A 56,120-nucleotide genomic window follows, 5' to 3' on the forward strand; every position below is an offset into this window, starting at 1 on the left:
GAAAGTTCAGTGGCAGGTCATTTGACACAGATTCATTGTATCTTCTTTCAAAGTTCCCGCCTAACACGCGCCAGACGGTGGCTACCCGAGACGGAGTGCCGATCCTAGGGACGCTCCCCTTGACTGATAGTCACGGAAACACGATATCACGAAAACACAGATCTCGTGTTTTCGTGAGGATGACATGAAGAACATCACCATATCGGTGACCGAAGGAGACGCTCAGCGTTTCCGTGTCGCCGCCGCAAAGGCGGGACAGAGCGTTTCCCGCTATCTCGCGGAAGCAGGGGCACGGCGGATCGAGGCGGAAGACGCGTCGGCGCGGCGCCATTCGCGTCAGCGCGAGGCCTTGGAACGAATCCTGGCCGGGCCGGAATGGGACGTCACGAGCGACGGACGCATGCCCACGTCCGAAGAGCGAAATGCCCGGAACTAGGGTCTTCGTCGACACCAACATCCTCCTCTACCTGCATGACCGCAGGGAGGCGTCGAAGGGCGCGGTTGTGAGAACCTGGCTTCGACGCCTGGCCGATCTGGACAGCATGCGCCTGAACCTCCAGGTACTGAACGAAGTGACGAACGTGTTGCTTCGCAAGCGCTGGTTCGATACGCCGCTGCAAGTCTATGCCGTCATCGACGAATTGGCGGGCATGGGCTCGGAGCCGATCGGCTGGAAGGATGTCGAAATCGCGCGACTGATCCACGCGGTGCAGCGCTACTCCTGGTGGGATTACCTGCTGCTGGCATCCGCGCTGGAGCTCGGCTGCACGCATTTCCTCTCCGAAGATCTGCAGGACGGCCAGCGGATCGAAGCGGACGACAAAGCCTTGACGATCGTCAGCCCTTTCGCCCATAGCGCTGAGCACATTCAGACTTCACGTTAGGACCATTCCACCATGGGCTTCAAATGCGGCATCGTTGGGCTGCCCAACGTTGGCAAATCGACCTTGTTCAACGCGCTGACCAGGACGGCGGCGGCGCAGGCGGCGAACTATCCGTTCTGCACGATCGAGCCGAACACCGGCGAGGTGGCGGTTCCCGATCCGCGGCTGAAGGCGATCGCGGCGATCGCCAAGTCGAAGGAGATCATCCCGACGCGGATTTCCTTCGTCGACATTGCCGGCCTCGTGCGCGGCGCCTCGAAGGGCGAAGGCCTGGGCAACCAGTTCCTGGCCAACATCCGCGAGGTCGACGCGATCGTGCACGTGCTGCGCTGTTTCGAGGACGACGACATCACCCATGTCGAGGGGCGCATCGACCCCGTCGCCGACGCCGAGACAGTCGAGACGGAGCTGATGCTCTCCGATCTCGACAGCCTGGAGCGTCGTATCGTCCAGTTCCGCAAGCGCGCCAGCGGCAAGGAGAAGGAGGCGCTGACCGTGCTTCCCGTCATGGAGCGCGCGCTCGAGCTGCTGCAGGACGGCAAGCCGGTACGCGTCATGCTGAAGGGCATCGCCGCGGAGGACCTGCGCATCCTGCAGGGGCTCAACCTGTTGACCGCGCATCCGGTGCTCTACGTCTGCAACGTCGCCGAGGGAGACGCCGTTGGGGGCAACGAACACACGCGTGCCGTCGAGAAGATGGCCGAGGCGCAGGCCGCACGCACGGTGGTGATCTCAGCGGCTATCGAGGCGGAGGTCGCGCAGCTGCCCGACGAGGAGGCGCGCGAGTTTCTCGACGCCATGGGACTGGAGGAGCCCGGCCTCGATCGTTTGATCCGCGAGGGCTACGCGCTGCTGGACCTCATCACCTATTTCACCGCCGGGCCGAAGGAGACCCGCGCCTGGACGGTGGAGAAAGGCTCGAAGGCGCCGCAGGCAGCCGGCGTGATCCACACCGACTTCGAACGCGGCTTCATCCGCGCCCAGACCATAGCCTACGACGACTACGTCTCCCTAGGCGGCGAAGTGGCGGCCAAGGAAGCCGGCAAGGCGCGCGACGAGGGCAAGGAATACGTTGTCCAGGACGGCGACGTGATGCTCTTCAAGTTCAACACTTGAGCGTTGCCGCCTCGTTATCGTTCATATGACCCGGCCGTGTGAAGTCGCGCACAGACTCGTGCCGCGGCGGGCGCTATCGCTCGCCAAGGGTCAAGCCCGATCATCGGTACGATAAGACGGACGGTGAAGGGCTGCCTCGACCGGACTTCGCTCATATCACGGCAAGGGGAACAGGCGGGGAGCACTGTGACCGCGAACGGCGCTGCCGGGAAACCGACGACCGCGGCGGCGAACCGCGGAAAAGGGGCTTCACGCATCCGCCGGAACCCGGCGGCAGCAAGGAGATTCTCCGTGCCTCAGACCCTCGAAGACGTCAAGAAAGCCACCGAACCCAAGCATGTTCCCAAGGCGCTTCTGCAGACGCTGACCGCCGCCTCCAATACGGTGAAGGTCAGCCCCGGCCATGGAAAGGCGGGACGCCAGCCGAACCGTCACTTGCTCGACACGCTTTCGGGAAACCGGGACCCCGGCATGTTCGGCAATATGTTCCCGAAGCTCGCGCCGCTCGACGTTCCGGACGCGAAGCTGCAGGCGCTCGCCGATGCGATGATGGAGGCGAGCGGCGGCGATCCATCCGGCGACAATCCCAACATTCCGGCCGGCTTCACCTTCCTTGGCCAGTTCATCGACCACGACATTACGCTCGACCTCACCTCGCTTGCCGAGAAGCAGAAGGACCCGCTCGGCATCGAGAACTTCCGCACGCCGGCGCTCGATCTCGACTGCGTCTATGGGCTTGGCCCGGACGGCAGCCCGCATCTCTATGCGCGCGGATCCTCCTCCGACCGCAAGCACGGCCCGAAACTTCTGATCGGCCGGAACTTCGATTCCGGTGAAGGCGCGTTCCGCAACGACCTGCCGCGCAGCCCGGAAGGATTCGCGCTGATCGGCGACCACCGCAACGACGAGAACCTGCTGGTTGCGCAGACGCACCTGCTCTTCCTGAAGTTCCACAACGCGGTCTGCGACCGGCTCGCCAAATCCACCAATCCGCCGCCGGACGTCTTTTCCGAGGCAAGGCGGCTGACGTCGTGGCACTTCCAATGGATCGTGCTGCACGACTGGGTGGAGCGACTTACCGAGCCGGGCATCGTCGCGAAGATCCTGCATGACGGACGAAAGTTCTATCGCTTCCGCAGGACGCCCTTCATGCCAATCGAGTTTTCCGCCGCCGCCTATCGGCTCGGCCACTCGATGGTGCGACAGTTCTACAACGTCAACCGCGTGGCTGGCCCGACCGACTTCAAGACGCTCTTCGAGTACAGCGGCCTTTCGGGCGGCATCGTGGGCGATCTCGCGCCGACCCCGCCGCTGGACCCGCCGGCGACCGCCTATGCGAGCGTTCCGAGCAAGATGATCCTCGACTGGCGGCGCTTCTACGACCTCGACCTGCCGCCGCAGCCGGGCGTCGCCACGGCCGCGTCGCGCCGGCTCGATCCGTTCCTGGCGAAGGAACTGCACATGCTGCCCGACGGCACGAGCCTGCCCTTCCGGAACATGAAGCGCGGTGTCAATCTGGGCCTCCCCTCCGGCCAGGACGTCGCCGCGGCGATGAAGGTCAAGAACCCGCTGACGCATGACGAGATCGCATCGGGCCCGGACGGAGCCGTGGCGAAGGCGCAGGGCCTGCACAAGGCCACGCCGCTCTGGTACTACATCCTGAAGGAAGCGCATGTCCGACACGCCGGGCTTCGGCTCGGACCGGTCGGCTCGACGATCATCGCGGAGGTGTTCGTCGGGCTCGTGCATGGCGACCAGCAGTCCTACCTCTGGCAGCGCAAGAACTGGAAACCCGAGCTGCCCTCAAAGACGGCGGGCGAATTCACGATGGCCGACATGATCCGCTTCGTCGACGACGTCAACCCGCTTGGCTGATGCCGGGGTCGCCCGCCTGACCAAGGCGGGCGACCTCTTCGGATTTCCTCGTCTTCGGTATGCCCAAGTCGAAACGACGGACTTGCCCCGCGACATGGTGATCAATGACCTCCAAGGTGCTTGCGCCGACCCGTCAAAACGGCCAGAAACCGTTCGACTTTGAACAGGTGCAGGCGATGACGGACAAGAAGTGGGCCTACGAGGATTTCGAGGTCGGGCGCTCGATCGATTTCGGGCCCCGCACCGTGGAAGCCGGGGAGATGATCGAGTTCGCCAGGGAGTTCGATCCGCAGCCGATGCATCTCGACGAGGCGGCTGGGAAAGAGAGCCTGCTCGGCGGGCTCGCAGCGTCGGGCCTCTTCACCACGTCGATCTTCATGAGCATGATGTGCGACGCCTATATTCTCGATTCCACGTCGCAGGGCTCGCCGGGCGTCGACTACGTGAACTTCCGCCGTCCGCTGCTGGCCGGCGATACCGTCCGGGGACGAACGACGGTGCTGTCGAAAAGGGCTTCCGCGTCCAAGCCGGGGCTCGGCTTCATCTCGGTCAAGCACGAACTGTTCAACCAGAACGACGAACTGGTCTGCGACATGGCCAATTCCGGCATGTTCCTGCTGCGCAAACCCGGAGCGGCGGCATGAGCATCGACAGGAGACTCGGCATAGGCGAGACCGTGACGCTCGGCAGCCACACCTTCGGCGCGGAGGAGATCAAGGCTTTCGCGCGCAAATACGATCCCCAGCGCTTCCATATCGACGAGGAGGAAGCCAGGAAAAGCGTCTTCAAGGCGCTCTGCGCCTCAGGATGGCACACGATCTCGATGTGGATGAAGTACAACGCGGCGACCTTTCCGGCTTCCGTGGAGCGCTCGAAGCAGTTCGGCGATCCGGTCGAGTTCGGCCCCGCCGCCGGCCTGCGCGATCTCAAGTGGCTGAAGCCGGTCTATGTCGGCGACACGATCACCTTCACACGGACGCCGCAATCGCACCGGGCGCTTGCCAGCCGCCCGGGCTGGCGCATGCTGACGATCGTCAACGAGGGCATCAACCAGAACGGCGACAAGGTGATGTCGTTCACCAGCATGGTCCTGGTCAAGGCCGCCTGAGGGCGGCCTGCGCCGTTAGGCGGCTGGCGGCGGCGCGCAAAGGTGCCGGCGTCACTGCATGGTGTTTGGCAGCCACATGACGACCCAGGGGAACGCGATGAGCAGCCCCAGGCGGATGATGTCGGTCGCCACGAACGGCAGCACCCCGCGATAGATGGTGGGCAGGCTGACGTCCCTGGCGAGCGTGTTGATGACGAAGACGTTCATGCCGATCGGCGGCGTGATGAGGCCGAGTTCCACGGTCATGACGATGATCACGCCGAACCAGATCGGGTCGAAGCCGAGCGCCAGGACGACGGGAAACAGGATCGGGATCATCAGGATGATCATGGCCATGGCGTCGAGCACGCAGCCGAGGACGAGCATGAAGGCCAGGATGAGCAGCAGCGTCGGATAAGGGCCGAGTTCCATGGCCAGCAGGAAGTTGGTGACCTTCTGCGGCGTCTGGGTGATGGTCAGAAAATAGCCGAACAGGATCGCCCCGATCAGAATCAGGAAGATGCCGGCGGTGACCTGGATGCTTTCGAGCAGGCTCTGGAACAGCCTGCGCCACCCCATCCTGCCGCGCACGACGCTGATGATGATGGCGCCCGCCGCACCCATTCCCGCCGCCTCAGACGGCGTGAACATGCCGCCGTAGATGCCGCCGATCACGAAGACGAACAGAAGCAGGATCGCCCACACTCCCCGCAGGGCGGCGAAGCGTTCGCTCCAGCCGGCCTTCTCGTGCGCCGGAATTCCGCCGCCGGAAAACGCCACGTAGAGGCGGACCGTGGCGAGATACATCAGGAGCGCCAGGATGCCGGGCACCAGTCCGGCGATGAAAAGCCGGCCGATGTCCTGCTCCGTCATGACGCCGTAGATGGCGAGCACGATCGAGGGCGGGATCAGGACGCCTAGCGTGCCCCCGCCGGCGATCGATCCGGTCGCGAGCGTATCCGGATAGCCGTAGCGCTTCATCTCCGGAAGCGCGACCTTCGCCATTGTGGCGGCCGTTGCGACGGAGGATCCGCAGATGGCGGAAAATCCGCCGCAGGCGACGATCGTCGCCATGGCGAGACCGCCGCGACGGTGGCCGAGGAAGGCGTTGGCCGCGCGATAGAGTTCCGCACTCATGCCCGATGCGGAGGCCACCGCGCCCATGAGGATGAACATCGGCACCAGGCCGAGCGAGTAATCGGTGACGGTGCGGATCGGCGACAGCGAGAGCAGATTCAGGGCCGGCGTCCAGGAACTCAGGAGCCCGAAGCCCCCTACCCCGACGATGCCCATCGCGACGCCGATCGGCACGCGCAGAAGGAGCAGCAGGAAGAGAACGACGAAGCCGCCAATCGCGATGACGTCGTTGGTCATCATCGTTCGATACCCGGTGCGGCGTCGCGGAAGGTCGCTATGGCGCGCAGGATCCGGGCGACGAGCACGAGGAAGCAGAACGCGATACCGAGCCACGCCAACGCGTTGAACGGCCAGACCGGGATCGCCATTTCGAAGGTCGTGAGGCCGGAATCCCGCACCTTGTCGACCTGCCGGTACAGCATCCAGGCGAGCGCGCCGACGAAGCCCGCGAAGACAATGTCGGCGAAGATGTCGAGGATCTTCTGGACGGTCCGCGGCATCACCTGCCACAGGAGGTCGACCTGGATGTGCTCGTTGCGCCAGGCCGCGGCCGCGATGCCCCAGAAAATCGCCACGCCGAGCAACAGGCGGCTGACGTCGAACGAACCGGGGAACGGCAGGTTGAAGACATAGCGCAGGAGCACGGCGGTGAAGGTCAGCGCCGTGATGATCGCGAGGAAGATCGCGGCTGCAGCGTCGACGAAGGCCGACACCCTGCTGATGACCCGCTCGAAACCGCCCATTTCCCGATCCGGTCTGGATGTCATGGAAGGAACCTCACCAGCGCGATATGCACGCAAAGGTCCATGAATGGTGACGTGCGCCGGCCCGGCCGGCGCACGTCACGGTTCTCAGTAGGCGGCGCCGCGGCTCTCGAGTTCCGAGGTCAGGCCATCCATGGCGGCCTTGGCATCGACGCCGGCAGCGGTGACTTTCTCGGCCCACTGGTCGCGCAGCGGCTGTGCCGCCTCGCGCCAGGCAGCGACGTCTTCCTCGGAGGGCACGATCATCTCGTGTCCTTCCATTGCGGCGATCTTTTCGCGGCCGCTGTCCTCGTTATCGGCCCACCCGGAGGCGACCCGTTCTGCCCACTCGCTGTTGCAGTGGTCGTCGATCACCTTCTGCTGGCTCTCCGACATCGATGCGAACTTGTCCTTGTTCATCACCCAGGCGAAGGTCGTCGCGTAGAGCGGCATGTCGAGGTGATAGTTCACCGCCTTGTCGATGCCGAAGATGAGGATCGAGTTCCACGGGAAGGTGATGGCGTCCGCCACGCCCCTTTCCAACGCATCCCTTGATTCAGGCGCGGAGACCTGCGCGTTCTGGCCGCCCAGAAGCGTGACGAAACTCGCCATGGTGGCATGCGCCGGCCGCACCTTCATGCCTTCGACGTCGCCCGGCGCCTTGATCGGCTGCTTGGAGTGGAAGGTGCCCGGCGAGTGGAAGTGCACGAGGCACACCTTCACTTCGGCCATTTCCTTCTCGGAATACTGCCGGTACCAAGCGTCCAGGCCCGCGGATCCGCCCTTGGCGTTGCTGATCAGGAACGGCAGTTCGCCCGCGGCGATGACCGGGAATCGGCCGGGCTGGTAGCCGGGATTGATGAAGGCGATGTCGGCGATGCCGTCGCGGGCCATGTCGTAGTGGTCCGCCGCCTGGCCGAGCTGCTGGGCGGGATAGATGGTGACGTTGATCGAGCCGCCCGACGCTTCCTTGACCGATTCAGCCCATTCCGTCATGCCGTGAACCTGCAGCGGATGCTGCGGCGGCACCCAGTGGGCCAGCCGCAGTTCGACCGGAGCGTCCTGAGCCAGTGCTGCCCCCGACAGGAGCGCGAATGCCGCGACCGTCGTGGCGAGAATGCGATTGCGAAACATTTTCTTTCCTCCCTTTCAGATGAACGAACCGCCGCTTGACGCGTCTTGCCAGGCGCCGACCTCCACGCGGGAGCCTATGTCCGCAGGCTGGTCCGCGCAAGATGATAGTTTGGCTCCAAACTGCATATGGCCTATGATCCATCCATGAAGAGCGTCGCCAAACACGGATCGGAAGAGGTGCAATCGGCCGGCGCAGCCTCCCGGGAGGTGCGTCTCGGTAACCTCGAAACTTACATCGGCTACCACCTCCGGCTGGCCCAGAACGCGTCCTTTCGCGCCTTCCAGCGCAAGTCCGGGCGGGCCGACCTGCGCCCCGGCTGGTACGCCGTGCTGAGCCTGATCGGGGACAATCCGGGCATCACGCCCATGGCGTTGAGCCGCGCCGCCGGGCGCGACAAGTCCACGCTGACGCCCGTCCTGCGCGACCTGACCCGGCACGATTACGTCGCCTCGACGCCGCATCCCGGCGACCGCCGCAGCTACGGGCTCAGCCTGACCGAACTCGGACGCCAGCGCCTTGCGGAACTGGCGGACAAGGCGGCCGAGCACGACCGGGTTCTCGACGAGATCGCGGGCGAGGACAAGGAGAAGCTGATCACGCTGTTGCGGCGCATCACCGAGGAACTCGCCTGAGCTTCTCTTGCGTAGTCGGCGAGATGATGTTTGATTCCAAACTAGATCGACGGAAACCGCGCGCCCCTGCGAAAGGACGCGCGGGTGGGAGGAAGAGATGCTCGACAGGTCGGCAGGCATCGACAGCGACAGTGGCGTGGTGACGGCAGGTGCGGCCCTGTTTACACGGCTCAAGGCGCTGGGCGTAGACTACGTCTTCTGCAATTCGGGCACCGACTTCCCGCCCATCATCGAAGGTCTGGCCGAGGCCGCCGCCAAGGACGTCGACCTGCCAGAGGCAATCGTCATCCCGCACGAGCATGCAGCGCTCGGGATGGCGCATGGCTACTACCTGGCCACGGGCGAAGCGCAGGCAGTGATCCTGCACACCAATGTCGGGCTGGCCAACGGCTCCATCGGCGCGATCAACGCCGCGACCGACCAGATACCGATGATCCTGATGTCGGGGCGCACGCCGGTGATGGAAAAGGGCCGGTTCGGCGCACGTACGGTACCGATCGGCTGGGGACAGGAAATGCGTGACCAGACGGCGCTGGTGCGCGAGGCATGCAAGTGGGACTACGAGCTGCGCTTTCCCGAACAGATCGGGCCGCTACTCGACCGAGCCCATGCCATCGCAAATTCCAGCCCTAAGGCGCCGGTGTACCTCAGCCTGCCGCGCGAGGTGTTGTGCGAGACGGTCCCCTCGGACGGGCTGCTGGATGGGCCCTCGATGCGGCCGGTCTCGAGTTCGGCAAGTACGGCGGACATCGAAAGGACCGCCCGCCTGCTTGCCGAGGCGCGCTCGCCGCTGATCATCGCCCAGCGCGGCGCCGGCTCGGAAGCGGGGTTTGCCGCGCTGACCAAGCTCGCCGCGGACTGGTCGATCCCGGTGTGCCAGTGGTGGGCTGTCGCCACAGCGATCGCCACGGATCATCCCTGCTATGTCGGCGCCGATCCGCTCCCATGGATCGGCGAGGCCGACGTCATCCTCGTCATCGACAGCCTCGCGCCCTGGTGGCCCGACATGCATGTGCCGGCCGCCGATGCGAAGGTCGTGCATCTCGGTCCCGACCCGCTTTTTTCGCGCTTTCCGGTGCGTACATTCCGCTCCGACCTGTCGATCGGCTGCGAGACCGGCGAAGGCCTGGTACGGCTGGAGCAGGCCATGCGCGAGCGGCTTTCCCGGCAGGTCGGCGCGCGCATGCGCCGGCGCGAGCTGCTCGAAAAGCGGATCCCTGCCATCCGCGCAAAGACCAAGGACGCGGCGGCGGCCAGCCATCCGATGACCAAGGCCTTCGTGTCAAAATGCCTATCGGACGCGATCGCCGGCATGGACGCGACCGTGCTTTCGGAACTCGGCTGCCCGCTCGATCCGATCGTGCTGAAGCGCCACGGGTCATGGCGCCAGGAGCCGCATTCGGGCGGGCTGGGATGGTCCTTCCCCTGTGCGCTCGGCATGCAGCTTGCCGACCGGGAAAAGCTGATCGTCGCCACAATGGGCGACGGCTCCTACATGTTCGCAAACCCGGTCGCCTGCCACCAGATCGCGGAGGCGCTGGAGCTCCCCTTGCTGATCGTGGTGCTCAACAACACCGAATGGGCGGCGGTGCGGCATTCGGTGGCGGGGCTCTATCCGGACGGCTATGCCGCGCGCGCCAACAGGATGCCGCTGACCTCGCTGCAGCCGAGCCCTGATTTCGTCAAGATCGCCGAGGCGAGCCGGGCCTGGGCCGTGAAGGTCGACACCGCCGACGCGTTGCCGCGGGCGCTGGAGGATGCAATCCGCCACATACAGGAGAAGCGGAGCCTGGCCTTGGTCGAGGTGACGATCGGCTGACTGCCTCAGGCGAGAAAGTCGCGCGACAGGTCTTCGGCGCGGGGGCAGCCGATCAGCGCGAGCGTGTTGTCCATCTCGGCCTGGAAGATCCGGATGACCTCGTCGACGCCGGCCTCCCCGCGCGCGGCGAGGCCATAGAGCGGCGCGCGGCCGAGCAGCACCCCGTTCGCGCCCAGCGCGAGCGCCTTGACCACGTCGGCACCCCGGCGGAAGCCGCCGTCGACCAGCATCATCTTGCCCTCGGGCGCGGTGACGGAGGCGAGGACGTCGATGGGTGCCGGCGTGTCCTCCACCTGCCGTCCGCCATGGTTGGAAATCACCACCCCGTCGGCCCCGCACGCGAAGCAGCGCTCGGCATCCTCGGCACGCATGATGCCCTTGACCAGCAGCCGGTGCGGCCAGCGCGCCCGCAGCGCTTCCAGATCGTCCCACGAGAAGCTCGCGTCCATCTGGCGCAGCATGAGCAGCGCCTGCGAGGAAGCGTCCTTTGCCTGGGCACTAACGAGGTTTCCGAACTGCGGCAGGCCGTGCTTCAGCTGGGAAAGGGACCATGCCGGCCGCACGGCGCAGCCGGCGACGAAGCCGGGAGTCATCCTGAACGGAATGCCGAAGCCGTTGCGGACGTCGCGCTCGCGGCGGCCGCTGACGGCGACGTCGACGGTGAGCACCAGGGTGTGGAAGCCGGCATCAAGCGCGCGTCGGGTCAGGCTGTCCGCGAGGTCGCGGTTCAGCACGTAGAGCTGGAACCACTTCTCCCCGTCCGACGCGCGGGCGACCTCCTCGATGGAACTCGTCGAGGCGGTGGACAGGACGAAGGGCACCCCGGCGCGCGCGGCGGCGCGGGCGAGCATGAGGTCGGCGCCGGGACGCACCGAACCGCTGAGGCCCGTCGGGCCGATGACCAGTGGCAGAGGCAGGCGGCGGTCGAAGAACGGCACGGAGAGATCGCGGCTGCTGACGTCGGCCAGCGCATGCGGCGAGAGCAGGATCCGTTCAAGAGCGGCGCGGTTGCGCGCCACGCCGCGTTCATCGCCGGCCCCGCCTTCGACATAGTCGAACACCGCCCGCGGTAGCCGGCGCGCGGCGATCCGGCGATAGTCCTCGACGCTGACCGGCCTTCCCATGATGCCCCCTCTACGCTTCGGGCCCGAGATGAACAACAGTTGCAGTCGCCGATCAACAGCGCATCTGCCGCTTCCGGTGCAATACGGGCGGGACGGCGCCTACGGCACCACCGAGACGTCGACCGATCCGAGGCCGGAGACGGTAAACCGGTAGGATTGCGGCTCGGTCGGAAACTGCGTCGTGACGAGGCTGCCGGTCATCACCAAGTCGCCCTTCCGCAACCCTTCGCCACGCCGGCACAAATGGTTGGCGAGCCAGGTGAACGGCACCAGCGGTCCGCCGAGTGCGTCGCGCCCGTGGCCGCGATCGATCTCGACACCGCCCGCCGCGATCACCGCCTCGCAGGCCGCGAGGTCCGGGATGGAGGTGACCCGGTCGCCGAGCACGACGCCGGCATTCCACGAATTGTCGGCAACCAGCGAGAGTACGTCGAGCGTGGCGTAGTCGCAGCTCCGGTCGTCGACGATCTCGACGGCCGCCGCCACGGCGCCGATCGCCGCGGCCGCCTCATCCTCCGTATAGTCCCGTCCGATCGGCGGCAGGTCCTTGCCCGCGATGACGCAGATCTCGAATTCCAGGCCTATTCGGCCGAAGAACGAGAGTCGCAGCTCCACGCCCGACCCGTGGACCCGACCGTCGAGGACGACGCCGGCGACCGGCGTGTCGATCCGGCACATCTCCTGCATGCGCTTCGAGGTAAGACCGACCTTGTAGCCGGCGGGCCGCGCGTCAGAGGCCCGTCGCAGCCGCGCGACGTAGGCGTCCTGGACCGCATAGGCCGCATCGAGGTCGGCGATGTCGAAATCGGCGGCGAAGGGCACGAAGCGCCGTCCGCCAGTGTGTTCGGCCACGAGATAGTCGGCCGCCCGATCGTTCCGGTCCATTCGTCCCCTCCCCTGACGGCGCCTCCGCGCCGGTTGTCTCTCCCGACCGAGCCTCAGGCCGCCAGCTGGCGGCCGAGCCCGTCGAGGAACGTCATGCAGTCGGCCAGTTCGCTCTCGGCGATGTATTCGTCGGGCTTGTGGGCCTGGTCGATGTTGCCCGGGCCGCAGATCACGGTCGCCATCCCGACTTCCTGGAAGAAACCCGCCTCCGAACCGTAGGGCACCGTCATGCTGTCCGACTTGCCCGTGAGTTTCTGACCGAGCCGTTCGGCTGCATTGCCTTCCGTGTGCACCAGCGGCGGCACGTCGTAGGCGATCACGGTCTTTACGGCAGCCTCGGGCTGGCGCTTGCGCATTTCCGGCAGCAGCTCCTCCTGGACGAAACGCTCGGCCTCCGCCCAGATCTCTTCCTTGATGCCGGGCCGCGTGGCACGGATGTCCCATTCGAAGCTGCAGGTGCCGGCGACCGTGTTGCGCGACATGCCGCCCCGAATGGTGCCGACGCTGATCGTGGTGTAGGGCGGGTCGAAAGGTGCCGCTTCAGCCGGATCGGCGGCGATGCGGGCCTGCTGCCGGCTGAGCATCTGCATGAACTCCGACGCCGCCAGGATGGCATTGACGCCGAGATGCGGCTGCGCGGAATGGCAGGCGAGGCCGGTGATGTCGGTGCGCAGGCCGCAGCTTCCCTTGTGGCCGTTGACGATCGACATCAGGCTCGGCTCGCCGATGAAGGCCATTTCCGGACGTGGACCCTTCTGCATAATGCGCTCAACGATCGCCGGCACCCCGAGGCAGCCGACCTCCTCGTCGTAGGACAGCGCGAAATGGACCGGCCTCGCGAGGTCGGCGGCCACCAAATCTGGAACGGCGGCGAGCGCGCAGGCGAGATAGCCCTTCATGTCGGTGGTGCCGCGTCCGTAGACCTTTCCGTCCCGGACCGACAGCTTGAAGGGATCCGAACTCCAGTCCTGGCCATCGACCGGCACGACGTCGGTGTGGCCGCTGAGCACGATGCCGGCCCGGTCCACGGGACCGATGGTAGCGAGCAGGTTCGCCTTTGTCCCGGTCTCGTCGTAGAGGACTTCCGCCTCGACCCCCTGCTCGGCGAAATAGGCCTTGACCCAATCGATGAGCTGCAGATTGGAGTTGCGGCTGACGGTGTCGAAGCCGACCAGCCGTTCGAGGATGTCGAGATGGGAATTCGGCATGCGGAGCGTTCTTTCGTCGTTGGTCTCGGTTTCGCGGGCGTGGCCCGGCTTCTACATGCGATAGACAGTCTTGGCGTTGTCGTGGAACAGCTTGCGCTGCTCGTCGGCGCTCATGGACGAGACCGCTTCCTTGAACCGGCTGTAGATCTCGTCGAAATCCATCTGGATCCTCGACACGGGATAGTCGCTGCCGAACATCGCCCGGTCGGCGCCGAAGCAGTCGATGCAGTGCAGAACCACGTGGCGAAAACTCTCGTCGGTAGCCTGCGGATCGTAGGCGCCGAGATTGGAAATCTTGAGCCGGGTGTTGGGCGCGGTGGCGACCTTGCGCAGTCCGTCGCGCCAACGCTGCATGCCTTCCTCGTCCCGGTCGATAGGGCTGCCGCAGTGGTTGATGACGATGGTGAGGTCGGCAAGGCTGCTGGCCAGTTCGACCACGTCGTCGGCCTGGTAGGGATACATCATCAATTCGAGATTGAGCCCGTGTTTGGCCAAGAGCTCGACGTTGCCGCGCCAGATCGGGTCCTTGGCGAGGTGCGGGTTCTCCACGAAGCTCTTGGACGCGTCGGGATGCGAACTGAGGATGCCGCGGATGCCAACCATCCGGTCGAACGCGGCCTGGCGCGCGATGACCTCGGCCGCCTGGTCGGTCTGGAGCGCCGCGCCACCGACATAGCGGATCGCCACGCCCTGATTCTTATCCAGCGTTTCCAGCCATTCCGTCTCGCCGACGGGATCGCCGTCCCATAGCGCCTCGATGTGGACGCTGGCGACGACGTTGTGCTTTGCCGTCGCGCTGACGTAATCCTCCACGACGAAATCATTGGCGATGCTTGCAAGACCCGGGATGGCGCCGGCGATGGGGCCGTTCGGATCGAGCCAGGGGTGCTTGCCCATCGAGATGTCCCAGAGGTGATGGTGCGGGTCGATGATTGGTCCGTCGTACATGGATATCTCCTCGAATGCGCGAATGGGGACGAGCGATGCGACCGCTCAGGTCTCGACCGGTTCGCTGGAAGCCGCTCTCCCGCTTTTGGCCGTTGGCTGGCGGCGCGTCGGCATCGCGGCCCGCAGCAGCCCCATCAGTCCGCCCGGATAAGCGAGCATGACGACGACGATCAGGACGGCGATCAGCATGGGTCGCCAGGGTCCGAGATTGGCAAGCATCTCGGAGGCCACGACCAGCAGCGCTGCCGCCACAACGGAACCGTAGATGGTGCCGATGCCGCCGAGGAGCACGATGCTAAGGATCAGCGTCGTCAGGCTGAGCCCGAAGACGTCCGTCGCGGCTGTGCGCAGATAGGCACCGTAGAAGGCGCCGGCGTAACCGGCGACGAGCGAACTGACGAGAAGGGTCAGCAGACGCTGGCGCGCGAGCGAGATGCCGCGGCTGGTCGCATATTCCTCGTTGTCGCGCAGGGCAACGACGCTGAGCCCCGCCTTCGAGCGCACGAAGACACGCAGCGCGACGAGCCCGAGTACCAAAAGCGTCAGCGCCATGTAGTAGTGCCCGATCTTGCCGTCGCGGATGAGGTTGTGACCGGCGATGGGGAGCGTGGGGATGCGCACGATGCCGAGCGTGCCGCCTGTGATGTCGGACTGGCTGACGATGAGCGTCATCACCAGCTGGCTGAATCCGAAGGTGACGAGCACGATGTAGATGCCCTTCAGCCGAAGGATCGGCAGCGACATCAGGACGGCCGCCAGCCCCGACAGCCCGCCCGCCAGCACGAAGGCGAGCCAGGGATTGAGGTCGAGCTGCTTGGTCAGGATCGCGTAGCCGTAGAGCCCGATGCCGAACAGCGCCATGTGGCCGAAGTTGAAGATGCCCGCATAGCCCAGGCTCACATCCCAGCTCGCCGCGGCGAGCGCGTAGATGAAGATGATGATGAGCATGTGGCGCGTGTAGGTGTCGCCGAAGACGGCCGGCAGCATGGCAAGCACCAGCGTGCCGACGGCAAGCGCCAGCGCCTCGGCACGCCACGACCATTTGTTGCGGTTGTAGGTCATGACAGGCGCCGGGTCGGTGTTGAGAGGAGGCCTTCGGGCCTGATCATCAGGGTGGTGATAAGGACCAGGAACAGGATCGCCGGAGTCCAGTAGAGGCCGAAATAATAGGAACTGGCCGCTTCGATGAAGCCGATGATGAAGGCCGCGAGGATCGGTCCCGAGATGGTCGCGACGCCGCCGAATATGACGACGACCATGGCCTTCAGGAGCGGATCGGAGCCCATGACCGGGGACATGAACTTGAAGCCGCCAAGAAAGATGCCTGCGAGCGCGGCGAGACCGGCCGAGAGCGCGAAGGCGATGCCGTAGAGTGCCTTGAGATTGAGCCCGACGAGTTGGCTCGCCTCCTCGTTCTGCGCCACGGCCCGCAGTTGCAGCCCGAAGCGGGTCTTGTGCAGGAGGTACCAGATGGCGGCCAGGATGAAGGGGGAGATCAGGATGATCGCGAGCTGGTGCGCCGATACGATGAGGCCGGGAAGGTTGACCGTGCCTTCCACCAGCGGCGGCAGCTGCTTGGGCCGCGGCCCCCACAGTTCCAGCGCGCCGTTCTCGAAGAAGGAGGCGGCAGACAGCGTCATGATGACGACCATCAGGACGATGTCGTCACGCCCGATGAAGGGCCGGATCAGCGAGACCTGCAGGCCCCAGCCGATGAGACCCGACGCGGCGACGCCGAGGAACAGCCCGAGCGGCAGGGGAAGCCCGAGATAGTCCACCGCCGACCACGTGGCGTAGGCTCCGATCATCATCAGCGCGCCGTGGGCGAAGTTGAACACGCCGATCGTCGTCCAGATCAGCGCCAGCCCGACCGCCATGATGGCGTAGAGGGAGCCCTGGAACAGGCCGCTGAAGATGATGTCGCCGGTCGCTCCCATCGCCTCAGTGCCCGAAATACATTTGCATGATGTCCTCGTGTCCGAGCGGATGCTCGGAATCGATCGAGCGCTCGACGACGCCATGACTGACGAGGAAGAGCCGGCTGGTCAGATCGAGCAGGAACTCGACGTCCTGCTCCACCACGATGAGCGGCACGCCCTCGGCGGAGATCTTGTGGATGGCGACGGCGAGTTCCTCCTTGATCTTCGGCGCGAGGCCGAGCGTCGGCTCGTCGAGGAGGAGCAGCCGCGGATGGTTCATCATGGCCATGCCGATCGACAGCATCTGGCGCTCGCCGCCGGAAAGGGTCGAGACCCGCTGGCGCCAGCGCTCGCGCAGCTTGGGGAAGATGGCGAGCACCTGTTCCTGGTTCTTCGCCTGCTCCGGCCGCGCCTCCTTGCGCTGCGCGCCAAGGGCCAGCGTCTCGCCGACGGTGAGTTCGGGAAACAGCCGGCTGCCCTGCGGCACGTGGATCAGGCCCATCTCGACGATGCGGCGGGGCGAGAGATTGGCGATCTCCTGGCCGAGGAAACGGATCGAGCCGGACCAGCAGCGCAGCAAACCGGAGACCGCCCGCAGCAGCGTCGTCTTGCCGTGGCCGTTGGGGCCGAACAGTCCGATGTTGGCGCCTTCCTGCAACTCGACGGAAAGGCCGTGCAGCACCTTCACGCGGCCGTAGCCGGTCTCGACGCCTTCGATCTCGATCAGTGCCGTCATGAGTCGTGCCTCCTGGAGCCGAGATAGGCTTCGACCACCCGCGGATCGCGCATCACCTCATCGGGGAGCCCGAGCGTCAGGATCTGTCCCTGGTTCAGCACCAGGAGCCGCTGCGAGAGGCTCATCAGGAAGGTCAGGATGTGCTCCGTCAGGACGATGGTGATGCCGCGCTCGGCGATACGCCGGACGAGAAGGATGAAGGCGTCGACCTCGGGCTTGGTGAGGCCGGCGGCGGGCTCGTCGAGAAGCAGCATGCGCGGCTGCATGGCAAGCGCGGCGGCCAGCATCAGAGCCTTGCGGTCGTAGACGGAAAGTTCGTTGGACGGGCGACCCCAGTGTTCGCGGTCGAGCCCGACGAACGTAAGCGCTTCCGCCACGGTGTCGTCGCCGGAGCCCGAGCCATGGCCATAGGCGGCGCCGAGCACCGCGTTTTCCCACACGCTCAGGCTTTCGAAGCTGGTCTCGCGCTGGAAGGATCGGGCGAGCCCGAGCCTTGCGATGCGGTGGCCCGACATGGCGTGGATTTCGACGCCGTCGAAGGAAATGCGGCCGCGGTCGGGACCGAAGGGGATGCCGGTCAGGATGTTGAACAGCGTGCTCTTGCCGCTGCCGTTGGGGCCGGCGAGGCCGAAGATCTCTCCGGCTTCGACGGTGAACGAAACGTCGTCCACCGCCTTCAGGGCGCCAAAGGATTTGGACACGCCTTCGACTACGAGCAGGGCCAAATTTTCTCTCCAGTCCGGCTGTCGGGCCGCCCCGGCGGGGTGCGCCGGGGCGGATCGACTACTCGTCCATCTTCATGAAGGGCGGCAGCTGGAACTCGCCGGTGGCGTACTGTTCCGGACGGATCAGCACGCGCTCGCCATTCTGGATCTGGTAGAACTGGATCGGGAAGTACTCGTCGCCCTGCTTGGCGAGGTGCGTCTCGGGATCGAATTCGAGGCGACCTTCCGCGACCTGCTTGGAGGTCTCGCCGATCGCCTTGCCGATGGCTTCGTGATCGGTCGGATCGCCGACCTTGTCGACAGCGTCGAAGTAGACGTTGAGCATCTCGTAGATGCCGATGCCGTAGGTGCCGCTCTCGACGCCGTACTTCTCCTTGAACTTGTCGTTCAGTTCCGCCGCCCGCGGGTTCTTCGGCGTGTTGAGCACGCCGCCGAGGAGATCGTAGAGCACGCCGTTCGAGTTCTCGCCGGTCAGTTCGACGAATTCCGGCACGCTCGGCGCGTACTGGAGGAACACGAGGCTGTCGGTCGGGTCTTCCATGAACTGGTTCATGAAGGAAGCCGAGTTGGCCGGCAGGTAGTCGAGGTTGATGACCAGGTCCGGCGGGTCCTGACGGACCTTCGCCAGGATGGTGCGCCAGTCGTTTACCTCGCCGAACGGGACGACCTCGTCGACCGTGATGTCCCAGCCATTGTCGGTGAACTGCTTCACCATGCCGTCGTGGATGGTGTTGGAATAGGCGTTGTCCGACGAGATGAGCGCGACCTTCTTGTTCGGCAGTTCGATCTTGCCTTCCGCGGCCAGGTCTTCGGCGAGCAGGGTCACGTCGGTATTGTAGGCGTCGAAGGAGGGCGTCAGCGACCAGCAGCACCAGTAGGCGTCCGGATCGGGCGAGATGATGCCGGCGGTCTGGCCGGAGGGGCCGGCCAGCATGTAGGGCATGTCGGCCTCGCGCATGTCGTCGATCTCAAAGCCGGTCAGGCTGGCGTAGCCGGCGAGGACGAAATGCACGTCAGAATCGGAAAGCACACGCTCGACGGCGAGAGCGACGTCGCCCGCCGCACCGTCCTTGGTGTCGCCGATGACCAGTTCGAAGGTGTCGCCGTTGACGCCGCCGGCCGCGTTCATGTCCTCGATCGCCATCTCGGCACCGCGGACGATCTCCTGCCCGTCGGCGCTGCTGGCGCCGGTGAGCTGCACCAGAAGGCCGACCTTGACGGTGTCGGCCAAGGAAGGCGTCGCCGCCGCCAGCGAGACGAGCGCCGCCGATGTGAGCAGGGCGCCGCGGAAGGCGCGCGAACCCCTTGCGAAATCTCGGTTCATGTCATTCCCCTTTTGGAGTTGTTGTCGTCGTCGGCTCCAACCGATCACACGTATCGCGACGGATAGTGACGGGCTCGGCGGGCATGGTCTTGCGTCAAACGGACCGCCCTTTTTCAGAAACGACTCGGCGGAGCGATTCGAGGCACCGCCTATTCCGTGGGCACATCGACCCTCCAGCCATACGGGTCGGGCGCCTTGCCGTACTGGAGCGCGGTCACGGCGTCGTAGAGCCGTTGGACCAGCGGACCGGTCCGGCCACCGTTGATGGCGACGCTTTCACCGCGATAGGTGAGTTCGCCGACCGGCGAGACCACCGCCGCCGTGCCGACGCCCCACATCTCCTCCAGCCGCCCGTCGCGACCGGCGGCCATGACCTCCTCGATGTCGATCGGCCGTTCTGACGGCGCCAGCCCCCATTCGCGCATCAGCGTGAGCGCGCTGTCGCGCGTGACACCCGGCAAGATGGAATCGCCGAGCGGTGGGGTCACCACTTCTCCGCCAATCTTGACGAAGATGTTCATGGTGCCGACCTCTTCGAGGTAGCGGCGGTGGATGCTGTCGAGCCACAGCACCTGGCTGAAGCCGCCGGCATGCGCTTCCACCCCTGCCAGCAGGCTCGCGGCGTAGTTGGCGCCGGCCTTGGCAGTTCCGATGCCGCCGTTCGCCGCCGCCCGCACGCGCGCTTCCGTGGCAAGGATGCGCACCGGACCGGCGCCCTGAGCGTAGTAGGAGCCCACCGGGGACAGGAATATCATGAAGGTGTAGGTGTTCGATGGGCGCACGACCATCAGGCCTTCGGTGCCGATCATCGTCTGGCGCACGTAGATGGCCGTGCCGGGCTCGCTCGGGACCCAGCGGCTGTCGATCCGCGTCAGGCGCAGCATGGCGTCGAGCACCAGGTCCGGATCGACCGGAGGCATGCAGAGCCGCGCGGCGGATCGGTTGAGGCGTTCCACATGCACCTGCGGACGGAACAGGTGGATGCCGCCGTCGGCGCGGCGGTAGCCCTTCGACCCGTCGAAGATGGTCTGGGCGTACTGGACCACTGCAGCCGATGGATGCAGGCTGATATTGCGGAAGGGTTCGATGCGGGCGTCGTGCCAGCCGCGCTCCCGGTCATAATCCATCAGGAACATGTGGTCGCCATAGGCGTCGCCGAAGCTCTTCGAGACGTCCTTCGGCAACGGCTTCGGGCTTTCCGTCAGGCGGACGGGGAACGCGTGCATGGTTTTCGCAACTCCGGCGGAGACGGTCGGCAGCGGGGAGTCCCCCGGCCGCGGCGTGCGTCAGACGTCTGACGCGAGGTGACCGAGGCAGTCGCCGGCCTCGACCAGCGAGAAGGTGCGGATGCACACGGCAAAGCCCGCGTGCTTGAAATGCACCGCCACCGGCTCCGCCCAAGGATCGTCGAGATCGTAGATCAGGCCGGCCATGCCGCCTTCGGGAACCTCGTCGCCGAGTTCGAACTTCGGCTCCCAGAAGCCGCGCTTGGGCGAGAAGGCGTAGAGGCCCGGATTGTCCATTACCAGGCGGCGGATCGGTCCTTTCGGCTTCGAGCGCGGCGCCTCGGGCACGACGCCCAAATGCGCGAGCACGGATTTCAGCCCGTCCTCGACCACGGCCAGGCCGGGCACGCTGACGGTCGAACCGCCGCCGAATTCGCCGGTGAAGAAGAAGGCGTCGTTCTGGTAGGCGTAGTTGCCGATCACCCGGTCCTCGCCGCTCAGCGCGCGGATGCTGTCGTAGTAGACGACGTTGGGCGGCGAGAAGGCGTCGATGAGATTTTCGAGCTTCTGCTTGTCGGCCGGATCGTCCCATCGCGGCGCCAGCAGCGTCGGGAGATACTGGAGCGAACTGCCGCCGGCGTGGAAATCGAAGCAGTAGTCGGCACGCGTCAGGAGTTCGGTGGTGACGTAGTGCGCGATCATCTCGGTGATCGTGCCGTTGCGCTTGCCCGGGAAGGTGCGGTTGAGGTTGATCTCGTCGATGGGCGAGGTGCGACGGCCGGCGACGAAGGCCGGATAGTTGACCGCCGGGATGACGATCAAACGGCCGTTCAGCTTCGACATGTCGAGTTCCCGCACGAGGCGGGCGAGCGCGATCGGTCCCTCGTACTCGTCGCCGTGGACGCCGCCGGTGAGAAGAACAGTCGGCCCCTCGCCCCGGTTGGCGACGGCGATCGGGATGCGGATATGGCCGTAGGCGGAGCGATGGACGGAGTGCGGGATCTTGAGCGAACCGAACTGCAGGCCTTCGCGATCGAAATCCACGTCCGTGCCGATCATCGACTTGTCATCGCTCATGATGCTCTTCCCGCTTTGAAAGTGTGGTTTAGCGTCTTTGTTCGGGCCAGTGTCGCAGCAAAGGCTACCCTCTTCTTTACCGATCGGGACTCGGGTTTTGGGAAACGGACGCCTTATGCGGGTACAGAAGAACCCTACGGACCGCAGGCAGCGAGCCGGCAGCAGCGATCATGCCAGTCGGAGTCAGGCGCCGGAAAACCCGCCATTGCGCCACCGCAGCGGCGTGAAGCCGGTGGAGCGCCGGAAGCAGGTGGTGAAGTGGCTCTGATCGGCGAAGCCGCAGGTGAAGGCGATCTCGGCGAGCGACATCTCGCGCTGTGTAAGGAGGTACTTCGCGCGGCTGACGCGCCGGTCCATCACCCAGCGGTGAGGCGTCTGGCCCATCGTCTGCTGGAAGACGCGGGCGAAATGGCGCACGCCCCAGCCCGCGATCTCGGCCAGTTCGGCAAGCCCGATATCCTCGTGCAAATGCGCGTCGACATATTCGATCAGCCGCTTCATGTTGCGCGGCGGCATGGCGCCCGAGCCGGCGGTTTCGGCCGCGCCCTGCGACAGGGACAGGACCTGGCAGACCAGCGTCGTCAGGACGCTCTCGGCCATGATGCGCGACGGCGGCTCCTCGCCGCGGCCCATTTCCCAAAGCTTCAGCATGACCTGCTGCGTCAGCGCGTCGGGACGGGAGGATCCGGAGATGGTCTCGAAGGCGGAGGTGAGATCGGCCGGGCATTCCGGTCCGAGCACCTTGCGCACGATCTCGACGGGGATGGCGAAGACCAGCAGGCGCCGCGCGCCGCTGACGCGCCAGCGGCTCTCGGTGTGCGGGGGGACGACGATCAGGTCGCCGGCCTGCGAACGCACGCTCGACCAGCCGAACCCCATGTCCCATGCATAGGAACACGGGGCGGAGACGACAGGAAAGGACACGATGAGTTCTGAGACGGCGGGATCGCTGAAATCATGGCGTTGCTGGTCCACCATGATCATGTTGAGCAGACTTGCTCCGGCGAGCGAGCGATGCTCCTGCGGGAAGATCCCGTACTGGGATTTCAGATAGAAGTCCGCGTATCCCGGCTGATAGACCAAATTCTCCGTACCCGAAGAGAAACCCATACGCCCTTCTCCATCCTCGCGCTCGCTCCTCCCGAACCTCGGCTTCGTCCAGCCCCACAACCCTATGGGTGGCAGTCCGAAGCGTCAACGCGCTTGATTTTGCTGGGATCACGGCCCCGCAGCGCGTTCATGCCGCCGCGACCCTGGCGGCCGCGAGAGCCAGCCGCCGCGCGCCTTCGCCCAGCCGTTCTGCCGAGTTCAGGGTGAAGTTGATGCGGATGGCGCGGCGGTTGCGCCCCTCCACGTCGAACACGCTGCTCGGCGTCACGCACACGCCCTCGGCGAGCGCCGCCTTCAACAACTTGTCGGTATCGAAGCTGGGATCGCGCGCGACCGCCCATACGAACATGCCGCCGACCGGCTTCTCGAAGTCGAACCAGGGTGCCAGATGCTCGGCGAGCGCCGCGCAGAGCGCGTCGCGGCGGGTTTTATAGAGATCGAGAATGTTCGGCAGGATGCGCTCGGGCAGCCGCGCCGCGAAAGCATCGAGCGCCACGCGCTGGGTCAGGCCGCTGGAGCACATGTCGGAGCCCTGCTTGGCCATGGTGAGCGCGGCAATGAGATCGGGCGCGGCGACGAGCCAGCCGATACGCAAGCCGGGCGCGAGTTCCTTGGACAGCGTGCCCATGTAGACGACGGGGCCGGAATAAGGCGTGTCTCCCGGCCGCATGGCGCCGGACAGAGAGAGCAGCCGCGGCAGCGGATCGCCGTCGTAGTAGAGCGCGCCGTAGGGATCGTCCTCGACCAGCCAGGTGCCGGTCTCGTGTGCGGCTTCCACGAGCGCCTTGCGCCGCTCGAGGTCGATGAGCCGTCCCGTCGGGTTGGAGAAGTTCGGCACCGTGTAGGCAAACTGCGCCCCCTTCAGCGCCGCCACGGCGTCGAAGGCGTTGCTTTCGGGGTTGAAGGGCCGGTAGGCCGGAAGCCGGGCCCGCCAGGCGTCGATGGCTCCGAGATAGGTCGGCGAATGCGCTGCGATGAGGCCGCCCTCGTCGATCAGCACCTTGCCGAGGAGATCGAGCCCCTGGAGACCCGCCGTGGTGATGAGCACGTTGTCGCGCGTCAGCGTCAGGTTCTCGTCGCTGAAGCGGGCCGCAATCGCGTCCCGCAGGGCCGGCAGGCCTTCGATCGGGCTGTAGTTCAGCGCATCGCGCGGATTCTTGGCGACCGCGTCGCGGGCGATGGCCGCAAGTTCCGCTACGGGGTAGACGCTCGGATCGGGCAGGCCGCCGGCCATGTTGATCATGTCGGGACCGTTGCCGGCCGACAGGAACATGTGGGTGACGTCGTTGGTCCCGCCGAGCCAGCGCGCGAAGGCGGGACGTTCGGGCTGCGTAAACTGGTCCATCGGGTGTCCAATCAGATCGATTGAGCGGTTTCGAGGATCATCCGGGCGTCTCTAGACGCGCGGGTCGGGTGCTGCCTGGTCTGGCCGCCCTTCCTGCAGGATCATGCGACCGACGGAGGACGCGCGGCGGAATTTCGAGGCCGACTGGTAGTCGGCGTCGGCATACCAGGCCTCGGCGGCCGCCTTGTCAGGAAACTCCAGGATGACCATGCGATCGGTGAACTCCTCACCCTCGCAGGTCTTTATCGGATCGCCGCGGGTCAGGAATCTGCCACCGTGGCGCGCCAGCGTAGCCGGCGTCAGTGCCGTGTATTTGCGGTAGGTCTCGGGGTCGTGGATATTCATGGTGCAGATCATGTAGGCGGGCATCGCGGCGTTCTCCCACTCGTCTTGCATAGAAGATTAGCGACACCGGTAGAGTGAATCTCGCCAATTCGCACTTACATCGCCGTCCTTTTCGATGGTATCTCGCTACGATCCTCGAAATTCGTAGCGAGATGCGGCCATGGCCAAACTCGATCTCTTCGACCAGCGCATCATCGCCGAACTGCAGCGCGACGGCCGCATGTCGACCGTCGAACTCGCCGAGCGCGTGGGGCTGTCGCCCACCCCGTGCAGCCGCCGTGTGCGTCGTCTGGAGGAAAGCGGGGTGATCCAGGGCTATACGGCGCGCATCAGCCACGCTGCGATGGGGCTCGGCATATGCGTCATGGTTTCCGTGCGGCTCGGCAAACAGGGACCGGAAGGTGCCGGCCAGTTCCTCGAAGAGGTGGCGCGGCGGCCGGAGATCACCGAGTGCCTGCTCGTCACCGGCAATATCGACTACCTGCTGCGGGTGTGGGTGAAGGACATCGAGGCTTTACGCGACTTCATCTCCAACGTGCTGCAATCGATCCCGTCCGTCGCCGAGACGTCGACAATGGTCGTTCTCAACCTGAAGTAGATTTCTCAGCATCCGAATCTTTCGAAAACAACGCCTATCACGCGATCTCACTTCGCCAGGGCGGATTGGCGCCGGCGCGCGAGACGGTGACGGCCGCAGCCGCGTTGGCGAACGAGACCGCGGAGCGAACCTGGGCCTCCGAAAGCTCGGCGAGACGGTCCTGCGCGAGCAGGCCCGCTTCGTGGAGGGCGGCAAGGATGCCGGCGTTGAAGGTGTCGCCGGCGCCGATCGTGTCGACCACGTCGACCTTGCGCGGCGGCACGCGCACATGGCCGCGCTTCGTGTAGGCGACGGCATCGTCGCCGCCGCCCGTGACGAGGACCAGGCTCGGTCCGAGCTCCAGCCAGGAGCGCGCGACCGCGTCGGCATCCGTACCTTCGCCGAACCAGGCGAGGTCCTCGTGCGAGAGCTTGACGATGTCGGCCATGGCGAGCATGCGGCGCATGCGGGCGATATGGGCGGGTTTGTCGGCGATGAAGGCGGCGCGGATGTTGGGATCGAACATCATGACGCGCGCGGCGTGCTCGCGCTGCATCAACGCCTCGTAGGCGCTGCCGCAGGGTTCGGAGACGAGGCTGATGCCGCCGAACAGCATCGCGTCGACGTCTCCACCGATGGTGGGTAGATCATCGGGCGCGATCATCCGGCCGGCGGTGTTTTCGTCGTAGAATGTGTACCGCGCCTGCCCCGCCTCGAGCTCCACGAAGGCGAGCGTCGTCGGGCGCGCGGAGCGCAGGCAGAGCCGCGTGTCGACGTGTGAACTTGCCAGCGCCGCTTCCAACGCGCGGCCGAAGAGGTCCGTCGACAGGCCGGAGAAGAAGCCCGCCGGCGCCCCGAGCCGCCCGAGCGCGATCGCGGTGTTAAAGACGGCTCCGCCCGGCGCGGGCAGGTAGCCCGTGCCTTCCTGCCCGATCGGGCGGGGCAGCATGTCGATCAGCGCCTCGCCGCAGCACAGGATCATGTGTGTCTTTCCTCCCTCCCCGCGCCATTCAGGCGGGAGTATCGCCGCGCAGGTACCGGCCGACGACGGCGGAGACGCCGTCCTGCCAGAGCGCGGCGAGCGCGGCGGCGAAGGGTTTTGCGAAGGGGTCGTAGCCGGCGAGCGGCCCGAACACGCGCGACATGCCGAGCCAGGCGGACGGATCGGTCTTCGCCTCGCGCGCGCGGCGCTTCAGTTCGTCCGCCATGGGATCGTCGATCTCGATCGCCCTGCCCTCCTCGTCGATTGCCGCACAATAGCGGCACCAGAGCGCGACCTCCAGCGCCAGGCCTTCGACGGAACGCCCGTCGCGAAGCCGGTCGGCGATTGTGGGCAGGATGAACTTCGGCTGCCGGTTGGACCCGTCCAGGCAGAGCCGCGCGACCGTATCGCCCACCTCCGGATTGGAGAAGCGCTCGACGATCTTGCGATAGTAGGCTTCGAGGTGCTCGCCCGGCGGCGTGGGAACGGTGGGCATGATCTCCTCACGCTCCAGGCGTTCAAGGAAGCCGGAGACGAGCGGGTGGCGCATGGCATCGTGGACGTAACGGATGCCGAGAAGCCCCGAGATGTAGGCGATGGCCGCGTGGCCGCCGTTGAGGATGCGCAGTTTCATCAGTTCGTAAGGCGCGACGTCGGGGACGAACTGCACGCCGACTTCCTCCAGCGCGGGACGCCCGTGCGGGAAAATATCCTCCAGCACCCACTGCCGGAAGGGCTCGCACACGACTGGCGCGGCGTCATCGATGCCGAAGCGGTCGCGCACGAGAGCGATCTCGCGCGGACCGGTGGCGGGCGTGATGCAATCGACCATTCCGTTTGGAAAGGCGACGTTGCTCGCGATCCAGTCCTCCATGCCCGGGCGCATGCTGCGTGCCAGCCCGATCACCGCCTGTCGGGTAACGTGGCCGTTTTCCGGCAGGTTGTCGCAGGACATCACCGTGAAGGGCGGCAGGTCCGCCTCGCGCCGGCGGGCGAGTGCTGCGATGATGGCGCCGAAAACAGTCTTCGGATTTTCCCGGTCACCGAGGTCGGCGAGGATGTCGGGATGGGAGGCGTCGAAACCGCCGGTCCCGGCATCGATGAAGTAGCCGCCCTCGGTGACCGTGAGCGACACGATGCGGATTTCCGGGCGAGCCATCGCGGCGATGAGCGCCTCCGGCTGTACCGGCACAAAGTCGATCATCGATCCGCAGACGCGGGCCGAGAGACCGGCGGGATCGAGCTCGACGACGGTGGTCAGCCAGTCCTGGGCCGACAGCCTGTCGCGCATGGAGGTATCCGAAGGCCGGACGCCGCCGCCGACGATCGCCCAGTCGCGGTCACGGCCCTTCTCGAACAGCCGATGCATGTACATTGCCTGGTGCGCTCGGTGGAAGTTTCCGACGCCGACATGGAGAATGCCCGGGGACAGGTCCGACCGCCGATAGGTCGGGCGTTCCACGGTGTCCGGAAGATCAGAAAGGGCGGACAGGCCAAGCTTGACGGGGGATGAATTGGCCATCAGTTCATCCAGTTCCCGCCGTCGACATTGTACGTCTGGGCGACGATGTAGTCGGCTTCCGCGCTGGCAAGGAAGATCGCCATGCCGGTCAGGTCCTGGGCCGTCCCCATCCGCCCGTAGGGCACGGCGGCGGCGACCTGCTTCTTCTTTTCGCCCGGTAGCAGGCCTTCGTGGCGGGCAAAGAGCGCATCGACGCCGTCCCAATGCTCGCCCTCGACGACGCCCGGCGCGATGGCGTTGACGTTGATGCCGTGTTTGATGAGGTCGAGGCCGGCCGACTGGGTCAGGTTGATGACGGCTGCCTTGGTGGCGCAGTAGACCGCCACCAGCGCTTCGCCACGCCGTCCCGCCTGGCTCGCCATGTTGATGATCTTGCCTCCCTTGCCACGCGCGATCATGGAGCGGGCGGCGGCCTGGAGGGTGAACAGCGTACCGGCGACGTTGACGGCGAAGAGCCGGTCATAGCTCTCGCGCGTGATTTCCACGATCGGCGCGAGATCGAACAGCGCGGCATTGTTGACCAGGATGTCGATGCCGCCGCGGCGCTCCTCGACGGCACGGACCGCGGCCTCGATCGAAGCCTGGTCGGTCACGTCCAGTCGCACGGCATGGGCCCCCCGCCCGATCGCCGCGGCGGCATCCTCCGCCCCCCGGAGGTTGATGTCGCCGATCGTCACCGCTGCGCCCTCGCGCGCATAGGCTTCGGCGAAGGCCCTGCCGATGCCGCGCGCGGCGCCGGTGATGAGCGCCGACTTTCCTTCCAGTCGTCTCAAAGCGCGAGGCCCTTGTCGTCGAACCGGTGCAGACGGTCCTGCGCCGGCGTGAGGTAGACGGTGTCGCCGTGATGCAGGTCGACCTCCCCGTCGGTCCTGACCGTCACGGTGCCATGGTCGATGCGGACGTGAAGGAAGGTGTCGGAGCCGAGATGCTCGGAGACGCCGACGGTGCCCTTCCACATGCCCTCGGTGCGGGAGATGGTCAGGTGCTCGGGCCGGATGCCGATCGTGTGCGCGCCGTGCTTCTTCGCCTCCGCGCCCTCGATGAAGTTCATCCGCGGCGAGCCGATGAAGCCGGCGACGAAGAGATTGCGCGGGCTGCGGTAGAGGTCCAGGGGCGAGCCGACCTGCTCGATGTATCCGGCGCGCAGCACCACGATCTTGTCGGCCATGGTCATGGCTTCGACCTGGTCGTGGGTGACGTAGATCATCGTCGTCTTCAGCCGCTCGTGCAGTTCGCTGATCTCCAGCCGCATGCCGACGCGCAGGGCGGCGTCGAGGTTGGAGAGCGGCTCGTCGAACAGGAAGGCCTCCGGCTCGCGCACGATGGCGCGGCCGATCGCGACGCGCTGGCGCTGGCCGCCGGAGAGCTGGCCCGGCCGCCGCTCGAGATAGTCGGTGAGGTTCAGGACCTTGGCGGCGGCCTCCACCTTGCGGTCCTGCTCGGCCTTGTCCATGCCGGCCATGCGCAGCGGGAAGGCGATGTTGCGCCGGACCGACATGTGCGGATAGAGCGCGTAGGACTGGAACACCATGGCAAGCCTGCGCTTGGCGGGCGGCGTACTCGTCGCGTCCTGGCCATCGATCTCGATGACGCCGCTGCTGACGTCCTCCAGCCCGGCGATCAAGCGCAGCAAGGTCGATTTCCCACAGCCGGACGGGCCGACGAAGACGACAAACTCGCCGTCGTTGATCTCCAGGTCGAGCGGCGGGATCACCTTGGTGGTCCCAAAACTCTTGGTCACCTGCTTCAGCACGATGCTGCCCATGGTCTCCCCCTATTTCACCGCGCCGAAGGTCAGGCCGCGCACGAGTTGCTTCTGGCTGAACCAGCCGAGGATCAGGATCGGCGCGATCGCCATGGTCGAGGCGGCGGAAAGCTTGGCGTAGAAGAGCCCCTCGGGGCTGGAATAGCTGGCGATGAAGGCCGTCAGTGGCGCGGATTTGGCCGCCGTCAGGTTCAGCGTCCAGAAGGCCTCGTTCCAGGCCAGGATGATGTTCAGGAGGAGCGTCGAGGCGATGCCGGGAATGGCCATCGGCGTCAGCACGTAGAGGATCTCCGACGACAGCGTCGCCCCGTCCATGCGCGCCGCCTCCAGGATCTCGCCGGGGATCTCCTTGAAATAGGTGTAGAGCATCCAGATGATGATCGGCAGGTTGATCAGCATCAGCACCACGACTAGGCCGACACGCGAATCGAGCAGGTTGGTGTCGCGGAAAATGAGGTAAATCGGGATCAGCACGCCGACCGGCGGCAGCATCTTGGTCGAGAGCATCCACATCAGGACGTCCCTCGTCCGCTTGCCCGGCACGAAGGCCATGGCCCAGGCCGCCGGGATCGCGATGATGAGGCCGATGACGGTCGAGCCGACCGACAGGATCACCGAATTCCAGAAGTGGCGGAAGTAGTCCGAGCGCTCTTGCACCGTGGTGTAGTTCTCGAGCGTCCAGTCGAACAGGATGAACGAGGGCGGCGTGGCGACCGCCTCGGCTTCCGTCTTGAAGCTGGTGAGCACCGTCCACAGGATCGGGAAGAAGATGAGGATGCCAATGGTCCAGGCCACCAGGGTCATGGCGGCGGTACGGCGGGTCGAGACAGCGCGGGCCATGGTCAGGCGTCCAGGTTCTTGCCGATCATCCGCATCAGGAAGATCGCGACGATGTTGGCAAGGATCACGGCCACGATGCCGCCGGCCGAGCCGCCGCCGACGTCGAACTGCAGCAGAGACTGCGCATAGACGAGGTAGGTGATGTTGGTCGACGCGTAGCCGGGGCCACCGTTTGTGGTGACCAGGATCTCGGCGAAGACGGACAGGATGAAGATGGTCTGGATCAGGATCACCACGGTGATTGCGCGCGCCAGATGCGGCAGCATGATCCAAACGAAACGGCTGCCGAAGCCGGCGCCATCCATCTCGGCCGCCTCCAGCTGTTCCTGATCGAGCGACTGGAAGGCCGTCAGGAGGATCAGGGTCGCGAAAGGCAGCCACTGCCAGGCGACGATCAGGATGATCGAGAAGAGGGGCGCATGGGCGAGGAAATCGAACGGTTCGAGCCCGACGACCTTCGCCATCCAGGCGAAGAGGCCGTTCACCGGGTTCATGAACATGTTCTTCCAGACCAGCGCCGAGACGGTCGGCATGACGAAGAACGGAGCGATGACGAGGATGCGCACGATGCCCTGCCCCCAGAAGGGCTGATCGAGCAGGAGGGCGAGCGCGACGCCGCCGACCGTGGTGATGAGGAGCACCCCGCCGACCAGAAGCAGCGTGTTGGTGAGCGCCTCGAAGAAGGCCGGATCGGTGAGGAAGAAGCGGTAGTTGAGGAAGCCGATGAATTCCTCGGTTCCCGGCATCAGGAGATTGTAGCGCAGGAACGAGAAGTAGATCGTCATCGACAGCGGCACCACCATCCAGCCGAGCAGCAGGATGACGGCAGGCGCGATCATGAGCCTGGCGGCGGCGCGGGAGTGAGCGGTGGCCATCTGAGCAACCCCGTGGGCGGATGAGATCGGCGGACGGTGGCCGGCCCCGCTGGGAGCCGGCCCCGCCGGGAGGAGCCGCTACTTGGGGTAGCCGGCTTTCTGCATCTCGCGATCGGTGAGCTGCTGGGCACTCTGCAGGGCCTGGTCGGCGCTGACCTGTCCGGCGAGCGCTGCCGAGAACTGCTGTCCTACCGAGGTTCCGATGCCCTGGAACTCAGGGATCGCGACGAACTGTCCGCCGGTGTAGGGGATGTCCTGCACGGAGGACTTCTGCGTATTCGCGGCGTTCATCGAGTTCAGCGTCATCTCGGCGAAGGGCGCGGCCTTCTGGTACTCCGGGTTCTCGTAGAGCGAGGTGCGCGTTCCGGGAGGCGCCGAGCGCCAGCCCTGCTCGGCGGCGACCAACTCGGTGTAGCCCTTGCCCGTCGCCCAGGCGACGAACTTCTTGGCGGCTTCGGCCGAATCGGTGGACGCCGGGACCGCTAGGCTCCAGGCCCACAGCCAGTTGCCGCGATTGTCCATGCCTTCCTTGGCCGGGAACTGGGCGAAGCCGACCTTGTCGGCCACGGTGGAGTCCTTCGGGTCGGTCACGAAGGAGGCTGCGACCGTCGCGTCGATCCACATGCCGCACTTGCCCTGCTGGAACAGCGACAGGTTCTCGTTGAAGCCGTTCGAGGAGGCGCCGGGAGGGCCGTACTCGTTCATCATGGTGAGATAGTCGTCGAGCGCCGACTTCCACTCGGGGCTGTCGAACTGCGGCTTCCAGTCCATGTCGAACCAGCGGGCGCCGTAGCTGTTGGCCATGGCGGTGATGAATGCCATGTTCTCGCCCCAGCCGGGCTTGCCGCGCAGGCAGATGCCGTAGACCTCGTTGTCCTTGTCGGTCATGGCCTTGACCGCCGCCATGATGTCGGACCAGGTCGGCTGGGCAGGGATCGTGACGCCCGCCTTCTCGGCAAGATCGGTGCGGTACATGACCATGGCGGACTCGCCGTAGAACGGCGCGGCATAGAGCGTGCCATCGACCGACAGCGCATCGCGCACCGCCGGCAGGAGATCGTCGATGTCGTAGCCTTCCGGCATGTCGTCCAGCGGCAGGAGCCAGTCCTGGTTCGCCCAAATCGGCACTTCATAGGTGCCGATGGTCATCACGTCGAACTGGCCGCCCTTGGTTGCGATGTCCTGCGTGACCCGCTGGCGCAGCACGTTCTCCTCGAGAGTGACCCACTCGAGTTCGATGCCGGGATTGTTCTTCGTGAAGTCGTCGGTGAGACCCTGCATGCGGATCATGTCGCCGTTGTTGACGGTCGCGATCGTGATGGTCTCGGAAAGGGCGGCGGTCGAAACGAGCGACAGCGCCGACGCGCCCAAAAGGGCGCGGGTGAGATAGTGCATGTTTTCCTCCCAAGGATCGTAAGGCGAGCAATTGCTATGCTTACGGGCAAATATTCACACCCGTACCGCGTCGTGTCAAGCGCCTGATGAGCCCACTAGACCCATATCGCGTAGCAAGACGAAATTATCCCTGTAAAATCAGTACATTATACGTATCGAAATTTTGCCTACGCCTTGAGCAAAAGCTCGGCGGTGTGCTCGTTCGAAATCAGGTGGTTGATCAGGCCACCCTTCATGGCGCCGCGGATGGCGGCCACCTTCTGCTCGCCGGCCGCTATGCCGTAAACAGGGTTGGTCTGGTTGGCGCGCAGCGGGGCGCTGTTGACCTGGTCGTTGACGAGCCCTTCGATTACCCTGCCCTCCGCGTCGTAGACCCAGCTGGTGATCTCGCCGACCGCACCTGCACGGGTGAACGCGCGGATGTCCTCGCGGGTCAGGAAGCCGTCGATCAGGAGCGGCGCGTTCATGTCCATGTTGCCGATGCCGACGAAGGTGACGTCGGCCTGGCGGATGAGTTCCAGGATGTTGTGGACCGGTTCCTGGCTGTGCAGGATGCGCTTTTCCTCCGCCGAGCGGGCATAGACGGGAAGCGGCATGGGATAGTGCCGCGCGTTGACCCTGTCGGCCATGCGGATGACGACGTTGTAGGCGGTCGCCGCCCCGTCCGACATCATGTTGCCGAGCAGCGAGACGATGCGGTGCTGCGGACAGTCCATCGGCGAAAGCTGTTCCACGCAGGCGCGAAGCGCCCTGCCCGTTCCGATCGCGACGATCCTCGGATGCTTCGACTTGAGGTGCCGCTCCATCTCCGCCGCGCCGGCCTGGGCGAGACCGACGATGGAGGACGGCGCGTCGGGATCGCTGGGCACGATCTCGCTGCCCTGAAGGCCGTATTCCTCCCGAAGGTGGTGGCTGAGCTCCATGCAGCGCGCGATCGGATGGTCGAGCCGCACCTTGACCAGCCGCTCGCTGACCGCCAGCGACACCAGGCGCTGGGCCGACTGGCGCGAAACGCCGAGCTTGCGAGCGATCTCGTCCTGGGTGTTGCCCGCGACGTAGTAGAGCCAGCCGGCGCGCGCCGCGTCGTCCAGCCGGTTGCTCTCCGTATCCGCCTTCGCGCTCATGTCCCCGAAGATTCCCGCTCGTCCCGGCCAAGTCCAGGAGCCATCTGGAAGAACTGGTCCCACTTGTCAAAGGCGGGCACGCCGACGAGCTCCGCGTCCACCTTAGAATGCAGCGGCTCGCAGTGACTGCCGCCGGCAAAGCGCCACACCGCCATCCCGGCCGCCTGGGCCGCGGCGATGCCTGCGAGCGAATCCTCGATGACCAGGCATCGCGCCGGAGGGACGCCCATGGCGCGGGCGGCGAACAGGAAGAGATCCGGCGCCGGCTTGCCGTGCTCGACCTGCGAGGCGGTGAAGACGCGATCCCCGAAGAACGGCGCGAGCACCGATATCTCGAGCGAACGCCTGGCCCGCGCCGGACTGCTGCTGGTGGCCGCGCAGAAGGGCACCGCCATGTTCTCCAGCACCCGCTCGACGCCCGGCATGGTCATCAGTTCGGTCTCGAAGGCCTTCAGGAGCTCGGAGCGGTAGTTGCCTTCGAAGTCGGTGGAGAGATCGAGCCCGTGCGTCTGGCGGATTTCGGCCGCGACCTTGGCCCAGGAGCGGCCGAGGAAATGTTTCTGGACGTGCGCGAAGTCGACCTCGACGCCGACGAGGCTCAACTGCCTGATGAGCGTGCGCGCGCTGATCACCTCGCTGTCTATCAGGACGCCGTCGCAATCGAAGATCACGAGATCGCAGCCGGCATCCCTTGCTGGGGAATGGGATCCGATGGCATCGAGCAAGAACAAGCCTCCCCACGCGCGAGCTGTTCCGGCCATCCGCCGGGATCGCGATCGCCGAGTCAACAGCAGATATGTCAGCAGGGAGGAGAAGTCATGGTGCCCAGGGGCGGATCGCAGAAACCACCTAACTCATTGACTTGATAAAGCATTCAATTGGCGCTGGAAATGCTGTTACCCTCAGAGTTACGCGCCACAAAGGCCAAACCGGTGTTTCGGCTTCTTATTCGATGCAGATCAAGGCATCTGGCTCGCCCGTTGCGACACCCGTCCAAGTAGGCAATCCCGTGCATCAGCCCCAAGGGCATAGCGTTGCCAAGACCGTTTAATCTGGTATGGAATGCAGACAATCGTTAAGATGTGAACGGTCTGGCAATTGCCATGCTGGCATTGCGTCGCACCTCGCCGTTCGGCAAGACTATGAAAAAGTTTGTCGAGGAATCTCGCTTCGAGATGCAACCGCAACTAGACGGTCGGCGGCGTATGGAAAAGCGTCGTATGCATAGCCCTCGTCGAAGGATGCAGTCAGATGCCGAGCAATCATGAGCTGATTGCCGCGATCTACGCCGCTACCCTCTCGCCCAACGATTTCGAAGCGACGTTCGACCGGCTGGACGCCCTCATCTTTCCCGATCAGGGCAGCTCCATCGCCGCAGGCGGAGAGGCGGGTGCGGTCGATAGCGTCGCGCTCGCCCATATCGACATCGCCCGCAACATCCAGAGGCGCATCGGCCAGGCGGTGACGCAGGACCAGAAGCTCGGCGCCATTGTCGAGTCAGTATCCAATCCGTCCTGCATCATGACCAGGACCGAGCAGGTCCTCGCGGCAAACCGGATGGCGGTGGCGAGGCACGGCAGAGCGCCCGCCAACCTGGACGATCTCGTGCGCGACGAGACGACGCGCGGCCAGATCAGGAAACATTTGAATAGAAAGGATGCGATCGAACCGCTCACCCTCGCGGGCTTCATCGATGCGTCGCAGGGCGGCCCCGGCCGCATGGTGATCAGCGGCATCGACGCCAGCCTGGTCGACGGAATGCAGGAACTGTTTCTGGTCTCGGTCGTCGATTTCGGTTTCGACGACACGTCGGTGCGCCTGTTTCGCGAGGCCTATGGTCTCTCCGCAGCCGAATCGCAGGTAGCGGTGATGCTGGCCAGCGGATTGCGGCCGGCCGAGATCGCCAAGCGCCGCTCGGCCTCGATGGACACCGTCAGGACGCAGATCAAGTCGATCAAGAGCAAGACCTCGGTGCGCCACCTCCCGGAACTCGTGCGCCTGCTGTGCGGCTTCGCCGCCGGCATCCTCACCGCGGCGCCCACCGGCCGGACCACCGCGACGGTTCGGCTGGAGACCGCGCCGGTCAAGCTCCGGCGCAGGATAGTCCTGCGCGACGGAAGAAGCCTCGACTATCTCGAACAGGGCGCAGCGGACGGCACGCCTGTCATCCTCTTCCACAACGTTCCCTACGGCGTGGAACTGCCCTCGGCTGCCATCGTGCGCGCGCACCAGGAGGGGCTGCGGGTCATCGCCCCCTTCCGCCCGGGCTTCGGCCGGTCCGATCCGCTGACAGGTCTCGGGCAGGACGAACTGATCACCAGGACCGCCGAGGACCTGCGCGAACTCATGCAGCAACTTGGCCTGCGCCGCGCGACGATGGTCAGCCACTCCACCGGAGCACCCTTTGCCCTGCGCTTCGCGCGGCTCTTCCCAGAGGCGGTCTCGCAGCTTATCGGAATCTCCCGTGGTCCGATCTGGCGCGAGGAGTGGATCGGGCAAACCCCGCAGCGGCAGCGCTTCATGCTGCGGCTCTCCCGCCGTCTGCCGCAACTGGTGCCGGTCGCTGCCTGGGCAATGGTCGCCTGCATGGACAGCCGCTTCGCCAACGAATTCGTTGCCCATGCCTGCAAGGATGGCGGCGCGGATTCCAGTGCCGTACGCAACCCGGAGACGCTCGATCTCATCGCGCATGGTTGCGTCGATGCGCTTCGGCTGCACATGGACGCCCTATACCCGGAACTCCTGATTGTCCAGACCGACTTCACCGAGGAGGCCCGCGGCACGCCCCACAAGTTCCGCATCCTGCATGGAGACGAGGACAGGATCGTTCCGCTGTCGCAAAGCCTGACCTTCGCCGAGGAAGTGCCGGGCACGTCGCTCGAGATCGTGAGCGGCGCCGGACAGCTCCTGTTCTATAGCCACTGGCAGGGCGTATTGGCGGCGATCCTGGCTGACCGGATGAAGGCGACCGGCCGGCAGACCGCTGCCGCTCTCTGACGCAAGAGCGCTGAGCCACGATGGCCAGGTCTTCCCGTCATTGAGAGAACGATCCGCGAGACCGTAAAAATGCGCCGCTTCACCACATGTGGGTATGCGCATATATCCTGAAACTCTAACATCCACTTGCCACAGGAAGGGACGCTTGCGGCATGGAGGCCGCGGCTTTAGGTCTTGGGGTGAGGGATGTCTCTCGTTGTACACGCAACCGCGCCGGCGGCCGCGGTAAGGCTGGTCGCGGGCACACGCACGCATTGTGTGTATCGATCATGGAACGCCCTTACGTCCTCGATGCCACCGCCCGGCATGCCCGAGGCGATGCCGTGAGCTGATGACCTCCCGATTTCCGGCGCCTTGCCAGCAGGCGCCGCGACTGCTCCCGCTCAGTTCGGCCAAAGTCCGCTCGGTCAAGAACACGGATGGTTGCCTCACCGGAACGGCAGCAGTCTGCGACCGGCCCGGCCGGCTCCGAAAAATCCAACGAACCAGGCCAGCGCGAACCGCCAGCAATAACCAGTTGCGAGAAACGACCATGGACGGCGATATCCTCACCAAGAACCAATCGATCCGGACCATCGCGGGGGCTGCCGCGCTCCTCGCCTCGATCTTTGCTTTACAGCCTTCGGCACACGCGCAGACTCGGGAGTTCGGACGCGCTGGCAACTTCACGATCCTCACCGAGCCGCAGGCCCCGGGGAGCTGTCGCGCCATCATGTACGAACGGAAGCACCAGCCTACATTCGGCGAACTCTTCGCCATCGCCTATGACGGACGCAACTGGCAGATCTGGACGGACTACCGGATCTACGAGGTGCAGCCCACGCCCGTACTGGTGGACGGAAGGCCGTTCAACCTGCGGTTCGAGCAGATCGAGAATGTCGCGGTGGCTCCCGCCGGCCGCGACCTTATCGCTGCGATGGAGAGCGGCGGACACATCAATCTCAATCTCGACCCCGAGGGACCCGACTATTCCCTGCGCGGATCCGCCCGCGCCATCAAGCTGCTGGAGGCCTGCGCGGGCGGTGGCGGCAAGCCCGGCATCGCGGAGGTTCAACCCGGCCCACGGGTCGGCCCCAGGGGGAAGAACGACTATGGCGGCTACGACGTCGCCGGCCAGCCGCAGGGCGAGTATTCCTACTCCCGAAGCCGCGGATGGCAAGTGTTCGCCGCCAGGTCGGGCTCGTCGTTCGCCAACTGCGTTGCGGAGACTCGGCGGAGCGACGGCTCGGCCATTCGCATCGGTTGGGACGGCATGCAGTGGCAACTCGCGGTACCTGTCGATTCCAGGCTGGGCTGGGAAGGCACGCTGCAGATCGACGGCGCCGGCTCCGGCCACGGCTACAGAAGCGGGGGCGACTTCATTTCCGGCATCGCGCGTGCCGGCTGGACAATCGCCTGGCTCGGGCAGGCCGAGCTCGACGGCATCCGCCGTGGCAGGGTCGCCGTTCTGGGCGTGGGCAAATTCGACTACGACTTCTCGCTGTCGGGTGCGACGGCGGCCTCACTGAAGGTGCAGGAATGCGTGGAACGATCCGGCCGCACCGCGCAAGCCCTTCCGCCGCAGCCCCGGTCTCTCGCCGACGCGGCCTTGCACTTCGGAATGGCCAGCACGCCGACGGTCGATGATCCGAAACCGACGATCGAGATCGATCGCCACGACACCTGATTTCGCAGATGGTGGCCGCCCGGGCGACGTCCGCAAACTCCGACACCAACCACACCAATCTCTCAAACCATCGAAAGGAACCCCCAAATGCGTCTGCTGCTTGCATCTCTCGGCCTCCTGCTTCTCGGCGTCGGAACCTCGCACGCGGCCTCGTCGAGCTTCCAGAGGTCATGCACCGACGTCAGGATGGAGGCGACCAGCGGCGAGGTCTATCTCTTCGCCCAGTGCCGGGACCGGCAGGGCCGCTACCACCCGGCGGAGCTGCCCCTTCTGGGCTACCAGAACGATGACGGATATCTCGTGAGGAACGGGTACGAGAACTCATCCTTCCAGCGCAGCTGCGATCAGTACTGGCTCGACGTGAACAATGCATCCGTAACGCTGAACGGCAACTGTCGGACGAGAAACGGTCAATATCGGGAATCGCGGACCGAGCTGCAGGACATTCATAACGACGATGGCAGGCTAGTAGGCAACTAACCAGTCAGCGAAAGAAACCCCTGATCCGGACCCTGATGTTGCGACGACAATAGGGCCCTGTGCTTGACCACATTATGCGCAGCCAAAAAAGACTGGCACCTCGGCTCGACGCATCGATGCGACAGCGGGCTCCGGGCGCAATGGTCCGGATTGCCGCCAACCAGGCGAGACGACCTTCGACACCCAAGCCCGGCCACGAAGGTTGACGAACCAACGGCAAACCCGTGCCTCATCCGCGCACAGTTCTCTCGGCATGTGACCAAATCACCCTAATCCACGAAAGGCTACTGTAATGATAGCTTCCGTCCGCTGGCTCGCCGGCGCAATCGCATTGTGTCTTGCCGCCCCCGCGCTCGCCCAGGCACCGGCGATGGGCGACGACAGCTTCAACATCGTCGATGACCCCGAGGTAACCCAAGGCGACTTCTACGCCGAAGTGCGCGGCTGGAACGTCTTTTCGGGCAGCACCGACCAGGGTTTCGCCTTCTGCGCCGCCGAGATGGAACTGCCGGGCCTCACCTGGCGGTTCGGCTACGACGCGTCCCCCCATGGCAGATCGCCGTCAAGCACCGGTTCTCCGGCGAAACGCCCTACGGCACGTTCGATGTCGACGGGCACAAGTCGGGGATCAGCGGCTGGGGCAGCGGCGAATGGGTCATCCTGTGGCCCCACAAGGGCGAGTACAACGCGATCGCCAGCGGCAACCGGATGGAAATCCATCTTGGCGAGATCTGGTACGAAATGCAGCTCAAGGGAACTTCGGCGGCCCCGCTCAAAGTGCAGGAATGCGTGGCCAATCGCGGCAATCCGGAGCGCGCCATGGCATCCGCGCAGCCCCCGGCCCCGGTCAGGTCGGCCAGCGGTGCCCCGCGCATGCCGGACCCGAACCGGCGCGGCGAGGAGTTCGTCGGCAATTGCCAAACCGACTACGCGAGCTATCGCTGCATGGCGGCGACGCTGACGCCGACAGTCGGCAACGCCAAGGCGGAGCTGATCTACGACGCGTTCGGAAGCGAGCCGAACTATATCATCCAGACCGACAAGAACGACATTTCGGAGGTCTGGGTCAGCTTCGGCAGCGATCCCTACAAATACATGGGTCGCTGGAACACCGACGGCCGCTGCCGCGGCCCGCTGCAGAATCAAGACCCGCAGGTCGTCGCCAACCTCGGCCACGACTCCTGGAAGCTCTGCGTCGAGTAGCCCGGGCTGGCCGGGCGGCGGCGGCCACCGTTGGCCGCCGCCACGGTGTGCGGCTATCTCAATTTGCCTGGATACAACTCACCAGATTGTCCGTGATGTCCCGGTCAAGCAACAACCACCTTCTTTCGCTCCTACATATCGGAAGATCTGCAATGCCATGCAGTGCGCAAGAAATCATCTTAGACAATGCGTGACATATCCAATCTTAGGGACTTGAATGAGGAGAACAATAATGCGCCTTGTTATAGTATGCTTTACATTTTTCGGAGTGCTTATAACATCTTTGCATGCCTTCGCACAGTCTGACGACAGATTTTGCCGCAACTATGCGTCGGAAGTTTCAGGGATCGTAGAAAACGCGCTGAAAACCAACCAAGGATGCCTCGACTTCGGTCGCGGAGTCCACAACGTCTATGCTATGCATTACAGTTGGTGCCTGCAAAATTCCCGCAGCAGCGTCAACGGCGCGGAGCAAAACATCAAGCGTCTCGTGAGACAGTGCACTGGCGGGCGCGCCAGGCAGTCTGGGAACTGGATTTTCTGCGCGCGTGAGAATGAGTTCTGCGATGCCCCCCACGGCGCTACGGTGCGGTATGGAGCAAACGGAACCTTTGCCGAGCGCCGACAAGTCCGTGCCGGGGTCATGTGCGACAACCAATCCTTTGGCGACCCGTTGTACGGCGTCGTCAAGAGCTGCTTCTACTGGTCGCGATAGGGGTAAGAGACCTAGCATCGGCCCGATACCAGAGGCTACCGCGACAGAGACTGGGAGACGTGTGCCGGCACCGTCGAATTGCGCATCCCGAAGCTGAGGAAGGGCTCCTACTTCCCAAGCTTCCTGAAGCCACGCCGCATGGCCGAGAAAGCGCTGACGGCGGCGATCCAGGAGGTCTATGTCCAGGGCATCTCTACGCGCTCGCTCGATAACCTAGTCAAGGCCATGGGTATGAGCCGCATCTTCAAGAGCCAAGTGTTGCGGCTGTGTGAGGAGATCGACGGCACTAGCCTGCCCTCGGGCTCGACCCGAGGGTGAAGGCCTTCCCCAATCGCCCCATCGAGGTCTGGCCGTATCTGTAGATCGACGCCACCTACCTCAAGGTGCGTCGCGGTGGGCGCATAATCTCGGTCGCCGTCATCATCGCCGTCGCGGTCAACACAGACGGCAGCGCGAGGTGCTGGGCATGGAGATCGCCACGTCCGAAGCCGAGCCGATCTTGACCCAGTTCCTGCGCAAGCTGACGCGCCGCGGCCTGCGCGGCGTGAAGCTCGCCGTCTCCGATGCCTATGAAGGGCCTGAAGCCGCCGCCGCCAACGTTCTCTCCGCTATCTGGCAATGCTGCCGCGTCCACTTCATGAGGAACGTGCTGGCGCATGCCGGCAAGAGCGGCCGGCGCGTCGTCTCCGCCTTCATCGCGACCTGCCCTCGCTCAGGAGACGCCCGAGGCCGCCACCACCCAGTGGCGCTCCGTCGCCGACCAGATCCGGCCCAAGGTGCCCAAGCTCGCTTCCATCCTCGACGACGCCGAGCCCGAAGTTCTCGTCTACATGACCTTCCCCAAGGAGCACCCGGCCAAACTCCACAGCACCAATCCGATCGAGCGGCTCAACGGCGAGATCAAGCGGCGCACCGACGTGGTCGGCATCTTCCCCTACGACGAAGCCATCATCCGCCTTATCGGTGCACTCCTGCTGGAGCAGAATGACGAATGGGCTGTCCAGCGCGCCCGCTAGATGACGCTGGAAAGCGTCAGCCAATTAAGGCGATGATCCTCTCATCAGCCTGCCAGCAGTGGCACGCTGATCAGCCCGGCAATGTTGAGCGAGAAATCCGACAGGGTCATTGGGTAACGCTCCGCAGGCGTGTGGGTAACGCCCAAACCGTTACCCACAAATCGATGCGTTGCAAGGTTCGGCGGTGAGCGGCAATGAGCAGCTCGACCCGCCTAACTACTTGAAAATGAACAATGCAGGAGATGCTATGTTCAGAGCGGAGAAGGGTGGGTGGTGCCCAGGGGCGGAATCGAACCACCGACACTGCGATTTTCAGTCGCATGCTCTACCAACTGAGCTACCTGGGCCTGATGACGGAGGGTCGTGGACCGCCGCGGCATCGTCGGGCATCGGCCCGAAAGCGGGTGGGTTATAGCACGGGATTCGCCCCTGTCCAGCGCTCCCGTGACAGAAATCCGGGCAATCGTTTCGGCTCAGTGGGGCTGGTACGACGAGCCTGCGAACGGGGCCGAACCTTCGGCGGAAAGCGAGGCGGGCGGACGCATTCGAAGTGTCTGCCGATGTTTCCGGCGGGGCGCGGTGTCAGCCGCGATCCTCGTCGTCTTTCTGCCCGTCCAGCGGCTCGCCCGGAATGACGTAGCTCCCGGACAGCCACCGGTTCAGGTCGACGTCCTTGCAGCGCTGCGAGCAGAACGGGAAAGACTGCCTGGATGAGAGCCTGCCGCATTCCGGGCACTTGCCGCGCCGGCGCAGCGGCGTCACACTCGATACCTGTCTTTCGCTCATTCCGTTTCGCTCGGGCTGTCGCATGTCGGGGGATCGTGCCGTACCGCAGGGGCGACGGTCAGATGATCCGAAACTTAGGCATGTGCGCCGCAAATGCAAATCCCTTGCGGTGTCGTCGCGGCGCCTGACGGGCCAGCCATCGCCGGATCGACTGGAAGACGTGTCACCTTGCCGGCTGGGCGCTCAGTGTCCCTCGAAGCCGATCAGCGTGCGCACCTCGACCCCCATGGCCTCGAGCTTGCGCCGCCCGCCGAGGTCGGGCAAGTCGATCACGAAGCAGGCGGCGACGATGTCGGCGCCCATCTGCCTCAGCAGGCGCGTGGCCCCCTCCGCGGTCCCGCCAGTGGCGATCAGATCGTCGACCAGGATGACCTTCTCGCCCTCCGTCACCGCGTCCTTGTGCATCTCCATCTCGTCGACGCCGTATTCGAGGCTGTAGGCGACGCGCACGGTCTCGTGCGGCAGCTTTCCCTTCTTGCGGATCGGGATGAAGCCGGCGGAAAGCTGGTGCGCGATGGCGCCGCCGAGGATGAAGCCCCGCGCCTCGATCCCGGCGATCTTGTCAATCTTGGTACCGGCATAGGGATGGACGAGTTCGTCGACCGCGCGACGGAAGGCGCGCGCATTGCCGAGCAGGGTCGTGATGTCGCGGAACAGGATACCCGGCTTCGGATAGTCCGGGATCGTGCGGATCGCCGAAAGCAATGTGTCTTCGAGGGAGGTCTTCATGTGGGGATCCGTTGCGATTCGACGTCCGGGCCGACGGTCCGTCCGGATGGGATTATCCTCGGTCCCGGCTTCGGAAAAGACAAGGGCGCCCTCTCGGACGCCCTTCGGAGAATTCGCTCGCCGGGAGAGATCAGTGCGCGAGTTCGTGCCAGACCTTGCGCTTGGTCAGGTAGACCAGGCCGGCGAAGATGACGAGGAACACCATGACGCTGAAGCCGGTCCGCTTGCGCTCCTCCATGTGAGGCTCGGCGGCCCACATCATGAAGGCGGCGACGTCCCTGGAGTACTGCTCGACCGTCTGCGGCGCTCCGTCGTCATAGGTGACGATGTCGTCCGACAGTGGCGGTGCCATGGCGAGCGACTTTCCCGCGATGAAGTACGGATTGTAGTAGGTGCCCTCGGCGATTTCCATGCCTTCCGGCGGCTCCTGATCGTAGCCGGTCAGGAGGGCGTGGATATAGTCCGGCCCGCCCTCGGCATATTGCGTGAAGACGTCGAACACGAAGGTCGGGAAACCGCGCTCGACGACCCTGGCCTTCGCCAGGAGGGAGAAATCGGGGGGAGCCGCGCCGCCGTTCGAAGCGGCCGCCGCTTCCTTGTTGGGGAACGGCGAAGGGAAATGATCGGACGGTATAGCAGCGCGCTCAAACATGTCGCCATCGGCGTTCGGACCGTCGGTGACCGTGTATTCGGCCGCCAGGGCCTTCACCTGTTCCTCGGAATAGCCGAGGTCCTCAAGCGTCCGGAAAGACACGAGGCTCATCGAATGACACGAGGAGCAGACCTCGCGATAAACCTTCAGCCCGCGCTGGAGCTGACCCTTGTCGTAGGTGCCGAACGGCCCGTCGAACGACCAGTCGAGTTCCTGCGGCTTCAGGATCGGGAAATGCGTCGGCTCCGCCTCGCTCTGATGATCTTCCTGTGCCAGGGCGACGCCGGAGGCCATGCCGAGCGCGACTCCGATGGCTGCCAGACCGCCGAGAATCTTCTTCATTCCAAAAGTCCTTTCAGGATTCACGGTGTCCGGCTCAGGCGCGGTTCTCGGGCGCCGCGGCGGCGCCTTCCGGTGTGGCGGTCGCACTTCCCCGGGTATTGGCAAGTACCGCCTCGGTGATCGAGTTCGGCAGCCTGCGCGGCGTCTCGATCAGGCCGAGCACCGGCATGATGATGATGAAGAAGGCGAAGTAGTAGAGCGTGGCGATCTGCGACATGATCACGTAGCTACCTTCCGCCGGGCGCGAGCCGAGCCAGCCAAGGAAGATGGAATCGATGACGAAGAGCCAGAAGAACAGCTTGTACCAGGGCCGGTAGACCGCCGAGCGGACCTTCGACGTATCGAGCCAGGGCACCACGAAAAGAACCGCGATGGCGCCGAACATGGCCAGCACGCCGCCGAGCTTCGAATCGATCGGTCCGATGTTGAAGGTGATGGCGCGCAGGATGGCGTAGAAGGGCAGGAAGTACCATTCCGGCACGATGTGCGCCGGGGTCTTCAGCGGATCGGCGACGATGTAGTTGTCGGGATGGCCGAGGAAGTTCGGGATGTAGAACACGAAGTAGGCGAAAATGGCCAGGAATACGATCATCGCGAACGAATCCTTGATGGTCGCGTAGGGCGTGAAGGAGACCGTGTCGGTCTTCTCCTTGACCTCGATGCCGGTCGGATTGGTCTGGCCCGTGACGTGCAGCGCCCAGACGTGCAGCATCACCACGCCCGCGATCATGAAGGGCAGGAGGTAGTGCAGCGAATAGAAGCGGTTGAGAGTGGGGTTGTCGACCGCGAAGCCGCCGAGCAGCAGTTGCTGGATCCACTCGCCGACCAGCGGGATGGCGGTGAAGAAGCCGGTGATGACGGTGGCGCCCCAGAAGCTCATCTGTCCCCAGGGAAGCACGTAACCCATGAAGGCGGTCGCCATCATCAGCAGGTAGATGATGCAGCCGAGGATCCACAGGAGTTCGCGCGGCGCCTTGTAGGAGCCGTAATAGAGGCCGCGGAAGATGTGGACGTAGACCGCGATGAAGAAGAACGAGGCGCCGTTGGCGTGCAGGTAGCGCAACAGCCAGCCGGAGTTCACGTCGCGCATGATCTTCTCGACCGAGAGGAACGCGATCTCGGTGTTGGCCGCATAGTGCATGGCGAGCACCACGCCGGTCAGGATCTGCACCACCAGCATGATGGAGAGGATGCCGCCGAAGGTGTAGGCGTAGTTCAGGTTGCGCGGAACGGGATACGCCACGAAGCTGTCATACATCAGCCGCGGCAGCGGCATGCGCTTGTCGATCCAGCGCTCGAACCCGGTCTTCGGCGTGTAGGCAGAGTGTCCACCGGCCATATCAGTCGTCCCCCTAAACTCAGCCGATCCGGATCGTGGCGTCGGAAATGAATTCGAATGTCGGCACCGCCAGATTCTGAGGCGCGGGGCCTTTGCGGATGCGTCCCGCCGTATCGTAGTGCGAACCGTGACAGGGGCAGAACCATCCGCCGAAATCCCCCGCCTGGCCGAGCGGCACGCAGCCGAGATGGGTACAGGACCCGACCATCACGATCCAGTTCTCCATGCTCTCGCCGGCCGAGCGCGCGACGTCGGTCGCAGGCGAATCGGCGGGGATGTTGGCGTTGCGCGCGATGGGGTCCTTGAGTTCCGTCAGCGGCACACCCTGTGCGGCCTCGACCTCTTCCGGTGTACGGTTGCGGATGAAGATCGGCTTGCCGCGCCATTTGGCCGTGATCGACATCCCCGGCTCGATCGACGATACGTCGACCTCGATCGTGGCCAGCGCGAGCGTGGAAGCGTCGGGGCGCATCTGGTCGATGAACGGCCACACGACCGCTCCGGCGCCGACGACAGCGGCCGTTCCTGTGGCAACGTACAGGAAATCCCTGCGGTTGGGTTCGGTGATGTCGTGTGCGCTCACGGGCCCTTGATCCTCTCGCCACCATTTCGCCGGAGTGGTGTGCCTTCTGCTGGCATCCCGTCTGCCATGCCTGCGCAGACACGGCTACGCAGGCCGGTCGGAATCCCCCGGCGATTGGCGTTGGTTTCTAGGCGTCATGCCCTTGCTTGTCCATATGATTGCGGGACGGGTGGGCAGTTTGTCGCGGGAGACCGCGCAGCCCACAACTAGCGTCCCGCCGCGTTCTGTGCGGGCGAGGCGCCGGGCACCTGCTGGAAGGACGTGATCGTCCGTTCGACGGCTTCGAGGATGAGGATGTCCGGATCGATCGCGTGGATCAGATCGGGGTCGGGGACGCCGAGTCTGTTCGGCATCCATGTGAAATCGGCCGCGAATCGCATGAAGAGCGGACCGAGCAGGCTCGCCGAGAAGGAATCCCCGATGACGAGGGTTTTCGGTCTCCGCGACGGCGGGTCGTACGGGACGCGCGGGCGAAGGCGGTAGATGTCGTTGCTGCCGCTCTTGTCGAGGACAGTACGTTCAAACGGGGCTTCCGAAAACAGCCCGGGATCGGTCGGCAGGGAGGGGAATTCTATGAATTTCTCCTGCGACTGCTGGATCGCGACGAGGTCGCCGCGGCGCTCCACGGACACTGGCGGCCCGAAGACGGCCTCGATATCGACGGCCGCGCCAGAGTGGCCGAGCCTTTGGACGATCTCGTTGAACGCGACCGCCGCGCCGAACGGGGTCCAGTGCGTGTCACCCCTCCAGTAGACGAGGCGGTCCGAGGTCCAGGACTTCAGGGCCGGCCTCAGGTCGACCGCATCGATCCCGCGCGTGAGAAGCCGGTCGTGCAGGGCGTCAAGTTCGGTTCGCGCCGGCTCCTCGCGCGCCCAGACCGGCAGCTTGTCGCGATAGATCGTGTGCTTGTTTGGAGCGATCGCGACCAGCAGAGTGCGCGGCCGATCGGCGAGGATGCGCTGAAGTTCGCCTGCGACGTCCACGAATGCCGAAAGCGCCGCCACGTCGTAGCGCTGGCCGGTCGCCTGCCCGAGAACGTCGAGATCGGTGATGAAAAGCCACCCGCCCGCGCCCTCGACGACGCGGCGCGACCCGCCGGAAAACAGTTTCTTCATGTCGCGGTTCAGGTTGACCATTTCTCTGCGCAGGCCGAAGTGGGTCGCGACGAAGCGATCGAACCGCTTCGCAAAGCCCACGTCCTCGCCCGAACGAACGTCTAGCGGTTCGCCCATCACCCGCAGGGTGTTGTAGGCGAGGCCGACAGCGGGCACCGCCAGAAGGATGGCCATCCAGCCGAGGAACCAGATGTGGAGGAACCGCACGGCTCAGAACCTGAAATAGAGGAAGGGGTTGTTGCCGGCGCCCGCGATGCCGACCATGCTGACGAGGAGCAGCAGCCAGATCCCGATATCCTTGGCGAGGCGGTGGGCTCCCGCGAAAACGGGCGTGACCGTCCGCTCCCGCCGCCGGGACACGGATAGCCGTCCGATACGGATCGTCGACAGCAGAGCCCCGAGAACGAAAACAGTCGACCAGTAGGGTGTAAGGAGCGAGGCGAAATCGGGATCGAACTGTCCGTTGCCCTGGCCTCCCGCGAGCGCGCTGAAATAGGTTGTCGCCGCGCCGAAGCCATCCGCCCTGAACCAGACCCAGCCCAGCATCACGACCAGCAGGAGATAGGCGTGGCGCACGGGTGCGGGAACGCGCCCCAGAAGGCCCATCAGGAATGCGCGTTCGAGGACGAGGAGAGCGCCGTGCCAGGCTCCCCAGGCGACGAAGGTCCATGCCGCTCCGTGCCAGAGGCCGCAAAGCAGGAAGACGATCACCAGGTTGAGATAGGTCCGCGTAGCGCCCTCCCGACTGCCGCCCAGCGGAATGTAGAGATAGTCGCGAAACCAGCGCGAGAGGCTGATGTGCCAGCGCCGCCAGAACTCGGTCACGGACCGGGAGGCATACGGCATGTCGAAGTTTCGCGGGAAACCGAAGCCTAAGGCCAGTCCGAGGCCTATCGCCATGTTCGAGTAGCCGGCGAAATCGAAGTAGATCTGCAGCGTGTAGGAGGCGAGACCCAGCCACGCCTCCAAAAAGTCGAGGTCGGGGCCGAAGGAGAAAGCCATATCGGCGGCGATGCCGACCTCGTTGGCGATGAGAACCTTCTGCGCCAGCCCGATGGCGAAGATGCGCACGCCGGTCGCCGCGCGCCAGAGGGTCGTGCGCCGCCGCGACATCTGGGCCGCGACGGTCCGGTACCGCACGATGGGCCCCGCGACGAGTTGCGGGAACATGGCGATGTAGAGCGCCACCTTTGCCAGGCTGAGCTCTGCGCGGGCGTCCCGACGGTAGACGTCCACGAGATAGGACATCGCCTGGAAGGTGAAAAAGGAGACGCCGAGCGGAAGCAGGATATCGATCGGGGCTGCGCCGGAAGCGGGAAAGAGTGTGCCGAACGTCAACATCGCCATATCGGCATACTTCGCGACGCCCAGCATGGCGAGGTTGGCGGCAATGCCGAGCGAGAGCCATCGCCGGCGGCCCGCTTCTTCGGAGGTGGAGATTGCGAGCCCCAGCCGCCAGTTTACGGCGATGGAAGCGAGGAGCACGAACACGAAGACCGGCTCCCCCCAGGCATAGAACAAGAGGCTCGCGCCGATCAGGACCGCGTTTCGCCAGGCGATCGACCCCGCGGCGAAATGGATGATCAGGAAGACCGGCAGGAAGACGTAGAGGAAGGTGGGCGAACTGAAGACCATCGGGATTCCGCAAGCGCGTCCCTCTTCCTATGCGAACCCCGCAGCGGGAGGAAGATGGTCGCTCAGCCTCACGCCGGGAAAGGCGTCACCCTGCCAATCAGAGAAAGGGAAGCAAATCCCTTCGTTGGCTATCCCTGGCCCGATCACTGACGGTCAGACTGACTGGTACCACAGGTAGTCTTCAGAACTCTTCATTATTCTAGATTGTTGCCCGGAAGTATGTACATTGGCACGTGCTAACGCACCAAAGTCGTCTGGAGGGGTAATCAATGATGGGGCAGCGAACTACAACTCTCGCAATCATACTCGGCGGCGCGCTCATGCTTCTGATGCCGACGCTGGCATCGGCGGCCAACCTTTCCGGACAGGAAGGAGACGTTCGCCGCAAGGTGATGTACATGAACAACGTGAGCGGGGGATGCGCCAGTATCTTCAAGAGATACATCGCTGCCTCCGGCCATTCGGCCTTCGCGGCGACGACGATCCACTACTGGGTGGGACCCGGCCACGTCTGTGGCATCTCCATCAACGCGGGCAGCCAGAAGTCAGCAGAGCAACGAGCGATGGCGAGTTGTCAGGCGGCGCTGAAAAAGTACAAGGGCGCGGGCGAGCAGAAGATCGTGGGGCCCTGCTACGTCCACATCTCGAAGTGACGGGCGAGCCCCTGCCCTATTGCGCACCCAGCCTGACCAGCACCTCGCGCGGAATGCCGTACTCGCGGATGACGTCGTCGTGGCGTCGCAAGCCGCACAACTCACGCTGGATGAAGTAGGCATGCACCGCCTGCGCGGCCGTTCGCAAAAGAGTTGCGCGGTCTGAAGCGGACCCCTCGTGCGCCCGCAGGGCGCGGAGCGACCGTTCCACCTTCTCGCCGGCACGGCCGAGCGAGGCGGCCTTCTCGCCCATGATCTCCGCGGCGAGCGGGTCGAAGATCGAGTCGGACTGCCGCAACGCGGGCGGTCGAACGGCCATCGCGAAACCTACTCCGCCGCGAGCCTGTCCGCGAGGAAGCCGCCGGACTGCCGCTTCCAGAGCTGCGCATACAGCCCATCGCGGGCGAGGAGCTCGTCGTGGCTCCCCTCCTCCACAATGCGACCCTGGTCGACGATGACGAGCCGATCGAGCGCGGCGATCGTCGACAGGCGGTGCGCGACGGCGATCACGGTACGGTTTTCCATCATTCGATAGAGATTGTCCTGGATCGCCGCCTCGATTTCCGAATCCAGCGCGGAGGTCGCCTCGTCGAGGATCAGCACCGGCGCGTTCTTCAGCATCATGCGCGCAATCGCGATGCGCTGGCGCTGACCGCCGGAAAGCTTCACGCCTCGCTCGCCAACATAGGCGCTGAAGCCCTTGCGTCCCTTGGGGTCGGAGATGTCCTTGATGAAATCGTAGGCCGCCGCACGCCGCGCGGCCTCGGCGATCTCGGATTCCGTTGCTCCGGGACGGCCATAGGCGATGTTGTCGCGGATGGAGCGGTGCATGAGCATCGGCTCCTGGCTGACGACGCCGAACTGGTCGCGCAGCGAGGCCTGCGTCAGCCCGCGGATGTCCTGCCCGTCGAGCAGGATGCGGCCGCCCTCCACGTCGAAGAGCCGCAGGAGCAGATTGACGATCGTGGTCTTGCCGGCGCCGGACGGGCCGACCAGCGCAACGCGCTCGCCGGACCGGATGTGCAGATTGAGATTCTCGACGACGCCGCCGCCCTTGCCGTAGTGGAAGGTGACGTTCTCGAACCTTATGTCGCCCGTCGTTCGCGGCGCCGCGACCGCGCCGGGCAGATCGCGGATTGCAGGTTCGACCGAGATCGTGCCGGTGGCGTCCTGCACCGTGGCGTAGGAGCGGATAAGCCCGTTGATGTTGAACATCATCCAGCTCGACATGTTGTTGAGCCGGAACACCAACCCGAGCGCGGCTGCGATGGCGCCAGTGGATATCTCGCCCCGGGTCCAGCTCGTCACTGCGATGGCGGCGATCGATGCCATCATCAGACCATTGAGGACGGCGACGCAGGAACGCACGGTGGTGATGTTGCGGGTCAGCCGCGTCACCGCGAGATAGAAGTTCTCCAAGCCCTCGCGCACGAAGGCATGCTCGCGCCGTCCGCTGTCGAAGAGCTTCACCGCGACGATGTTGGTGAAGGAATCAACCAGCCGCCCGCTGAAGATCGACCGCTGGTCGGCGGTGGCGCGGCCGGCCTTCCTGAGTTCCGGCAGGAGGTAGCGGATGATCAGCGCGTAGCCGCCGCACCAGACCGCCAGCACGACGCCCATCAGCGGATTGAGTGCGGCGAGCAGCGTCGTCGCCAGGAAAAGGAAGGTCAGGAACGACCAGACCGATTGCAGCACCGAAACGATGAAGTCGCCCACCGCCTCGCCGCCCTGCATGATTTTCTGCGCGATGCGGCCGGCGAAGTCGTTCTGGTAGAACTCGTAGGGCTGTTCGATGACGCGTCGGAAGGCCTGCCAGCGCACCATTGCGAAGAAACCGGGCACGATGATCTGCTGCTCGACGATCGCCGACCCGATCATCACCACCGCGCGCACGACCAGCACGAGGACGAGCAGTCCGGCGAGCTCGGGCCAGTGATCGGAAAACAGCGTTGCCGGATTGGACTGGTCGAGCAGGTCGATCAGCCATCCGATCGCCCAGTAGAGCCCTGCATCGACCGCTCCGACCAGCCCGCCCATGATGAGGAGCAGGATGAACGGTCCTTTCGCCTGGCGGGCGAAATAGAGGATGAACCGCCACGCATCGGTCGGCAACACGTCGCGGTCGGTGTCGTGGAACGGGTCGACGACGCCCTCTACGCGCCTCCAGAGCCGGTCACGCAGGCGGCGGTGGTCTGCATCTTCGTGGTCGCTGATTGCCATTATCCGTCGCTAGCCAGTTTCGGTGCGGCCGCTCCTCTTCCGAGCGGCCGCCCTTGTTCTATTCCGCCGCTTCCGCCGTCTCGAGATCCAGGAACCCGCCCGACTGGCGATCCCACAACTGGGCGTAAAGCCCGCTATGCGCGATCAGTTCCTCGTGCGTGCCCTCCTCGATCACCTCGCCCTTGTCCATGACGATGAGACGATCCATCGCAGCGATCGTGGACAGCCGGTGCGCGATGGCGATGACGGTCTTGCCCTCCATCAGCCGGTAGAGGTTTTCCTGGATGGCCGCCTCGACCTCGGAGTCGAGCGCCGACGTGGCCTCGTCGAGGATGAGGATCGGCGCATCCTTCAGCATGACCCGCGCTATGGCGATTCTTTGGCGCTGCCCGCCCGAGAGTTTCACCCCGCGCTCGCCGACATGGGCATCGAAGCCTTTTCGGCCCTTCGGGTCGGTCAGGGTGGCGATGAAATCCAGGGTCTCGGCCTTTCGCGCCGCCTCCAACATCATTTCCTCGGTCCCGTCAGGGCGGCCATAGAGGATGTTCTCGCGAACGGAGCGATGCAGCAGCGAGGTGTCCTGCGTGACCATACCGATGTTGGCCCGGAGGCTGTCCTGCGTGACCTGCGAGATGTCCTGGCCGTCGATCAGGACGCGGCCGCTCTCGATATCGTAGAAGCGCAGGAGCAGGTTCACCAGCGTCGACTTGCCCGCGCCAGAGCGGCCGACGACGCCCACCTTCTCACCCGGACGGATGGTGAGCGACAGCTCCTCGATGACACCCTTCTGCTTGCCGTAGTGGAACCGGACCTTGTCGAAGACGATCTCGCCGCGATCGACGACGATTTCCTTCGCGTGCGGGCGGTCTTCCACCAGTCGCGGCAGGGAGATCGAGTTGATGCCGTCCTGCACGGTGCCGATGTTCTCGAACAGCGCCGAGAGCTCCCACATGATCCATTGCGACATGCCCCACAGACGAAGCACGAGTGCCAGCGACACCGCCACGGCGCCGATCGACACCGCCTCCTGGAGCCAGAGCCATATGCCGAGCGTGCCCACCAAGAACAGGCAGAGCGAGTTCAGAAGGTAGAGCAACCCGTAGAGCCCGGTCACCAGCCGCATCTGGCTGTAGACGGTGTCGAGGAAACCCTTCATTCCGTCGCGCGCATAGCCGGCCTCACGACGCGCATGGGAGAACAGCTTCACGGTCTGGATGTTGGTGTAGCTGTCGACGACGCGGCCGGTCATCAGCGAACGCGCGTCGGCCTGCCTTTCGGCGACCCTTCCCATCCGCGGTACGAAGTAGCGCATGAGCAGGACGTACCCGAAGAGCCAGCCAGCGATCGGCGCGGCCAACCTCAGATCGGCCGACCCGACGATGATGAGCACGCCGGCGAAATAGACGATGACATAGTTCATCACATCGATCAGCTTGATGACGCATTCGCGCACGGCGAGCGCCGTCTGCATCAGCTTGGTGGCGATGCGGCCGGCGAACTCGTCCTGGTAGAAGGTCATCGACTGCTTGAGCAGGTAGCGGTGCACCTGCCAGCGGATGCGCATGGGGTAGTTGCCCATGAGCACCTGCTGGTTGAGCAGCGAGTGGAACCATACCATCAGCGGCAGCGCGACGAGCACGATGGCCGCCATGCCGGCGAGCTTCAGCCCCTCCTGCTCGAGAAATGTCGCGCGGTCCCGTTCCGACAGCCAGTCGACGATGTTGCCGACGAACGAGAACATCCATACTTCGGTGATGGCGATCAGCGACATGAGGATGGCGGACGGCACCAGCCACTGCCACGAACCCTTCGTGTAGTGCAGGCAGAATGCGACCAGCGTCCTCGGCGGCTCCAGGGGTTCCTCCGGGGGGAACGGGTCGAGGCGGCTTTCAAACCAGCGGAACATCGTCTTTTCTCTCGTCTTTTTCACTTGTGGCCCATCCGCGGACCGGTTCGAACCGGCCCGGAGGCCGCTGGCCTGGAACCCATGTGTGCGCGGGGATCTTTCGCCAAAGCCGATGCCGGCACCATCGCGCCACCCTTCCCGCCAGCAAGATGGTTCGGCTGGCCGATCCCGCCAAGGGCGGCCCGGAAGGCTGCTGACAGCCCGGCGGCGGGAACCGGCGCCGGATCGCTCGTAAAGACGACCTTACCCGCATTAGGCGCGGAGACGGCGGCGATCAGGTCGGAAGGGGCTTTGCGCCCGTAGAAGGGGTTTTTCGTCATCGCTGGAATCTCTCGCGGTCGGAAGCAGTGTTCCGGCGGAAACTCGGGCGATGAAAAAACCGTCTATGGGAAAGTTCGTCGTACCGAAGCCGCCGTTAGAGCGGACGCCTGTCGCGCAGGCAGAAAGAAGAAGCGTACATCATGATACCCATTTCTGCCTCCTGTGGTTCGGGGTTGACGATGGAGAGGCCAATAGACCAATTCGGCGACGCTGGCTACTGCTGCGATGGTCATGGCGGCTTGCTTTCGAAATGTGTTGCCCTTCCGCAACGGAATGGATCGTGGACTTGAAAGACGGCATCCGTATCGCTCTCTATCAGCCCGACATCGCGGGGAATACCGGCGCGATCCTCCGCCTTGGTGCCTGCATGGGAATGGCGGTCGACGTGATCGGACCCACCGGCTTCGACATGTCCGACCGCACGCTGAGGCGCGCCGGCATGGACTATCTCGAGATGGCAACGCTGACGCTCCACGACGACTGGACAGCCTTCAAGGCTTGGCAAAGCGCGGAAGGCCGGCGGTTGCTTCTGTTTTCGACGAAGGCCACCCTGCCCTACACGCGCTTCGACTATCGCGCCGGCGACATCCTGCTGTTCGGCCGGGAATCGGTCGGCGTGCCGGACCATGTCCACGCCGCCGCCGACGAACGCCTGCTGATCCCGATGCCCGGTGGCGGGCGAAGCCTCAATCTGGCGATGGCTGTGGCAATGGCTGCGGGGGAGGCGGCGAGAGCAGTCAATCCGCCGTCGGCAGCCGTCTCATCGTGAACTCAATGACGTCCTCGGGGCGCTCGCACCAGCTTTCGATGGCCGTCCAGTAGGCCTGCTTGGGCCAGCGGTCGAACCATTCGCGCGCCTTTTCGCGGGCGTCGGTACGCGGCAGGGCGTATGTCTCGCGTATGAAGCCGTCCCGCGGCAGGCGCGCGCCTTCCCTGCGGTGGCGGTCGAGCCGCTTCTTCAGCCCGTCGAGCGGTGGTCTTGGCGGTGCACGCACAGAACCTCTCCTCGCTTCCTGATAGAAATCTATGGCCGGCCCCGGGAAATTGCGAGTCGATTCTGTGGCTTGGCCGATTCGCATGGCACGGGTTGCGAGGACGGCTTCTCCCGGATTAAGTCGCTCGCAGCGCGAGACGCTGGCACCGGAGAGACGAATGGAACGCCCCGAGATCCCGGCTGACATGCCGCCAGACCTGGAAGGCAAGAAGGCGGCCGCGAAGGCCTGGTTCGAGGAGTTGCGCGACCGCATCTGCGCGCTCTTCGAACGGCTCGACGACGAGGTCTCCGGACCGCATTCCGACCGGGCGCCCGGACGCTTCGAACGCACGCCCTGGCAGCGCGACGAAGGACGGGGCGGCGGCGGGATCATGTCCATGTTGCATGGCCGTGTTTTCGAGAAGGCGGGCGTGCATACCTCCACGGTCCATGGCGAGTTTTCGCCCGAATTCCGCAAGCAGATGCCCGGCGGCGAGGAAAACCCGTCCTTCTGGGCCTCCGGCATCTCGCTCATCGCGCATCCGTGGAACCCGCACGTGCCGGCCGTGCACATGAACACGCGCATGGTGGTGACGGCACGGCAGTGGTTCGGCGGCGGCGCGGACCTGACGCCGGTGCTCGACAGACGCCGCACGCAGGAGGATCGCGACACGGTCGATTTCCACGCCACGATGAAGGCGGCCTGCGACCGGAACCCGACCGTCGCCGACTATGACAAATTCAAGCGCTGGTGCGACGAATACTTCTTCCTGCCCCACCGCAACGAGGCGCGCGGGATCGGCGGGATCTTCTACGACTGGCTCCACTCTCCCGCCGACAAAGGCGGCTGGAACGCCGATTTTGCCTTCACGCAGGACGTGGGCGCAAGTTTCGCCGAAATCTATCCCGAACTCGTGCGGCGCAATTTCAACACGCAGTGGAGCGAAGCCGAGCGCGAGGAGCAGCTGGTGCGGCGCGGCCGCTATGTCGAATACAACCTCCTCTATGACCGCGGAACGACCTTCGGCCTGAAGACCGGCGGCAACGTGAATTCCATCCTTTCCTCGATGCCGCCCATGGTGAAGTGGCCGTAGGCGATTGCGAGGCGAAAATCGTGATCGGCCTGTCGCAACAAATCCTCCGACCTCATGTTATGGTGACGTCACCCGCCAACAAGAAGACTTGAAAAACCGAGGAGGAAAGTCATGAAACAATATCATTGCGGCACCCTCGTTCCGGGGTGCGACTGGCATACGCGCCACGAGGAAGAGGCAGAGGTGATGCGTCGCGCTGTCGAACACATGCGGCA

Annotated in this window: 54 protein-coding genes, 1 tRNA gene and 2 pseudogenes (2 of these 57 only partly in view); 19 read left to right on the forward strand and 38 right to left on the reverse strand. The window is 64.9% G+C overall.

Going from position 1 to position 56,120, the window contains the following annotated elements; genetic code table 11:
• From BSQ44_RS18440 to BSQ44_RS18470, 7 genes and pseudogenes are all read left to right on the forward strand, one after another.
• A pseudogene (locus BSQ44_RS18440) lies at positions 1-2 on the forward strand (IS3 family transposase); it begins 1,187 nt to the left of the window's first position.
• A gap of 182 nt (positions 3-184) precedes the next feature.
• On the forward strand, positions 185-436 hold the full coding sequence (locus BSQ44_RS18445) for a hypothetical protein (RefSeq protein WP_072606595.1): 252 nt from the start codon (positions 185-187) through the stop codon (positions 434-436).
• A complete protein-coding gene (locus tag BSQ44_RS18450; protein WP_072606596.1) occupies positions 423-884 on the forward strand; it encodes a PIN domain-containing protein in 462 nt (153 codons plus the stop codon). Before BSQ44_RS18445 ends, BSQ44_RS18450 begins: the two co-directional genes overlap by 14 nt.
• A 12-nt stretch (positions 885-896) precedes the next feature.
• The gene (gene ychF, locus BSQ44_RS18455) at positions 897-2,000 is read left to right on the forward strand and encodes a redox-regulated ATPase YchF (RefSeq protein ID WP_072606597.1); all 1,104 of its coding nucleotides are present in this window, start codon (positions 897-899) and stop codon (positions 1,998-2,000) included.
• Between the two features lie 291 nt (positions 2,001-2,291).
• On the forward strand, positions 2,292-3,875 hold the full coding sequence (locus tag BSQ44_RS18460; RefSeq protein WP_235633263.1) for a peroxidase family protein: 1,584 nt from the start codon (positions 2,292-2,294) through the stop codon (positions 3,873-3,875).
• 176 nt (positions 3,876-4,051) lie between these two features.
• Positions 4,052-4,519, forward strand: coding sequence for a MaoC family dehydratase (locus BSQ44_RS18465; RefSeq protein WP_072608152.1), 468 nt, complete (start codon positions 4,052-4,054; stop codon positions 4,517-4,519).
• On the forward strand, positions 4,516-4,983 hold the full coding sequence (locus tag BSQ44_RS18470; RefSeq protein ID WP_072606598.1) for a MaoC family dehydratase: 468 nt from the start codon (positions 4,516-4,518) through the stop codon (positions 4,981-4,983). The genes BSQ44_RS18465 and BSQ44_RS18470 overlap by 4 nt, the downstream gene beginning before the upstream one ends.
• Positions 4,984-5,034: 51 nt before the next feature.
• On the opposite strand, the gene BSQ44_RS18475 is transcribed toward BSQ44_RS18470, so the two are convergent.
• The 3 genes from BSQ44_RS18475 to BSQ44_RS18485 form a co-directional block, all read right to left on the reverse strand.
• Positions 5,035-6,336, reverse strand: a complete 1,302-nt coding sequence (locus BSQ44_RS18475; RefSeq protein ID WP_072606599.1) for a TRAP transporter large permease — start codon at positions 6,334-6,336, stop codon at positions 5,035-5,037.
• Positions 6,336-6,866, reverse strand: a complete 531-nt coding sequence (locus BSQ44_RS18480) for a TRAP transporter small permease (RefSeq protein WP_083534809.1) — start codon at positions 6,864-6,866, stop codon at positions 6,336-6,338. The genes BSQ44_RS18475 and BSQ44_RS18480 overlap by 1 nt, the downstream gene beginning before the upstream one ends.
• Before the next feature lie 84 nt (positions 6,867-6,950).
• A complete protein-coding gene (locus BSQ44_RS18485) occupies positions 6,951-7,976 on the reverse strand; it encodes a TRAP transporter substrate-binding protein (RefSeq protein WP_072606601.1) in 1,026 nt (341 codons plus the stop codon).
• Between the two features lie 144 nt (positions 7,977-8,120).
• Between BSQ44_RS18485 and BSQ44_RS18490 the strand changes: the two genes are divergently transcribed.
• Both BSQ44_RS18490 and BSQ44_RS18495 read left to right on the forward strand, forming a co-directional pair.
• Complete coding sequence (locus BSQ44_RS18490; protein WP_072608153.1) at positions 8,121-8,609, forward strand: MarR family winged helix-turn-helix transcriptional regulator; 489 nt, start codon at positions 8,121-8,123, stop codon at positions 8,607-8,609.
• A 97-nt stretch (positions 8,610-8,706) separates the two neighbouring features.
• Complete coding sequence (locus BSQ44_RS18495) at positions 8,707-10,428, forward strand: thiamine pyrophosphate-requiring protein (protein WP_072606602.1); 1,722 nt, start codon at positions 8,707-8,709, stop codon at positions 10,426-10,428.
• Between the two features lie 5 nt (positions 10,429-10,433).
• Here BSQ44_RS18495 and BSQ44_RS18500 read toward each other — a convergent pair whose 3' ends face one another.
• The 14 genes from BSQ44_RS18500 to BSQ44_RS18565 form a co-directional block, all read right to left on the reverse strand.
• The gene (locus BSQ44_RS18500; RefSeq protein ID WP_072606603.1) at positions 10,434-11,552 is read right to left on the reverse strand and encodes an alpha-hydroxy-acid oxidizing protein; all 1,119 of its coding nucleotides are present in this window, start codon (positions 11,550-11,552) and stop codon (positions 10,434-10,436) included.
• A gap of 99 nt (positions 11,553-11,651) precedes the next feature.
• Positions 11,652-12,437, reverse strand: coding sequence for a 2-keto-4-pentenoate hydratase (locus BSQ44_RS18505; RefSeq protein ID WP_072606604.1), 786 nt, complete (start codon positions 12,435-12,437; stop codon positions 11,652-11,654).
• A 53-nt stretch (positions 12,438-12,490) separates the two neighbouring features.
• Positions 12,491-13,645 carry an acetylornithine deacetylase gene (argE, locus tag BSQ44_RS18510; RefSeq protein WP_072606605.1) on the reverse strand — a complete coding sequence of 385 codons (1,155 nt, stop codon included), beginning with the start codon at positions 13,643-13,645 and terminating at the stop codon, positions 12,491-12,493.
• Between the two features lie 51 nt (positions 13,646-13,696).
• A complete protein-coding gene (locus BSQ44_RS18515; RefSeq protein WP_072606606.1) occupies positions 13,697-14,593 on the reverse strand; it encodes an amidohydrolase family protein in 897 nt (298 codons plus the stop codon).
• Positions 14,594-14,638: 45 nt separating this feature from the next.
• Entirely contained in the window at positions 14,639-15,655 is a 1,017-nt protein-coding gene (locus tag BSQ44_RS18520; RefSeq protein ID WP_072606607.1) for a branched-chain amino acid ABC transporter permease, read from the reverse strand.
• Positions 15,652-16,530, reverse strand: coding sequence for a branched-chain amino acid ABC transporter permease (locus BSQ44_RS18525; RefSeq protein ID WP_072606608.1), 879 nt, complete (start codon positions 16,528-16,530; stop codon positions 15,652-15,654). The genes BSQ44_RS18520 and BSQ44_RS18525 overlap by 4 nt, the downstream gene beginning before the upstream one ends.
• Positions 16,531-16,534: 4 nt before the next feature.
• Positions 16,535-17,248 carry an ABC transporter ATP-binding protein gene (locus tag BSQ44_RS18530; RefSeq protein ID WP_072606609.1) on the reverse strand — a complete coding sequence of 238 codons (714 nt, stop codon included), beginning with the start codon at positions 17,246-17,248 and terminating at the stop codon, positions 16,535-16,537.
• Positions 17,245-17,973, reverse strand: coding sequence for an ABC transporter ATP-binding protein (locus BSQ44_RS18535; RefSeq protein ID WP_072606610.1), 729 nt, complete (start codon positions 17,971-17,973; stop codon positions 17,245-17,247). The genes BSQ44_RS18530 and BSQ44_RS18535 overlap by 4 nt, the downstream gene beginning before the upstream one ends.
• Before the next feature lie 58 nt (positions 17,974-18,031).
• Positions 18,032-19,297 carry an ABC transporter substrate-binding protein gene (locus tag BSQ44_RS18540; RefSeq protein ID WP_072606611.1) on the reverse strand — a complete coding sequence of 422 codons (1,266 nt, stop codon included), beginning with the start codon at positions 19,295-19,297 and terminating at the stop codon, positions 18,032-18,034.
• Between the two features lie 149 nt (positions 19,298-19,446).
• A complete protein-coding gene (locus BSQ44_RS18545; protein ID WP_072606612.1) occupies positions 19,447-20,523 on the reverse strand; it encodes a branched-chain amino acid aminotransferase in 1,077 nt (358 codons plus the stop codon).
• 60 nt (positions 20,524-20,583) lie between these two features.
• Positions 20,584-21,600 carry a M14 family metallopeptidase gene (locus tag BSQ44_RS18550; protein WP_072606613.1) on the reverse strand — a complete coding sequence of 339 codons (1,017 nt, stop codon included), beginning with the start codon at positions 21,598-21,600 and terminating at the stop codon, positions 20,584-20,586.
• Positions 21,601-21,783: 183 nt separating this feature from the next.
• The gene (locus tag BSQ44_RS18555; RefSeq protein WP_072606614.1) at positions 21,784-22,710 is read right to left on the reverse strand and encodes a helix-turn-helix domain-containing protein; all 927 of its coding nucleotides are present in this window, start codon (positions 22,708-22,710) and stop codon (positions 21,784-21,786) included.
• Between the two features lie 127 nt (positions 22,711-22,837).
• A complete protein-coding gene (locus tag BSQ44_RS18560) occupies positions 22,838-24,055 on the reverse strand; it encodes an aminotransferase-like domain-containing protein (protein ID WP_072606615.1) in 1,218 nt (405 codons plus the stop codon).
• Between the two features lie 51 nt (positions 24,056-24,106).
• Positions 24,107-24,424 carry a DUF1330 domain-containing protein gene (locus BSQ44_RS18565; RefSeq protein ID WP_072606616.1) on the reverse strand — a complete coding sequence of 106 codons (318 nt, stop codon included), beginning with the start codon at positions 24,422-24,424 and terminating at the stop codon, positions 24,107-24,109.
• A gap of 136 nt (positions 24,425-24,560) precedes the next feature.
• On the opposite strand from BSQ44_RS18565, the gene BSQ44_RS18570 reads away from it, so the two are divergent.
• Positions 24,561-24,998, forward strand: coding sequence for an Lrp/AsnC family transcriptional regulator (locus tag BSQ44_RS18570; protein WP_072606617.1), 438 nt, complete (start codon positions 24,561-24,563; stop codon positions 24,996-24,998).
• Between the two features lie 37 nt (positions 24,999-25,035).
• On the opposite strand, the gene BSQ44_RS18575 is transcribed toward BSQ44_RS18570, so the two are convergent.
• From BSQ44_RS18575 to BSQ44_RS18615, 9 genes are all read right to left on the reverse strand, one after another.
• The gene (locus BSQ44_RS18575) at positions 25,036-25,959 is read right to left on the reverse strand and encodes a carbohydrate kinase family protein (RefSeq protein ID WP_072606618.1); all 924 of its coding nucleotides are present in this window, start codon (positions 25,957-25,959) and stop codon (positions 25,036-25,038) included.
• A 28-nt stretch (positions 25,960-25,987) separates the two neighbouring features.
• The gene (locus BSQ44_RS18580; protein WP_072606619.1) at positions 25,988-27,481 is read right to left on the reverse strand and encodes a mannitol dehydrogenase family protein; all 1,494 of its coding nucleotides are present in this window, start codon (positions 27,479-27,481) and stop codon (positions 25,988-25,990) included.
• Entirely contained in the window at positions 27,481-28,254 is a 774-nt protein-coding gene (locus BSQ44_RS18585) for an L-iditol 2-dehydrogenase (protein ID WP_072606620.1), read from the reverse strand. Before BSQ44_RS18585 ends, BSQ44_RS18580 begins: the two co-directional genes overlap by 1 nt.
• The gene (locus BSQ44_RS18590; RefSeq protein WP_072606621.1) at positions 28,251-29,246 is read right to left on the reverse strand and encodes an ABC transporter ATP-binding protein; all 996 of its coding nucleotides are present in this window, start codon (positions 29,244-29,246) and stop codon (positions 28,251-28,253) included. Before BSQ44_RS18590 ends, BSQ44_RS18585 begins: the two co-directional genes overlap by 4 nt.
• 9 nt (positions 29,247-29,255) lie before the next feature.
• Positions 29,256-30,086, reverse strand: coding sequence for a carbohydrate ABC transporter permease (locus tag BSQ44_RS18595; RefSeq protein WP_072606622.1), 831 nt, complete (start codon positions 30,084-30,086; stop codon positions 29,256-29,258).
• A 2-nt stretch (positions 30,087-30,088) separates the two neighbouring features.
• Complete coding sequence (locus tag BSQ44_RS18600; protein ID WP_072606623.1) at positions 30,089-30,961, reverse strand: carbohydrate ABC transporter permease; 873 nt, start codon at positions 30,959-30,961, stop codon at positions 30,089-30,091.
• Between the two features lie 78 nt (positions 30,962-31,039).
• Entirely contained in the window at positions 31,040-32,356 is a 1,317-nt protein-coding gene (locus tag BSQ44_RS18605; protein ID WP_072606624.1) for an ABC transporter substrate-binding protein, read from the reverse strand.
• Positions 32,357-32,523: 167 nt separating this feature from the next.
• Positions 32,524-33,480: a sugar-binding transcriptional regulator gene (locus BSQ44_RS18610; protein WP_072606625.1), complete on the reverse strand. Its 957-nt coding sequence runs from the start codon at positions 33,478-33,480 to the stop codon at positions 32,524-32,526.
• Complete coding sequence (locus BSQ44_RS18615) at positions 33,477-34,205, reverse strand: HAD-IA family hydrolase (protein WP_210187884.1); 729 nt, start codon at positions 34,203-34,205, stop codon at positions 33,477-33,479. Before BSQ44_RS18615 ends, BSQ44_RS18610 begins: the two co-directional genes overlap by 4 nt.
• Before the next feature lie 526 nt (positions 34,206-34,731).
• On the opposite strand from BSQ44_RS18615, the gene BSQ44_RS18620 reads away from it, so the two are divergent.
• The 5 genes and pseudogenes from BSQ44_RS18620 to BSQ44_RS18645 form a co-directional block, all read left to right on the forward strand.
• On the forward strand, positions 34,732-36,477 hold the full coding sequence (locus BSQ44_RS18620; RefSeq protein ID WP_072606626.1) for a bifunctional helix-turn-helix transcriptional regulator/alpha/beta hydrolase: 1,746 nt from the start codon (positions 34,732-34,734) through the stop codon (positions 36,475-36,477).
• A gap of 532 nt (positions 36,478-37,009) precedes the next feature.
• Positions 37,010-38,143 carry a hypothetical protein gene (locus BSQ44_RS18625; RefSeq protein ID WP_072606627.1) on the forward strand — a complete coding sequence of 378 codons (1,134 nt, stop codon included), beginning with the start codon at positions 37,010-37,012 and terminating at the stop codon, positions 38,141-38,143.
• 87 nt (positions 38,144-38,230) lie between these two features.
• Positions 38,231-38,623: a mannose-binding lectin gene (locus BSQ44_RS18630; RefSeq protein WP_072606628.1), complete on the forward strand. Its 393-nt coding sequence runs from the start codon at positions 38,231-38,233 to the stop codon at positions 38,621-38,623.
• A gap of 708 nt (positions 38,624-39,331) precedes the next feature.
• Entirely contained in the window at positions 39,332-39,826 is a 495-nt protein-coding gene (locus tag BSQ44_RS18635) for a hypothetical protein (protein ID WP_072606629.1), read from the forward strand.
• A 748-nt stretch (positions 39,827-40,574) separates the two neighbouring features.
• Positions 40,575-41,627, forward strand: a pseudogene (locus BSQ44_RS18645) (IS256 family transposase); the annotation flags it as partial.
• Between the two features lie 201 nt (positions 41,628-41,828).
• Here BSQ44_RS18645 and BSQ44_RS18650 read toward each other — a convergent pair.
• From BSQ44_RS18650 to BSQ44_RS18685, 8 genes are all read right to left on the reverse strand, one after another.
• A tRNA-Phe gene (locus BSQ44_RS18650) sits at positions 41,829-41,904 on the reverse strand.
• Between the two features lie 235 nt (positions 41,905-42,139).
• Positions 42,140-42,343 (reverse strand): DNA gyrase inhibitor YacG, encoded by a 204-nt coding sequence (gene yacG, locus BSQ44_RS18655; protein WP_083534812.1) that lies wholly within the window; start codon positions 42,341-42,343, stop codon positions 42,140-42,142.
• 183 nt (positions 42,344-42,526) lie between these two features.
• On the reverse strand, positions 42,527-43,072 hold the full coding sequence (locus tag BSQ44_RS18660) for an adenine phosphoribosyltransferase (RefSeq protein WP_072606632.1): 546 nt from the start codon (positions 43,070-43,072) through the stop codon (positions 42,527-42,529).
• Between the two features lie 130 nt (positions 43,073-43,202).
• Entirely contained in the window at positions 43,203-44,066 is an 864-nt protein-coding gene (locus BSQ44_RS18665; RefSeq protein ID WP_072606633.1) for a cytochrome c1, read from the reverse strand.
• 34 nt (positions 44,067-44,100) lie between these two features.
• Positions 44,101-45,405, reverse strand: coding sequence for a cytochrome b (locus tag BSQ44_RS18670; protein WP_072606634.1), 1,305 nt, complete (start codon positions 45,403-45,405; stop codon positions 44,101-44,103).
• 19 nt (positions 45,406-45,424) lie between these two features.
• Positions 45,425-45,988: a ubiquinol-cytochrome c reductase iron-sulfur subunit gene (gene petA, locus BSQ44_RS18675; RefSeq protein WP_072606635.1), complete on the reverse strand. Its 564-nt coding sequence runs from the start codon at positions 45,986-45,988 to the stop codon at positions 45,425-45,427.
• Positions 45,989-46,194: 206 nt separating this feature from the next.
• A complete protein-coding gene (locus tag BSQ44_RS18680) occupies positions 46,195-47,310 on the reverse strand; it encodes an alginate O-acetyltransferase AlgX-related protein (protein WP_072606636.1) in 1,116 nt (371 codons plus the stop codon).
• Positions 47,311-47,313: 3 nt separating this feature from the next.
• Positions 47,314-48,738, reverse strand: coding sequence for an MBOAT family O-acyltransferase (locus BSQ44_RS18685; RefSeq protein ID WP_072606637.1), 1,425 nt, complete (start codon positions 48,736-48,738; stop codon positions 47,314-47,316).
• Positions 48,739-49,007: 269 nt separating this feature from the next.
• Here BSQ44_RS18685 and BSQ44_RS18690 point away from each other — a divergent pair, with 269 nt between their 5' ends.
• Positions 49,008-49,391, forward strand: a complete 384-nt coding sequence (locus BSQ44_RS18690) for a hypothetical protein (protein WP_072606638.1) — start codon at positions 49,008-49,010, stop codon at positions 49,389-49,391.
• 16 nt (positions 49,392-49,407) lie between these two features.
• Here BSQ44_RS18690 and BSQ44_RS18695 read toward each other — a convergent pair whose 3' ends face one another.
• The 3 genes from BSQ44_RS18695 to BSQ44_RS18705 are packed head-to-tail and all read right to left on the reverse strand — an operon-like array spanning position 49,408 to position 53,517.
• Positions 49,408-49,710, reverse strand: a complete 303-nt coding sequence (locus BSQ44_RS18695; RefSeq protein ID WP_072606639.1) for a DUF6665 family protein — start codon at positions 49,708-49,710, stop codon at positions 49,408-49,410.
• Positions 49,711-49,718: 8 nt separating this feature from the next.
• A complete protein-coding gene (locus tag BSQ44_RS18700) occupies positions 49,719-51,611 on the reverse strand; it encodes an ABC transporter ATP-binding protein (protein WP_083534813.1) in 1,893 nt (630 codons plus the stop codon).
• Positions 51,612-51,669: 58 nt separating this feature from the next.
• On the reverse strand, positions 51,670-53,517 hold the full coding sequence (locus tag BSQ44_RS18705; RefSeq protein ID WP_072606640.1) for an ABC transporter ATP-binding protein: 1,848 nt from the start codon (positions 53,515-53,517) through the stop codon (positions 51,670-51,672).
• 607 nt (positions 53,518-54,124) lie between these two features.
• Between BSQ44_RS18705 and BSQ44_RS18710 the strand changes: the two genes are divergently transcribed.
• Positions 54,125-54,607, forward strand: a complete 483-nt coding sequence (locus BSQ44_RS18710; protein ID WP_072606641.1) for a tRNA (cytidine(34)-2'-O)-methyltransferase — start codon at positions 54,125-54,127, stop codon at positions 54,605-54,607.
• Here BSQ44_RS18710 and BSQ44_RS18715 read toward each other — a convergent pair.
• Positions 54,576-54,833 (reverse strand): hypothetical protein, encoded by a 258-nt coding sequence (locus BSQ44_RS18715; RefSeq protein ID WP_072606642.1) that lies wholly within the window; start codon positions 54,831-54,833, stop codon positions 54,576-54,578. The two genes, BSQ44_RS18710 and BSQ44_RS18715, sit on opposite strands and share 32 nt — an antisense overlap.
• A 157-nt stretch (positions 54,834-54,990) precedes the next feature.
• Between BSQ44_RS18715 and hemF the strand changes: the two genes are divergently transcribed.
• Together hemF and BSQ44_RS18725 are read left to right on the forward strand one after the other, a co-directional pair.
• Positions 54,991-55,905: an oxygen-dependent coproporphyrinogen oxidase gene (hemF, locus tag BSQ44_RS18720; protein WP_072606643.1), complete on the forward strand. Its 915-nt coding sequence runs from the start codon at positions 54,991-54,993 to the stop codon at positions 55,903-55,905.
• 111 nt (positions 55,906-56,016) lie between these two features.
• Positions 56,017-56,120 carry the 5' portion of a DUF1059 domain-containing protein gene (locus BSQ44_RS18725; RefSeq protein WP_072606644.1) on the forward strand. Its footprint extends 82 nt past the window's final position, so 104 of the gene's 186 nt are visible here — the first part of the coding sequence; it begins with the start codon at positions 56,017-56,019; the stop codon falls past the right edge of the window.

The sequence above is a fragment of the Aquibium oceanicum genome, from assembly GCF_001889605.1.
Taxonomy (GTDB): Bacteria; Pseudomonadota; Alphaproteobacteria; order Rhizobiales; family Rhizobiaceae; genus Aquibium; species Aquibium oceanicum.

Bases quoted from the DNA above. Each gene is read 5' to 3' on its own strand.
- BSQ44_RS18445 (WP_072606595.1), top strand. From the start codon at position 185: ATGAAGAACATCACCATATCGGTGACCGAAGGAGACGCTCAGCGTTTC.
- BSQ44_RS18450 (WP_072606596.1), top strand. From the start codon at position 423: ATGCCCGGAACTAGGGTCTTCGTCGACACCAACATCCTCCTCTACCTG.
- ychF (WP_072606597.1), top strand. From the start codon at position 897: ATGGGCTTCAAATGCGGCATCGTTGGGCTGCCCAACGTTGGCAAATCG.
- BSQ44_RS18465 (WP_072608152.1), top strand. From the start codon at position 4,052: ATGACGGACAAGAAGTGGGCCTACGAGGATTTCGAGGTCGGGCGCTCG.
- BSQ44_RS18470 (WP_072606598.1), top strand. From the start codon at position 4,516: ATGAGCATCGACAGGAGACTCGGCATAGGCGAGACCGTGACGCTCGGC.
- BSQ44_RS18475 (WP_072606599.1), bottom strand. From the start codon at position 6,336: ATGACCAACGACGTCATCGCGATTGGCGGCTTCGTCGTTCTCTTCCTG.
- BSQ44_RS18480 (WP_083534809.1), bottom strand. From the start codon at position 6,866: ATGACATCCAGACCGGATCGGGAAATGGGCGGTTTCGAGCGGGTCATC.
- BSQ44_RS18485 (WP_072606601.1), bottom strand. From the start codon at position 7,976: ATGTTTCGCAATCGCATTCTCGCCACGACGGTCGCGGCATTCGCGCTC.
- BSQ44_RS18490 (WP_072608153.1), top strand. From the start codon at position 8,121: ATGAAGAGCGTCGCCAAACACGGATCGGAAGAGGTGCAATCGGCCGGC.
- BSQ44_RS18495 (WP_072606602.1), top strand. From the start codon at position 8,707: ATGCTCGACAGGTCGGCAGGCATCGACAGCGACAGTGGCGTGGTGACG.
- BSQ44_RS18500 (WP_072606603.1), bottom strand. From the start codon at position 11,552: ATGGGAAGGCCGGTCAGCGTCGAGGACTATCGCCGGATCGCCGCGCGC.
- BSQ44_RS18505 (WP_072606604.1), bottom strand. From the start codon at position 12,437: ATGGACCGGAACGATCGGGCGGCCGACTATCTCGTGGCCGAACACACT.
- argE (WP_072606605.1), bottom strand. From the start codon at position 13,645: ATGCCGAATTCCCATCTCGACATCCTCGAACGGCTGGTCGGCTTCGAC.
- BSQ44_RS18515 (WP_072606606.1), bottom strand. From the start codon at position 14,593: ATGTACGACGGACCAATCATCGACCCGCACCATCACCTCTGGGACATC.
- BSQ44_RS18520 (WP_072606607.1), bottom strand. From the start codon at position 15,655: ATGACCTACAACCGCAACAAATGGTCGTGGCGTGCCGAGGCGCTGGCG.
- BSQ44_RS18525 (WP_072606608.1), bottom strand. From the start codon at position 16,530: ATGGGAGCGACCGGCGACATCATCTTCAGCGGCCTGTTCCAGGGCTCC.
- BSQ44_RS18530 (WP_072606609.1), bottom strand. From the start codon at position 17,248: ATGACGGCACTGATCGAGATCGAAGGCGTCGAGACCGGCTACGGCCGC.
- BSQ44_RS18540 (WP_072606611.1), bottom strand. From the start codon at position 19,297: ATGAACCGAGATTTCGCAAGGGGTTCGCGCGCCTTCCGCGGCGCCCTG.
- BSQ44_RS18545 (WP_072606612.1), bottom strand. From the start codon at position 20,523: ATGCACGCGTTCCCCGTCCGCCTGACGGAAAGCCCGAAGCCGTTGCCG.
- BSQ44_RS18550 (WP_072606613.1), bottom strand. From the start codon at position 21,600: ATGAGCGATGACAAGTCGATGATCGGCACGGACGTGGATTTCGATCGC.
- BSQ44_RS18555 (WP_072606614.1), bottom strand. From the start codon at position 22,710: ATGGGTTTCTCTTCGGGTACGGAGAATTTGGTCTATCAGCCGGGATAC.
- BSQ44_RS18560 (WP_072606615.1), bottom strand. From the start codon at position 24,055: ATGGACCAGTTTACGCAGCCCGAACGTCCCGCCTTCGCGCGCTGGCTC.
- BSQ44_RS18565 (WP_072606616.1), bottom strand. From the start codon at position 24,424: ATGCCCGCCTACATGATCTGCACCATGAATATCCACGACCCCGAGACC.
- BSQ44_RS18570 (WP_072606617.1), top strand. From the start codon at position 24,561: ATGGCCAAACTCGATCTCTTCGACCAGCGCATCATCGCCGAACTGCAG.
- BSQ44_RS18575 (WP_072606618.1), bottom strand. From the start codon at position 25,959: ATGATCCTGTGCTGCGGCGAGGCGCTGATCGACATGCTGCCCCGCCCG.
- BSQ44_RS18580 (WP_072606619.1), bottom strand. From the start codon at position 27,481: ATGGCCAATTCATCCCCCGTCAAGCTTGGCCTGTCCGCCCTTTCTGAT.
- BSQ44_RS18590 (WP_072606621.1), bottom strand. From the start codon at position 29,246: ATGGGCAGCATCGTGCTGAAGCAGGTGACCAAGAGTTTTGGGACCACC.
- BSQ44_RS18595 (WP_072606622.1), bottom strand. From the start codon at position 30,086: ATGGCCCGCGCTGTCTCGACCCGCCGTACCGCCGCCATGACCCTGGTG.
- BSQ44_RS18600 (WP_072606623.1), bottom strand. From the start codon at position 30,961: ATGGCCACCGCTCACTCCCGCGCCGCCGCCAGGCTCATGATCGCGCCT.
- BSQ44_RS18605 (WP_072606624.1), bottom strand. From the start codon at position 32,356: ATGCACTATCTCACCCGCGCCCTTTTGGGCGCGTCGGCGCTGTCGCTC.
- BSQ44_RS18610 (WP_072606625.1), bottom strand. From the start codon at position 33,480: ATGAGCGCGAAGGCGGATACGGAGAGCAACCGGCTGGACGACGCGGCG.
- BSQ44_RS18620 (WP_072606626.1), top strand. From the start codon at position 34,732: ATGCCGAGCAATCATGAGCTGATTGCCGCGATCTACGCCGCTACCCTC.
- BSQ44_RS18625 (WP_072606627.1), top strand. From the start codon at position 37,010: ATGGACGGCGATATCCTCACCAAGAACCAATCGATCCGGACCATCGCG.
- BSQ44_RS18630 (WP_072606628.1), top strand. From the start codon at position 38,231: ATGCGTCTGCTGCTTGCATCTCTCGGCCTCCTGCTTCTCGGCGTCGGA.
- BSQ44_RS18635 (WP_072606629.1), top strand. From the start codon at position 39,332: ATGGAAATCCATCTTGGCGAGATCTGGTACGAAATGCAGCTCAAGGGA.
- yacG (WP_083534812.1), bottom strand. From the start codon at position 42,343: ATGAGCGAAAGACAGGTATCGAGTGTGACGCCGCTGCGCCGGCGCGGC.
- BSQ44_RS18660 (WP_072606632.1), bottom strand. From the start codon at position 43,072: ATGAAGACCTCCCTCGAAGACACATTGCTTTCGGCGATCCGCACGATC.
- BSQ44_RS18665 (WP_072606633.1), bottom strand. From the start codon at position 44,066: ATGAAGAAGATTCTCGGCGGTCTGGCAGCCATCGGAGTCGCGCTCGGC.
- BSQ44_RS18670 (WP_072606634.1), bottom strand. From the start codon at position 45,405: ATGGCCGGTGGACACTCTGCCTACACGCCGAAGACCGGGTTCGAGCGC.
- BSQ44_RS18685 (WP_072606637.1), bottom strand. From the start codon at position 48,738: ATGGTCTTCAGTTCGCCCACCTTCCTCTACGTCTTCCTGCCGGTCTTC.
- BSQ44_RS18690 (WP_072606638.1), top strand. From the start codon at position 49,008: ATGATGGGGCAGCGAACTACAACTCTCGCAATCATACTCGGCGGCGCG.
- BSQ44_RS18695 (WP_072606639.1), bottom strand. From the start codon at position 49,710: ATGGCCGTTCGACCGCCCGCGTTGCGGCAGTCCGACTCGATCTTCGAC.
- BSQ44_RS18700 (WP_083534813.1), bottom strand. From the start codon at position 51,611: ATGGCAATCAGCGACCACGAAGATGCAGACCACCGCCGCCTGCGTGAC.
- BSQ44_RS18705 (WP_072606640.1), bottom strand. From the start codon at position 53,517: ATGTTCCGCTGGTTTGAAAGCCGCCTCGACCCGTTCCCCCCGGAGGAA.
- hemF (WP_072606643.1), top strand. From the start codon at position 54,991: ATGGAACGCCCCGAGATCCCGGCTGACATGCCGCCAGACCTGGAAGGC.